A 50,086-nucleotide genomic window follows, 5' to 3' on the forward strand; every position below is an offset into this window, starting at 1 on the left:
GCTGGACCTGGAACGTGGCGACAGCCAACTGAGCGGTCAGTTGATCGACGGCCGGCTCGACGGCCCGCTGCACATCGAAGAGGCCCGACACCCGCAAGCGAAACTCAACTACAGCCAAGGTGAACTGCAAGGCACCAGCACCTTGTACCACCCCAATGGCAAGGTCTCGGCGGTGCTGCCGTTCGTGAAAGGCAAGTTGCAGGGCGTGGCGAGCTTTTACGCGGCCGAAGGTGGATTGCAGCGCCAAGCCACCTATCGCGGCGGATTGCTGCACGGCGAAGCCAACAACTATTTCCCGGACGGGCAATTGGCCGAGGCCGAGTTCTATCGCGACGGCGTGCGTGACGGTCGCTATCGCCGCCTGCACCCAAACGGTAACCCGGCTGTCGAGGCCCGCTACCTCAACGGCCAACTGCTGGAACCGGCCCACGCCTACGCCGAGGACGGACGACCGCTGGATGCCGACGGCAAGCCGATTTCCCGGGTACGCTGGTGGTTCAGGCGCTGGAATGATCCGGCGCAGGCCTGAGCGCCTTGCTTCTGCTGGACTTTGCAGCAGACACCAGACCTGAAACCACCGGCAAACCCTGTGGGAGCGAGCCTGCTCGCGATGGCGTCGGCACACTCAACATCTTCATGACAGACACTCCGCTATCGCGAGCAGGCTCGCTCCCACACTGGATTTGAGATGTAGGCAGCAATTTCATACACACCGGCCCCTGTGGGAGCCAGGCTTGCCCGCGATGGCGTCGGCACACTCAACACCTTCATGACAGACACTCCGCTATCGCGAGCAGGCTCGCTCTCACAAGGGATCGATTTATGCGGGAAGAACCAGACCGGCTGTAAGGCCGCCTTGCTTTTGCTTTGCTTTGCTTTGCTTTTGCTTTTGATCTTGGGCGCCCTGTTAAACCACGCTGGCCGAACACAGGCATTGCGTAGTGGGCACCCCGGCATGGATGCCGGGGTAGCCGCGCTGGGCCATGGATGACCCTTCGCGGCGGGCCCACGGAGCAATGCCGGAGTGAGGGAACACCTCGCCTTGGCGAGGTGCCGAGTGGTGGGGCAAGAGCGTTTTGGTTACTTTTGCGCTTTTCAAAAGTAACCCGCCGTCAGGGCGGAACCATAAGCAGCCATTACCGCAGCAATGGATATACACCCGGTCAATAAGATCCAGGCAGACCCAGTCAGGGAATCAACATCTGCACCTGCCCCGGCACAACAATCTTGATCACCCCCGCCCAGCTACACATCAAGGTACTGTTGGCATCGATCGCCGGCATGTTGCCCAACACCAACGTTGGTGCCCCGCCCGGGATCCAGGGCGCAGCAGTAGCCGGAATACAAGGCATGGGGGTCAACACCCCCAGGGCCGCCGCAGTCGCAGCGGCTACAGTAGGGTTCGCCAGGCTCATGCACATCCCAAACGTGGTGATGTTCACCAGCGGAATGTGATCCATGATATTCGCCGCCGGCATCCCACCGGTCAGCATCCGATTGACCGGCAAGACGTTGAGCACCGCCGGGGCTGCGCCGAAGCTGCATTGCAGGGTGGCGGTGCTGCAGACTTGTGGGCATCCCATCGCGGCGACTCCTTGAAACGTCCCCGAAACCATAGCTCACCTGTGCGCATCAGGCCCGCTGATTATCCGGCAACACGCTAACCTATAAGACCCGGGCGTGCTTGTTACGCCTCCCACGCACCATTAGATTAGCCAATGATCGATGGCCTCCAGAATAAGCAGAAGGGATAAGCATGGCGTTTACTGATCAGTCCACCCGCGTACGCGACGGTGAAGAACTCGATGCCAACCTGATCGACCCGTACCTCAAGGCCCACATCCCCGGCCTGACCGGCGCGCCACGGATCAGTCAGTTCCCCGGTGGCGCGTCGAACCTGACCTACCTGCTGGAGTACCCCGAACAGGAATTCGTCCTGCGCCGTCCGCCGTTCGGCCACAAGGCCAAATCCGCCCATGACATGGGCCGCGAATTCCGCATCCTCAACCAGTTGCGCGACGAGTTCCCGTATTGCCCGAAAGCCTATGTGCACTGCACCGATGAGTCCGTCATGGGCGCCGAGTTCTACGTGATGGAACGGGTCAAGGGCATCATCCTGCGCTCCGACCTGCCGCCGGAACTGGGTTTCGACGCCGCCCGCACCGAAGCGCTGTGCAAGAGCTTCATCGACCGGCTCGTCGAACTGCACCGGGTCGATTACCACGCCTGCGGCCTGGCCGACCTCGGCAAGCCCGAAGGCTACGTGGCCCGCCAGATCCGTGGCTGGAGCGAACGCTACGAAAAAGCCCTGACCCCCGACGCGCCGAAATGGGAGACGGTCAAGGCCTGGCTCAACGACAAGATGCCCGCCGACCATCCAGTCTCCAGCATCGTCCACAACGACTACCGCTTCGACAACGTGATCCTCGACCCGGATAACCCGATGCAAATCATCGGCGTTCTGGACTGGGAACTGACCACCCTCGGCGACCCGCTGATGGACCTGGGCAACAGCCTCGCCTACTGGATCGAGGCGACGGACCCGGCACCGGTCCAGTTGATGCGCCGCCAGCCCAGCCACGCCCCCGGCATGCTGACCCGTCGCGAGTTCGTGGATTATTACGCCGAGCGCGCCGGGATCCGCATCGACAATTTCGACTTCTATTACACCTACGGCCTGTTCCGCCTGGCCGGCATCGTCCAGCAGATCTACTACCGCTTCTTCCACGGCCAGACCCAGGACCAACGCTTCGCCCAGTTCGTTCAGATGAACAAACTGCTGGAGCAGATGAGCCTGCAGGTCATCGGTCAATCCACGCTCTGAGCGCCCCACGACAAGGAAACAGCATGTCCAAGACCCAGTTGTTCGACCTCGACGGTAAAATCGCCTTCGTTTCCGGCGCCAGCCGTGGCATCGGCGAGGCCATCGCCAAATTGCTGGCCCAGCAAGGCGCCCATGTGATCGTTTCCAGCCGCAAGCTCGACGGTTGCCAGCACGTGGCCGACGCCATCATCGCCGCGGGAGGCAAAGCCACCGCCATCGCCTGCCACATCGGTGAAATGGAGCAGATCAGCCAGGTTTTCGCCGGCATTCGCGAACAGTTCGGGCGCCTGGACATCCTGGTGAACAACGCGGCCACCAACCCGCAGTTCTGCAATGTGCTGGACACCGACCTGGGCGCCTTCCAGAAAACCGTCGATGTGAACATTCGCGGTTATTTCTTCATGTCGGTGGAAGCCGGCAAGCTGATGCGCGAGAACGGCGGCGGCAGCATCATCAACGTGGCATCGATCAACGGCATCTCGCCGGGGATCTTCCAGGGCATCTACTCGGTGACCAAGGCCGCAGTGATCAACATGACCAAGGTGTTCGCCAAGGAATGCGCGCAGTTCGGCATCCGCTGCAACGCCCTGCTGCCGGGCCTGACCGACACCAAGTTCGCCTCGGCGCTGGTCAAGAACGACGCGATCCTGAAAACCGCCCTGGCACAGATCCCACTCAAGCGCGTAGCCGACCCGAGCGAAATGGCCGGCACCGTGTTGTACCTGGCCAGTGACGCGTCGAGCTACACCACGGGTGTGGCGCTGAATGTGGATGGTGGGTTCCTTTCCTGACACCGCACTTCCCCCTGTGGGAGCGAGCCTGCTCGCGATGACGGTGGCTCAGTGACATTGATGTCGACTGACACACCGCCATCGCGAGCAGGCTCGCTCCCACAGGGGGCCTCACCCAGACAAGAATATTTATTCCAACGTTTGCATTTTTTGAATATTTATTCCATAAAGAGCCCTCCCGAACATCACCATTCAAAGGGCTCTTTCTCATGCGCGAACTTGGCATCGGCTTGATTGGCACCGGTTTCATGGGCCGTGCCCATGCCTTGGCATTCAACAATGCCAAAGCGGTATTCGACCTCCCCCTGAACCTGACCCTGGCGGCCCTGGCCGACGCCGATCCGCAGCGTGCCCGGCAATGCGCCAGCAGCTGGGGTTTCGAGACGGTTCATAGCGACTGGCAACAACTGATCGACGACCCGAAGGTCCATCTGGTCGCAATCACCACGCCCAACCACCTGCATTACCCGATGGCCATGGCGGCGTTGGCGGCGGGCAAGGCGGTCTATTGCGAAAAACCCCTGGCGGTGTCCCTGGAGCAGGCCGAGCAGATGCGCCAGGCCGCCAAGGCCGCCGGTGTGGTCACGCGGGTCGGCTACAACTACCAGCACAACCCGATCATTCATCTGGCACGGGAGATGATCCAGCGCGGGGAGCTGGGCCGGATCATCAGTTTCCAGGGTGAGTTCAGCGAGGACTTCATGGCCGACCCGACCTCGCCATGGTCATGGCGCTGCGAAGCCGCCCATGCCGGTGGCGCATTGGCGGACCTGGGCAGCCACCTGCTGGCCATGGCCCGTTACCTGCTGGGCGATGTCGAAGCGGTCTGCGCCGACAGCCAGACCGTGCACGACCAACGTCCAGCCAGCGCGGGAAATCCCGAGCAACGCACCATCGCGGTAGACGATCAGGTTCACGCCTTGCTGCGTTTCGCCAATGGCGCGCGAGGCACAGTAAGCAGCAGTTGGCTGAAGCACGGCCGCAAGAATCACTTGGGCTTCGAGATCAGCGGCACCCTTGGCACGCTGACATTCGATCAGGAACGACTGAATGAACTGCAGGTGAGCCGTGTCGGCCAGGCGGGTTTCCAGCGGCTGCTGGCCGGCCCGGACCTGCCGGGCTACGCCGCGTTCAGCCCGGCCGCCGGGCACCAGTTGGGCTACAACGAATTGAAGACCCTGGAGGTACAGGAACTGATCATGAGCCTCGCCGGGCAAGGTGGCAGTGGGACGGACTTCGAGGAGGCCTGGGAAGTGGAGCGGCTGGCGGCGGCGATTCGCCTGGCGGCGCGAGAACAGCGCTGGGTGCAAGTCAGCGGTTTGTGACCCCGCTTTGCACGTAGACCTGCGGCGAGGGAGCTCGCTCTCGCTGCGGGGATCAAATCACCACGTTGCGTACAAATCGCACCGCCACCGCCCCCTCATTGCGATAACCGTGGGGCTGGTTGCTGGCGAACATGAAAAACTCCCCCGCGCCGATCCGACGCTCTGCATCACCCAGCAGCAAGGTCAGGCAACCCTCGAATACATAGAGCTGCTCGCTCCAGCCATCGTTATCCGGTTCAGAAGCGTAGTGTTCGCCAGGCTCCAGGCGCCATTCCCACAGTTCGACTTCGCGGCTGGCGTTGGCCTTGGCCAGAAGCACCGCTTTGCTGCCGGAGATCGCGCCGGCCCAGGCCAGCTCGTTGATGCGGCTCGGGTCACGGGCGTCGGGGGCCTGGATCAGATCGCTGAACGCCACATCGAGGGCTTCGGCGACGCGGTCCAGGGTGGTCAGGCTGACGTTCTTTTCACCGGCCTCGATGGCGACCAGCATCCGCCGGCTGACCCCGGACCGCTCCGCCAATGCGGTCTGGCTCAGCTGCGCGGCGTGGCGCAGACGGCGGACGTTCTGGCTGACGTGTTGCAGGACGGACGCCCGCTGGCCGGATTCTTTGTGCACTATATTGCTCACATGCTAGGGTTGCGCATTATACTGCCCAACTTCGGACGCATTGTGCGTCCCTCTCCAGTGGCGCGCAAGGTCATGGCATCGGTGAACTCTCCTCAAACTTCCTCCCGTTTCCTGCGGCTCAGCAAGGCCGAGTGCGTGCTGGTGCTGATCACCATGATCTGGGGCGGTACTTTCCTGCTGGTACAGCACGCCATGACCGTCAGTGGGCCGATGTTTTTCGTCGGCTTGCGCTTTGCCGCAGCGGCGGCATTCGTGGCGCTGTTCTCCTGGCGTCATCTACGGGACCTGACTCTGTTCGAACTCAAGGCCGGCTGCTTCATCGGCGTTGCGATCATGCTCGGCTACGGTTTGCAGACGGTCGGCCTGCAAACCATCCCCAGCAGCCAGTCAGCGTTCATCACCGCGCTCTACGTACCCTTCGTGCCGTTGTTGCAGTGGCTGGTGCTGGGCCGTCGACCAGGCTTGATGCCGAGCATCGGCATCATGCTGGCGTTCACCGGGCTGATGTTGCTATCGGGCCCGGCCGGCGCGTCGCTGAACTTCAGCTCCGGCGAAATCGCCACGCTGATCAGCGCCATCGCGATTGCCGCCGAAATCATCCTGATCAGTACCTATGCCGGTCAGGTCGACGTACGCCGGGTCACCGTGGTGCAGCTGGCCAGCACCGCGGTGTTGGCGTTCCTGATGGTGGTGCCGACCCAGGAGACGATCCCTGGATTTTCCTGGCTGCTGCTGTCCAGCGCGGTGGGCCTGGGGGCCGCCAGCGCCGCGATCCAGGTGGCGATGAACTGGGCGCAGAAAAGCGTCTCGCCGACCCGCGCCACGCTGATCTACGCCGGTGAACCGGTGTGGGCCGGTATCGCCGGACGCCTGGCGGGCGAGCGGTTGCCAGGGATTGCCTTGTTCGGCGCGGCATTGATCGTGGCGGCGGTGATTGTCAGTGAACTGAAGACCCGGAATAAAACGGCTGTCGAGACGGATAAGGTACTGGAAGGTGAGGGTTGAGGCTCTCCACTGAAACAACGCAAAACAGGAAAACTCCACCTATCTTGTAGGATTCTGCGACACCCTCGCGGTTGGTGATCCGGGACACGCCACGTATGATCCCTCACTACCTCCCGCCGAATAGAAGCCTATGTCACTGATAGTTCTATTGCTTTTACCCTTCATCGGCAGCTGTGTCGCGGCGCTGCTGCCGCATAACGCCCGTAACGCCGAATCGTTGCTGGCAGGCCTCGTCGCCTTGGTCGGCACCATTCAAGTGGCCTTGCTCTACCCACAGATCGTCGACGGCGGCGTGATCCGTGAAGAGTATCTCTGGCTGCCGAGCCTGGGCCTGAACTTCGTGCTGCGGCTGGACGGGTTTGCTTGGCTGTTTTCGTTGCTGGTGCTGGGCATCGGTACGTTGGTGTCGTTGTACGCCCGCTATTACATGTCACCGGAAGATCCGGTGCCGCGCTTCTTCGCGTTCTTCCTGGCATTCATGGGCGCCATGCTCGGGCTGGTGATTTCCGGCAACCTGATCCAGATGGTGTTTTTCTGGGAACTGACCAGCCTGTTCTCGTTCCTGCTGATCGGCTACTGGCATCACCGCGCCGATGCCCGGCGCGGCGCCTACATGGCGCTGATGGTGACCGGGGCCGGCGGGCTGTGCCTGTTGGCCGGGGTGCTGCTGCTCGGCCATGTGGTGGGCAGCTATGAACTGGACAAGGTCCTGGCAGCGGGTGACCTGATCCGGGCCCATGCCCTCTACCCCATCCTGCTGCCGCTGATCCTGATCGGTGCCCTGAGCAAAAGTGCTCAGTTCCCGTTCCATTTCTGGCTGCCCCACGCCATGGCCGCGCCCACCCCGGTCTCGGCCTACCTGCACTCGGCGACCATGGTCAAGGCCGGGGTGTTCCTGCTGGCACGGTTGTGGCCGTCGCTGTCGGGCAGTGAACAGTGGTTCTACATCGTAGGCGGTGCGGGGGCCTGTACGCTGTTGCTGGGTGCCTACTGCGCGATGTTCCAGAATGACCTCAAGGGGTTGCTGGCCTATTCCACCATCAGCCACCTGGGATTGATCACCCTGCTGCTGGGCCTGAACAGCCCGCTGGCGGCCGTGGCGGCGGTGTTTCACATTCTCAACCACGCCACCTTCAAGGCCTCGCTGTTCATGGCAGCCGGGATCATCGACCACGAAAGCGGCACTCGGGACATTCGCAAGCTCAGCGGCCTGGTGCGGCTGATTCCCTTCACCGCGACGCTGGCAATGGTCGCCAGCGCGGCGATGGCCGGGGTGCCGCTGCTCAACGGTTTCCTGTCCAAGGAAATGTTCTTCGCCGAAACAGTGTTTATTTCCGCCACGGCCTGGGTCGAGCTGGCGCTGCCGATCATCGCCACCATCGCCGGGACCTTCAGCGTCGCCTACTCCCTGCGCTTCACGGTGGATGTGTTCTTCGGCCCCACGGCCACCGACCTGCCCCATACCCCCCACGAACCGCCGCGCTGGATGCGCGCGCCGGTGGAGTTGCTGGTGTTCACCTGTCTGCTGGTGGGGATCTTCCCGGCCCAGGTGGTCGGCTCCTTGCTGGCGGCGGCCGCGCTGCCGGTGGTGGGCGGCAGCCTGCCCGAATACAGCCTGGCGATCTGGCATGGCCTCAATGCACCGATGATCATGAGCCTGGTGGCGATGTCCGGTGGCGTCGTGCTGTACCTGCTGCTGCGCAAGCAATTCAAGCGCGGGCAGATCAACCATACGCCGTTCATTGGCCGGTTCAGCGGCAAGCGCCTGTTCGAGCGCAGCCTGGTGCTGATGATGCGCCTCGGCCGACGATTGGAACGACTCATCAGTACCCGACGCCTCCAGGCCCAGTTGTTCCTGCTGGTGCTGGTTGCGGTGCTGGCCGGGCTGATCCCGATGCTGCACAGTTCTCTGGCCTGGGGCGACCGGCCGAAGATCCCCGGCTCCATCGTCTTCGTCATCCTCTGGCTGCTGGCCATTGCCTGCGCCCTGGGCGCGGCGTGGCAGGCCAAGTATCACCGTCTCGCGGCCCTGACCATGGTCAGCGTCTGCGGCCTGATGACCTGCGTGACCTTCGTCTGGTTCTCCGCCCCCGACCTGGCCTTGACGCAACTCGTGGTGGAAGTGGTGACCACGGTGCTGATCCTGCTGGGCCTGCGCTGGCTGCCACGGCGGATCGAGGACGCATCGCCCCGGCCCAACAGCGAACGGCGCGCGCGTATTCGTCGTCTGCGGGACTTGCTGCTGTCCTTCGCCGTGGGTGGCGGCATGGCGCTGTTGTCCTATGCGATGCTGACGCGCCAGACGCCCAACGACATTTCTTCGTTCTACCTCAGCCGGGCCCTGCCCGAAGGCGGCGGCAGCAACGTGGTGAACGTGATGCTGGTGGATTTCCGTGGCTTCGACACCCTGGGGGAAATCACCGTGCTGGTGGCGGTGGCCCTGGCCGTGTTTGCCCTGCTCCGACGTTTCCGGCCGCCGAAGGAAAGCATGCAGTTGCCGGCGCAGCAGCGCCTGCTGGCGCCGGACGTGGTCACCGACCTGGTCAACCCGCGACATGCCAGCGATACCGCATTGGGCTTCATGATGGTGCCCTCGGTGCTGGTGCGCCTGCTGCTGCCGATTGCCCTGGTGGTGTCGTTCTATTTGTTCATGCGCGGCCACAACCAACCGGGTGGCGGTTTCGTGGCCGGGCTGGTGATGTCGGTGGCGTTCATCCTGCAGTACATGGTGGCCGGCACCCAGTGGGTCGAGGCGCAAATGAGCCTGCGCCCGCTGCGCTGGATGGGCACCGGGTTGTTGTTCGCAACGGCGACGGGCCTGGGGGCGATGGCCGTGGGCTATCCGTTCCTCACCACGCACACCTGGCATTTGAAATTGCCGCTGCTGGGTGACATGCACCTGGCCAGCGCCCTGTTCTTCGACATCGGCGTATATGCCGTAGTGGTCGGCTCGACGTTGCTGATCCTCACCGCGCTGGCGCACCAGTCGGTGCGGGCCCACAAGCCGGCCCAGCAGTCCAAAGCCGCGCCTCTCAAAGGAGCCACGATCTGATGGAAGAAGTCATCGCTATCGCAATCGGCGTCCTGGCCGCCTCCGGTGTCTGGCTGGTGCTGCGGCCGCGGACCTTCCAGGTGGTCATGGGCCTGTGCCTGCTGTCCTACGGCGTCAACCTGTTCATCTTCAGCATGGGCAGCCTGTTCATCGGCAAGGAGCCGATCATCAAGGACGGCGTGACCCAGGACCTGCTGCACTACACCGACCCGTTGCCCCAGGCCCTGGTGCTGACCGCCATCGTCATCAGCTTCGCCATGACCGCCTTGTTCCTGGTGGTATTGCTGGCCTCCCGGGGCCTGACCGGCACCGACCATGTGGACGGCCGGGAGCCCCGGGAATGATGCTGACGCCTCATCTGATCGCCGCGCCCATCCTCCTGCCGCTGCTCACCGCCGCGTTGATGCTGATGCTGGGGGAAAAGCACCGCGCGCTTAAAGCACGGATCAATCTGTTCTCCAGCCTGCTGGGCCTGGGCATCGCGGTGCTGCTGTTGTACTGGACCCAGGACCAGGCCCTGCCCGCCTCCATCGGCGTGTACCTGCCGGGCAACTGGCAGGCACCGTTCGGCATCGTCCTGGTGGTGGACCGCCTTTCGGCGCTGATGTTGGTGTTGACCGGCATCATCGGCGTCAGCGCCTTGCTGTTCGCCATGGCCCGCTGGCACGGCGCGGGGGCCAGCTTCCATGCCTTGTTCCAGATCCAACTGATGGGTCTCTATGGCGCCTTCCTCACCGGGGATCTGTTCAACCTGTTCGTGTTTTTCGAGGTATTGCTGGCCGCCTCCTACGGCTTGCTGTTGCATGGCTCGGGCCGGGCACGGGTGTCGTCGGGCTTGCACTACATCTCGATCAACCTGCTGGCCTCGTCGCTGTTCCTGATCGGCGCGGCGCTGATCTATGGCGTCACCGGCACCTTGAACATGGCCGACCTGGCGCTGAAAGTGCCTTTGGTGCCGGAAGCCGACCGCGGCCTGCTGCATGCAGGGGCGGCGATCCTCGCGGTGGCGTTCCTGGCCAAGGCCGGCATGTGGCCACTGAACTTCTGGCTGGTGCCCGCCTATAGCGCCGCCAGTGCGCCCGTGGCAGCGCTGTTCGCGATCATGACCAAGGTGGGCATCTACACGATATTGCGCTTGTGGACCTTGCTGTTCTCCGGCCAGGCCGGTGCGTCAGCGTATTTCGGCGGCGACTGGCTGATCTACGGCGGCATGGCGACCATCGTCTGCGCCGCCATCGCCATTCTGGCGGCCCAGCGTCTGGAACGCATGGCCAGCCTGAGCATCCTGGTATCGGCCGGCATCCTGTTGTCGGCCATCGGTTTCGCCCAGCCGAACCTGGTGGGCGCCGCGCTTTTCTATCTGGTGAGTTCGACCCTGGCGCTGTGCGCGCTCTTCCTGCTGGCCGAGTTGATCGAACGCTCGCGTTCGGCCAATGAGCTGTCGCTGGAGGACGACCTCGATGCTTTGCCGCGACCGCTGGAGTCCCTGCAACCGCCCAAGGGCACCAACCTCGACGATGAGCAGAAAGCCGTGGTCGGGCAAGTGATTCCCTGGACCATGGCCTTCCTCGGCCTGAGTTTCATTGCCTGTGCGCTGTTGATCGTCGGCATGCCGCCGCTGTCGGGATTCATCGGCAAACTGGGGCTGTTGAACGCCTTGCTCAACCCCCAGGGGCTCGGAGTCGACGCCGGCCAGCCGGTGTCGTCTCAGGCCTGGGGCCTGCTGGCGTTGTTGATCCTGTCCGGGCTGGCCTCGTTGATTGCGTTCTCGCGCCTGGGCATCCAGCGCTTCTGGACCCCGCAGGAGCGACCCTCGCCCCTGCTGCGGCCTTTCGAATGCCTGCCGATCATTGCGCTGCTCGGTCTGGGCATCGCCTTGACATTCAAGGCCGAACCCCTGCTGCGCTACACCCAGGACGCCGCCAACGCGCTGAACACACCGGAACACTACGTGATGTCGGTGCTCGGCACCCGTAACGTCCCCGGCCCCGATGCCCTCGGTGCCGTGCCGGAGGTGCAGCCATGAAACGCCTGTTTCCCGCGCCATGGCTGTCCCTGGCACTCTGGGCGCTGTGGCTGCTGTTGAACTTGTCCCTCAGCGCCGGGCACCTGCTGCTGGGGGCGGTGCTGGGCTTCCTGGCACCGCTGATGATGCGCCCGCTGCGGCCACGCCCCATTCGTATCCGCCGCCCCTGGGTGGTGCTGCGGCTGTTCCTGTTGGTGGGGCGCGATGTGCTGGTGTCCAACCTGGCGGTGGCCTGGGGCGTTCTGAACGCCGGGCGACGACCGCCGCGCTCGCGGTTCGTCAAGGTGCCGCTGGACCTGCACGATGCCAATGGGCTGGCGGCGTTGTCGATGATCACCACGGTTATTCCCGGAACGGTCTGGTCGGAACTGGCGTTGGATCGCCGTATCCTGCTGATGCATGTGTTCGATCTGGAAGACGAAGCGTCGTTCATCGCGCATTTCAAGGCCACCTACGAGCGGCCCCTGATGGAGATTTTCGAATGAGTCCGTTGCTGTCCAATGCGATTCTGCTGAGTCTGTTCCTGTTTTCCGTGGCGATGGTGCTGACCCTGTTGCGCCTGTTCAAGGGGCCGTCGGCGCAAGACCGGGTCCTGGCCCTGGACTACCTGTACATCGTTGCGATGCTGATGATGCTGGTGCTGGGTATCCGTTACGCCAGTGACACCTACTTCGAAGCGGCGCTGCTGATCGCCCTGTTCGGCTTTGTCGGCTCGTTTGCCCTGGCCAAGTTCTTGCTGCGTGGCGAGGTGATCGAATGACCGGGCATTTGTCGATGTGGGTGGAGATCCCGGTGGCGATCCTGCTGGTGCTCGGCAGCCTGTTCGCCCTGGCCGGGGCCATCGGCCTGGTGCGGTTGAAGGATTATTTCCAGCGCATGCACCCACCGGCCCTGGCCTCGACGCTGGGGGCCTGGTGCGTGGCGCTGGCCTCGATCATTTATTTCTCGGCGCTCAAGTCCGGGCCGGTGCTGCATGCCTGGCTGATACCGATCCTGCTGTCCATCACCGTGCCGGTGACCACCCTGCTGCTGGCCCGGGCGGCGTTATTTCGCAAGCGCATGGCTGGGGATGATGTGCCGGCGGAAGTGAGTAGCCGGCGTCAGTGAAGGAGCAGACGGTGCAAACCTGTAGGAGCAAAGCTTGCTCGCGATAGCGACAGACCCGTCAACATCGTGGCTGACTGACTTACCGCAATCGCGAGCAAGCTTTGCTCCCACAAAATCTCCTGGGCACAACAGTGATGTTGTGTTTCAGACCCAGGCCACCGCCAGCAAGCCGGCGCCCAGCAGGACGCACAACGGCGAATAGACCCAGGTGTCGAGCCGGGCGAAGGTCGATTCCTTGAACTCCTTGAAGAAGCCCACCAGGTTCGACTCGCCGATGGCCCGGGCGAACATCAGCAAGGCAATCGCACTGATGAGCCATTGCAGCGCTCGGTGGGTGACAGGCGGCGCCAACAGGCCGCCTCGCAGACATACCAGCAAAGCGATGAACAGCAGCGCCAGGGCCACCAACAGGGTCAACCAGCCAGAAGGCTCAAATGCCGGGCGCAGCACCTCCCCCCGCTCCACCGGAACCTGCGGCACTACCGCCTGGGCCGCCCAGCGTCCGCCCAGGGCCCAGTACACATGAATCAAACTGATGGCCGCCAATACCGCGACCAGCGTCCGTGCCAATAAAAGCGTCATTCGCCAGCCTCCTGGAAAAGGTTGAACACTCATCCTAGCTCGAATTTGGCATTTCGCAGGACGGGCGCAGATTGCCCGTTTCCGGCGGATGACTCATTGCCCGGGATCAAGTGTTCAAACGCCGGCACTCGACGCTACAGACCGGCAGACACCTTTTCCGCCACCTCGCTGGGCAGCCAGGCCTGCCACACCTGGGGATGGGCCTTGAGGAACGCCTCGGCAGCCTCACGGGGCGGCGTGCGCTTTTCGCTCATCTCGGCCAGGGCCTTGTTCAGCGGATCGATGGGCAGGTCGACCTTGCTGAAGAACTCGGCAATCTCCGGATACTGTTTCTGGAACGGCGCCGAGACGCCAATCGACAGCTTCGAAGCCAGGGAGCGAGTCGGCCTGGGATTGGGATTATCGGCGTCGGTCAGGGTCTTCCAGGCCTCGGCATCGAAGGGCGGCTCTTGCAACTGCACCAGCTTGAATCGCCCGAGCAGCGGCGTGGGCGACCAGTAGTAGAACAGGATCGGTTTGCCCCGGCGGATCGACGAGGTAATTTCCGCGTCCAGCGCCGCCCCGGAGCCGCTGCGGAAATTCACGTAGCTGTCGGTCAGGCCATACGCCTTGAGCTTCTGCTTGTTGACCACCTCGGATGTCCAGCCGATGGGGCTGTTGAGGAAGCGTCCCTTGTCGGGACTTTCCGGGTCCTTGAATACCTGCTTGTAGCGCGCCAGGTCGCTGACGCTGCGCAGGTCCGGCGCCAGGGGCTTGATTCCCTTGGCGGGATCGCCCTTGATCACGTATTCCGGCACCCACCAACCTTCCGTCGCACCCTTGACCGTATCGCCCAGGGCGACCACCTTGCCCTCGGCTTCGGCCTTGACCCACACCGGACTGCGACCGGCCCACTCTTCGCCGATGACCTGAATGTCGTTGTTGGCCAGCGCGGTTTCCAGGGTGATGGTGGTGCCCGGCAAGGTGTCGGTTTTCAAGCCGTAGCCTTTTTCGACGATGATCCGCAGGATATCGGTGATCAGGCTGCCGCTTTCCCAGTTCAGATCGGCGAAGTGGATCGGTGTCGAAGCAGCCGATGCCGGAAATGACGAAGCAAACACAGCACAGGTGGCCCAGGCAACCAGCCACTGTCGAACTCGTTTCATGCGATGTACCTCATACCAGACAGCAATAGCTGAACGGTCCTGCGTAACCGAACGCAAGCCCCCGAATCATTCAGTCAACTGACTGTAGCCGAGGTTCCAGCAAAACGGTCGCCGCCCCTGGGTATCACTCGCTGGCCTTGAAGGTCACCAGTTCGCCCTTGCGCCACTTCGCGGCTTTGGCGGTGACTGCCTTGAGGGTCTTGGTCAGACCTTCTTGCAACTGTTCGTTCGCCGCATACACGGTCACCACACTGTGGCCTTCCTTGAACAGGATGGCCTGGCCGCCCGGGGTCGTGACAAACGCGTACTCCCCAAGGCCATAGACCGTCAGTTTGATTTCGCGAAACCTGATCTCGAACTTGCCCCCCTCGCGACTCGGCAATACCGCTGCACGAAAATGGTCACCCACTTTGAGCTCGAGTCGGGGTTTGTCATCGACCACAAGGGCCGATTCGGTGTCGATTTCGGCGACGTAAATACCTTCGGCGGTCTGCTCGGTGATGTAGACGAAACGTGACTGGAACAGTTTGACCAGCTTTGCCCGAAGGTCACCCAGTACAAATAACGCATGCGTGTCGAGATTACTTACTGCCAAGGAAACATCCCCATCTTTGAAAACGGCCCGTTCCGCAGAAAGGACGGACCACGAGAACCCGTGCCGACTGTAATGTCGCAATGGACCTGTAACTGAAATTCGAAGTGAACGGCGCGCCCTGCCCCAGGACGAGAGAAGACTAAAGGATTGTCACTCTCGCCGTCTTTCCCGGGAGGTCGTCAGAAGCTGAAGGAAATAGCCACTCTGAGCATCGGAAAAGGTGGGACTACTAACTTTAGGGAAAATTCTCACTTAAAAAAGCATTTTTCTGACATCGAGCCTAAAAAAAATTGCTTTAGATAGGCGCAACCGTCCACTCAGCGCTGCCGATTCTAGAGCAGCCGGAGGTGCGGAGACTACTTGAAATACCCGGCAATTCGTCGGTAAACCATAGAAAAGGAATTCACATGGGCACTTTCACAACCTTGATCCACCCCGTCACACCTCGCATGGTCAATCCCCATGACGCCTTTGACGGTATCGACTACCTGCCGGTCTCGCTGATTCAACCACGTTATCGGGTCGTCCTGGCCGGTAAGTGTTTTTTCCATATTGAAGAAACATCGACTGGACGTGTAAGAGGTTTCCGCACTGATCATAACGAAGCCTGTTACCTGGCCAGGCATCTCGAGCGAAGTGCCGGAACACAGCAATAATCGAACTCCTGACGCGCGCTTGCCTCAGATAAAGGGACGCAACCAAGCGCCATGATGGCGCATGCCCAAAGGAGAACCCCATGGAACAACCTTCCCACGAACTCAAGACCCTGTTCGATCAACTGGGCCTGCCCTCGGACGAAAAAGCCATCGACAACTTCATCGTGGCACACCCCCTGGACCCGGAGACAAAACTGGTGGAAGCCGATTTCTGGTCGGATCAGCAGAAGGACCTGCTACGGGAATGGTTGCTCGCCGATGGCGAAGAAGCGGTGTTGGTGGATCAACTGAACGTGCGCCTGCACGACGGCAAATAGCGGGTCAACAGCATTTGCTTTGTGGGAGCGGGCTTGCTCACGAACGCGGTGCATCAGTCGATACTTTGCTGACTGCCCCACCGCTATCGCGAGCAGGCTCGCTCCCACAGTGGCCTTCGGTGGCCGCAAGATCCGCGAACACCACAAATCCCCTGTGGGAGCGAGCCTGCTCGCGATCAGCGGTGAGCCTGCTCTATCCAAATGGATAGCCTATCGCGGCTTCTCGGGCTTATAGCCCAACCGCAACCCACCCCAGTGGCGGCCCTTGAGCATGATGGGCACGGACAGGTCATGCATCAGCTCGCCCGTGTCGCGGGTGTAGGTCTGCAACAGCACCGGCTGCTGATGGCTGCCGCATCGAATCCCGGTACGATCGGAGAACTTGCGCTTGGTCCGGTTGTTCAGCGTGTCGACGGCAGGATCCCCGGTCAACGGCTGGCTGAAAATTTTGTTGTGGGTCGGCACATACCCCTGCTGGGTGCAGGCAATCGCAAACACCAAGCCTTCGTGCCGGGCGAGCAAAGGTTCCTGGATGGCCGGCAGGACCTGGTCGGTATAACGGTCGAAACGGGTCTGGAACTTGGCGGGATGGGTATTGGGGATGGCCTGGTAGTTACGATCGAACAGATCCTCCAGGCTGATACGCCCCTGATCGATATCCGCCTCGAATTGCGCGGCGATCTGGCTAGCGCCTTCACGCGCCAGGTCGTAGACCCGCTGGTGATAATCGTCGAGCCCCACCTCGGCCAGGCGCTCGCTGATGGTTTCAGCCTGGCCTTCCATCTGCACGGCCGCTTCGGCCAGGCGTTGGGTTTGCTGGTCGCTGATGGACAGGTCGCTGCGCATCTGCTCGATGGCGTGGAACAGGCTGTCGAGTTGTTCGCGATTGGTGTCGGTGCCCTGGGCGATGGCACTGACCTGGGTTTCGACACCGGCGGCGAGCCGGGCAATGTTCTCCAGGTGCTGGCCTGTATGCTCGACCTGCTGCACACCGCCGTCCAGATCGGCGGCCAACTGGCGGATCTGCTCGACCACCTGGGCGGTGCGCTGTTGGATGTCCGCCACCATGACCCCGACCTCGCCGGTCGCCGCAGCCGTGCGGCCCGCCAGGCCACGGACTTCATCGGCCACCACGGCGAACCCTCGCCCATGCTCGCCGGCCCGCGCCGCTTCGATGGCCGCGTTCAGCGCCAGCAGGTTGGTCTGGCTGGCAATCGACTGAATCACCAGACTGACCCGCTGGATCTCGTCGCTGCGCACGCTCAAGGCCTCGATCAACTCGCGACTGTCGTTTGCCCGCTGGCTGAGTTGGTGCATGCGGCTGATGGACTCCACCAGCTCGCTGCGTCCGGCAACGCTGCTGCGATGGGCCTCGCTGGCAGCGCCCAGGGCTTGCTGGCTGAGTTGGGAAGTGGCCTGTTCGGTGGCGATCATCGTCTCGGCATTGCTGACGATCTGCGCTGCCGCGTCGAGTTGTGACTGGACCTTGCCGGCCAGTTGCCTGACCGAATAGGCGACACCGGCGGCCGACAACGCGTTATGACTGGTGGTGTAGGACAGGTCCCGGGTCAGCTCGGCCAGTGAGCCGGTATTCGACGAAGGCTGGGACGCGGTGACCAGGCGCGAGCGCAGGCGCGGCAACCAGACGATCAGCATCGCCAGGGGCAGACCCAGGTACAGCGACCAGCCTCCCAGCACCATGCCGCATAGCAGCAAGGTCAGGGCAAGACTCTGCAAGGTCGGCGTCAGCCAGCGCGCCGTGCTTTTCGTAGCCGATACCGAGGCAGGCACCGCCGCCAGAGATCCGTCTGTCGCCATGTTCGTCACCACACTTCTCGTTGTTATGCCAGCATTAAACGCCACTACAGAGCCATTATCCATGGTCCATTAGTCGCGTTCTTGCAGCAGATCAACGGGATCGGGTAATTCTATGGGCCGCTAGGCGGCCCGGCGGGAGCAAGCTCCCTCGCCACAAGGTCTGCGCAGCCTTCGATATGGCGAAAAGTAACGGATCAGGCCTGACGCTGGTGCTTGTCGATCTGCTCGTGACGTTCCTGGGCTTCGATGCAGTACTTGGTGGTCGGGCTGATCAGCAGGCGCTTGAGGCCGATCGGCTCGCCGCTGTCGTCGCACCAGCCGAAGCTTTCGTCGTTGATGCGGTCCAGAGCCTGCTCCAGCTGGGGCAGCATGCGCTGGTCACGGTCGATGGCGTTGACTAGCCAGGTACGCTCTTCTTCTACGGAAGCAGCGTCGGCCGGGTCAGCCGGGGAATCCAGGCTTTCAATGGCGATTCGGTTCTGTTCGATGCGCTCGTGGGTTTCGACTTTCATGTTCTGCAACAGCTTGGTGAAGAAAGCCAGCTGCTCGGCGTTCATGTAGTCATCCGCCGGCATGGCCAGCAACTTTTCCTTTGTCATTGATATCTCTATAAAAAAACGTGCATTAAGGCGAATTATGGAGCGTCCCGCAGCGCAGCTGCCACGCTCGTCAGGAAGGCGCCGTCTATTCCAAGCGCCACCCGGCACTCAATTTACGAGGGGCGGCAGTCTAAGGCCGAGTCGAGGCCTCAGCAACCGAAAACATGGGAAAATGTCCGACAACCCCTTCAAATGTTCTCTGACAGGCTTCTGGCGATCATCGGAGTGCGTTTATAACAAGAAATTCGGTGTGATGGCTGTATTAAGAAGACAAATGGCAACGCCACGCGGGTCAGGCGTGGCGCTTTGTCGCAGCAGGGCGATCGTTAACGCTTGAGCTTGCGCTTGTTGCGGTATTGGTCGATGACCACCGCGACCACAATGATCAGCCCCTTGATGATGTCCTGGATGTAGGCATCGACACCGACGAACGTGAAGCCGCTGGCCATGACGCCGAGGATCAGCGCCCCGATCACCGTGCCGGTGATACGCCCTACTCCACCAGCCAGGCTGGTACCGCCGATCACCGCCGCGGCAATCGCATCCAGCTCATAGGACATGCCCATGCCGGCCTGCCCGGTCGCGGCCCGCGCCGAGGCCACCACCCCGGCGAGGCCCGCCAGCAACCCGGCGATGCTGTAGACGATGACCAGATGCCGCTTGACGTTGATCCCCGAGGTACGCGCCGCCTGCATATTGCCGCCGATGGCATAAGTGTATTTGCCGTACTTGGTGTAGCGCAGGGCAATATGGAATATCACTGCCACCACCAGGAAGATGATCACCGGCATGGCGCCATGACCGATGGCGGTGTAGGAATCCGACAACATGCTCACCGGCTGGCCTTCGGTGTAGTAACGCGCCAGGCCCCGGGCCGACACCATCATGCCGAGCGTGGCAATAAAGGGCGGAATGCCGGTGATGGCGATGATGCTGCCGTTGATCGCCCCGGCGAGCAGCCCCACGCCCAGCCCCGCCACCACGGGCACCCATACCGGTAGATCGGTAAGGGAAGGAAATACGGCACGGGCAAAGTCCGAGGTCTGGGCCAGGCTGGCAGCGATCATGGCCGACAACGCCAGCACGGAACCGGACGACAGGTCGATACCGGTGGTGATGATGACCTGGGTCACGCCGATGGCCAGCAGGCCGATGATCGACACTTGCAGGATCATCAGGACCAGGCGCTGGGAGTTCATCAGGAAACTCTGGTCGCGCATGATCCAGCCGAACAACTCGAACACCAGGCCAATGCCGATCAGCACCAGGAAGATACTCAGTTCCGTCGGCAACCGCCGGCGCGTCCTGGCCGGAGCGGCCGTGGGTTTGTTCTCCAGTATTGCGTTCATAGCCATTCACCTTTTTTTGTTCTTTGGCGAGGAGTGCTCTCTGCCGGGAGATGTAGCGGCCCGAAAACGGGGCGGTGCGACGTTTCGATAAATCCCCTCGCCACAATGTTGCTCGACTTTATTTTTTGAACGGGCGCGTCAGGCCAGGCCGGAGGCCAGTTGCATGACCCGCTCCTGGGTCGCTTCGCTCCGGTCGAGGGTCCCCATCAGGTCACCTTCGTGCATCACCAGGACCCGGTCGCTCATGCCCAGCACTTCCGGCAGTTCGGAGGAAATCATGATCACCGCCATGCCCTCGCTGGCGAGGTAGGCAATGAGCCGGTAGATCTCGGCCTTGGCGCCAACATCGATGCCACGGGTCGGCTCGTCGAGGATCAGGATGCGCGGGTTGGTCATCAGCCAGCGGGCCAGCAGCGCCTTCTGTTGATTGCCGCCGGACAAGGTGTCGATGCACTGCTCTAGGGATGGGGTCTTGACCCGCAGCTTTTTGCACATGTCTTCGCACAAGGCGCGCAAGGCTTTCTGCTGGATGAAGCCGTTGCCGACGTAATGGGGCAGCACGGCCATTTCCATGTTTTCCAGCACCGACAGGCACGGGAACAGCCCACTGAGCTTGCGATCCTCGGTCAGCAAGGCGAAACCCTTCTCGATGGCCATGTGCGGATCGCTGATGCGCACCGGTTGGCCGTCCAGCAAAATCTCGCCGCCGGTACTGGGCGTGACGCCGAAGATCGCCTCGGCCACGTTGGTCCGTCCCGAGCCCATCAACCCGGCGATACCGAGGATCTCCCCGGCGTGCAGATCGAAGGAGACGCCCTTGAAGATGCCATCCAGGCTCAGGTCGCGTACCGACAACACCCGCTCGCCAATGGGTTTGTCCCGTTCCGGAAACAGCTGGCTCAGTTCGCGTCCGACCATCATCGAGATCAGACTGTCGCCGTCCATGCTGTCGGCCCGTTGCAGGCCGATGTAGCTACCGTCGCGGAACACCGCCACTTCATCGGCGATGGCGAACACTTCGTTCATTTTATGGGTGATGTAGATGATCCCCTTACCCTGGGCCTTGAGGTCGGCAATGATCGAGAACAGGTGGGCGACTTCCGTTTCTGTGATGGCCGATGTCGGTTCGTCCATGATCAGGATGTCGGAGTCGTAGGACACCGCCTTGGCGATTTCCACCATCTGCCGCTCGGCAATGCTCAGGTTGCCCACCTGTTCCTCGGGGTCGAGGTTGATCCGCAGGCGCTCCAGCAACCTGGCGGTGCAACGGTGCATCTCCCCGTGGTCGATCATGTGCAGGCCATTGAGCTGCTCGCGACCGATCCAGATGTTTTCGGCGATGCTCATGTGGGGCATCAGGTTCAGTTCCTGATGGATCATCGCAATGCCGGCCTGCAACGCCGCCAGGGGGGTGTCGAATGTGACCGGCTTGCCCCGCAGGCGCAGCTCACCGGCGTCCGGCTGGTAGATGCCGGCAATGATCTTCATCAGAGTGGATTTGCCCGCGCCGTTTTCGCCCATCAGGGCCAGGACGGAGCCGGGACGTACCCGCAACTGCACGTCGGACAGGGCCACCACACCGGGAAATCCCTTGCTGACATTGACGACTTCCAGCAGATACGGTTCGTCAGGTAGTACGCCCGGCTGAACGGCCATTGCCGGGGCGCTCGAAGCTATCGCTGAGGCAAACATGGTCAGGTACTCCCTCGGCAAGGTCGGCGTGGCGTCCTTGCCTGCTTATTGTTGGTGGTCGGACCGGTGGTGCGTGGAGCGTTACTTGAACTGGTCGACGTTTTCCGGCGTGATCAGGCGATATGGCACCCACACGGCCTGCTCCACCGGCTGTTTCTTGATCATTTTCACGGCCGTGTCGATCGAGCCGTCGGCCTGCCCCTTGGCGTCCTGGAACACCGAGACCGCCATGTCGCCCTTCTTCACGGCGTTCAGGCCATCCGGCGTACCGTCGACCCCGGCAATCAGTACGCTGCCCTTCTCCTTGCCCGCACCCTTGAGCGCCATGGACGCGCCGATGGCCATCTCGTCGTTGTTCGCCACCACGGCGTTGAACTCACGCCCCTGGGTCAGCCAATCGTTGACCAGGGTCATGCCCTTGTCCCTGGACCAGGTGCCGGTCTGTTCCTGTTCGATCTTGATGTTCGGGTATTTGGCGAGCACTTCCTTGACGCCCTTGGTACGGTTGGTGGTGGAGTTGTTGGCCAGGTCTCCCAGCAGGATCACGATGTCGCCCTTGCCACCCATTTTGTCGGCCAGGTATTGCATCTGCATCCGACCGGCTTCCAGGTCGTCCGAGGCAACGGTCACCACGCCGGCCGGCAGTTTAAGGTCATCGGGACGACGGTTGACGTAGACCAGCGGAATGCCGGCGGCCACGGCGGACTTGGTGATGCGCTGGGTCGCGGCGGTGTCCACCGGGTTGACGATGATCGCATCGACCTTCTGACTGATGAAACTTTCAACCTGGCTCAGTTGCTTGACCACATCACTGCGTGCGTCTTCGAACTGCAGGCTGACGCCATCCGGCATGGACTTGGCTTTCTTGTCCATGGATTCACGCAGGTAAGTCAGCCAGGTGTCGTCGAACTGCGACATGCTGACCCCGATCTTCAGGTCCGCCAGGGCAGCGCCGCTGGCAAACATCAACGACAGGGCCAACGAGGCGATACGGGTCTTGGTCTTCATGAACGGTCTTTCTCCACATTCTTGTTGGTTTTATGGATAAGGCGTGTCGGAACTTCAGGAACGGGGCAAACGCACGATGGGCGCGCCGGGCATGCAACACACCACAGCGCCATTGCGCTGGATGCACAGGGATTCGAACAGGGGAAGGACTGCGGACAAGCGCAGCAGACGTGACGGATGAAACGCAGAGCGGCTGAAGGTTTTCATCGACGGTACCTGGCTGTGTTTCTTGTTTTTGTTGAGTCCGCCGCTTGTTTAAGAAGCCGTTGCACAAGCGGGAACAGGATGTCGGTAACCTGGAAAAGACTTTATTAGAAAATATTTTCCACATCAACAGATTTTAGAATTTTATTCGTTTTTTATTCCGTGACCGATGGGCGCGGCCAACACCACCACTTCATGGCGCTCCGCGCTCTGCCGGGCAGCGTCCAGAATTCGAGTGGTCGCCAGTGCATCACGGGGCTGGACTGGCAGCGGGCCATCTCCTTGAAGTGCGGTTTGCAGGCCCTGGTAGAACTCGATCCAGCACCCCCGCTCCGACGTCACCCGCTCACGCTCGGTGCCGTGCTCGAACCAGCCCCAGCGTCGATGCTCTTCGGTTCCCCAGCGCTCGCCCTCTGTCGCCGGGCTCAGGCCGGCCAGGGCCTGGGCTTCCTGCCCGTCCAGGCCCTCGACGGTATAACAACCGCCGCTGCCGCTGACCCGGAACCGGGGGCGCGGTGCGTTCTGCAGGCAGTTGCCACTCAAGTGCGACACCACACCGTCGGCATGGGTCAGGGACATGAAGAAACCATTGTCGAAAACCTGGCCTGGTTGCCGGTAGTCCAGTTCGGCGTAGATCCGCACCACCGGCCCGAACAGTTGCAACGCCTGGTCCACCAGATGACTGCCCAGGTCACGCAGGAACCCGCCACCACTGCCTTTGCCAACCGACGTCGGCGAATAACGCTCGACACTGGACTCGAACCGCAGCACTTGCCCCAGGACCCCGGACGCCAACAATTTGCGCACGGTCAGGAAGTCCGAGTCCCAGCGCCGGTTCTGGTACACGCACAGCGGCACGTTGCGTCGCTCGGCAGCCGATACCATCGCCTCGGCCTGCGCGGCGTCAAGGGCGAATGGTTTGTCGCTGACCACCGCCACACCCCGCTCGATGGCCTCCATCACCACGGCCGGACGACCGTCCAGGGGCGTGGAAACCACCACCGCGTCGACGCCGGCCGCCACCAGTTGCTCCAGCGTGTCGAAAGCCTGGACATCGGGATGCTCGGTCGCCAGCTGCTGGCGACGCTCGGCGGACCGGGTCACCACGCCCACGAACGTCGCGCCCGGCAAACTGCTGATCAGCGGCGCATGAAAGAACCGTCCGCCTTTGCCGTAGCCCACCAGTCCGATTCGCATGAAAGCTCCTTGTAGATCGTTGAGTCGAGGCGGTCCTTGTGGGAGCCGAGCTTGCTCGCGATGGCGGTAGTTCAGTCAACATTGATGTCGTCTGATCCGGCGCCATCGCGAGCAAGCTCGGCTCCCACAGGAACCACCATCAGCCGTAGAAACGCGGGCGCTCGGGCAACTCCACCTTGACGATCTGCCCACTGCCCTGCGCCTCGATGCAGGCATCCGCCGCCACCGCCGCCGCGAAACCATCCCACGCCGAAGGGCCGCCCACCTGCCCGGCGCGCACGCCGTCGATAAAGGCCTGCAACTCGACGTCATAGGCGGCGATGAAGCGATCCTTCCAGTCCATCAGGATCGCATTGGACAGCTTGGCGCCGCTGCGCAGTTGAACCTGGGACGGTTCCGGCAACTTGGCGATACCGGTCTCCCCCACCACTTCGCACTGGATGTCATAACCGTACTGGCAGTTGACGAACACTTCCACGTCGATGCGCGTGCCCTTGGCGGTTTCCAGCAGGACGATCTGGGGATCGCGCAGGTGGGCCAGGGCCTTGCTGGTCTTGCGCGGGAATACCACCTGCACCGACACGTAGTCGTCGGCCAGCAGCCAGCGCAACACATCCAACTCATGGATCAGGGTGTCGGTGATCGCCATGTCGGTCTTGTAGTTCTCGCCCACGCTGGGGTTGCGATGGGCACAGTGGAGCATCAGGGGCTCACCGATCTGGCCGCTGTCAATCACCGCCTTGAGCGCGCGATAACCCTCATCGTAGGGGCGCATGAAACCGACCTGCACCAATCGCTTGCCGTGGGTCACCTCGGCCTCGACGATCCGGCGGCAGCCCTCCGCCGTGACAGCCAGGGGCTTTTCACAGAACACCGGCTTTCCGGCGGCGATCGCCGCCAGCACGAACTCCTCATGACTCGGCCCCCAGGACGTGACGAGGATCGCCTCGACTTCCGGCGCCTTGATCAATGCGTGCCCATCGGGATAGACCTCGGCGGTCAGGTTCAGGTCGGCCACGACTTTCGCCGCCTGGGCCAGGTTGATGTCGGTCACCGCCACCACCTGGCTGTTGAGCAAGGTCTGGCTGCAACGACGGATATGGTCCTGGCCGATGGCCCCGGTGCCGATGACGCCCAGCTTCAAAGACATGTAGAACTCCTTATGTAGGGTTGGGGCAAATCAGTACTGACGAGCCTGGGCCAGTCGTTCATTAAGGGCCTTGGCGACGGCGTTGGTCCGGGCGCTGGTGGAGACTTGCGCCACACCGACCCGCCACCAGGACAGGTAGCCGTGGATCATGGTCTTGGGCAGGACCTTGATGTCGATCAGGGTCGAGACCGTTTGCAGCCGTGCATCGGCCAGGGCCGCCTGCAGCTCGTCGAGGGTTTTCACCTTGTAGGTCTTGCAACCGTAGGCTGCCGCGCTCATGGCGAAATCCACCGGCACGAAGCCGCCGTCGAGCTTGCCGGTGTCCGGGTTGCGGAAGCGGAACTCGGTGCCGAAGCTGTCCATCCCGTTCCCCATCTGCAAATTGTTGATGCAGCCGAAGGTCATGTTGTCCAGCAGCACCACGTTGATCTTGCGCCGCTCCTGGATCGAGGTCGCCAGCTCCGAATGCAGCATCATGTAAGAACCGTCACCCACCAGGGCGTACACCTCTTTGTCAGGCTCGGCGAGCTTCACGCCCAGCGCCGCATTCACCTCGTACCCCATGCAGGAATAACCGTATTCGAGGTGGTAGGTGTTCACGCCCTTGCTGCGCCAGCTGCGCTGCAAGTCTCCGGGCAGGCTGCCGGCGGCGGCGACGATGATTGCGTCATCGGCGAGGGTTTCGTTGAGTGTGCCCAGCACCCGACTCTGGGTCAGACAGGAGCCGGTGAGTTCGATGAATTCGCGGAACACCGCCGGGTCCATCCCGTCGTTGATTTCCGGGACGAAATCCTCGGCCTGATAATCGGCCTGGTAGACCCTGTCCACCTCGGCCTCCAGTTGCCCCTTGGCGTCAGCGATCCGCCCGCCCCATTCGGCACGGTAATCCCCCATGGCCGCGGACAGCGCTTCCAGCCCCGCCCGCGCATCGGCCAGCAATTGCACGCCGTCGAGTTTCAGCGCGTCGCATGGGCTGACATTGAGGTTGAGAAATTGCACCTCCGGATGCTGGAACAGCCATTTGGAGCCGGTGGTGAAATCGCTGTAGCGCGTACCGATGCCGATGATCAGATCCGCTTCCTTGGCCAGCAGGTTCGCCGCCAGGCAACCGGTTTCGCCAACACCGCCGACGTTCAGCGGATGACTGGACACCACGGCGCTCTTGCCGGCCTGGGTCTCGGCAAAGGGGATGTCGAAGCGTTCGGCAAAGGCTTGCAGTGCGGCGTTGGCGCCGGCGTACTTCACCCCGCCGCCACAGATGATCAGTGGCCGGCGCTTGCCCTTGAGCAGGGCCAGGGCATCGCCAAGCATCGCCGCGGTGGCCGGACGGCGGTCGATGCGATGCACGCGCCTGGCCAGGAAATAATCCGGGTAGTCATAGGCTTCGCCTTGCACATCTTGAGGCAGCGCCAGGGTCACCGCGCCGGTTTCGGCCGGATCGGTGAGCACGCGCATGGCCTGGATCGCGGCGCTCATCAATTGCTCGGGACGGTTGATCCGGTCCCAGTATTTGCTCACCGCCTTGAACGCATCGTTGGTGCTGATGCTCAGGTCGTGGAACTGCTCGATCTGTTGCAGCACCGGGTCCGGTTGGCGGCTGGCGTAGACATCGCCGGGCAACAGCAGCAGCGGAATGCGATTGGCCGTCGCGGTGGCCGCCGCCGTCAACATGTTCGCCGCGCCGGGGCCGACCGAAGAGGTGCAGGCGTAGATCTTGCGGCGCAGATGCTGCTTGGCGAAACCGATAGCGGCGTGGGCCATGCCCTGTTCGTTGCGGCCCTGATGAACCACCAGGTCGCCGCTGTCCTGTTCCAGCGCCTGGCCCAGGCCCAGCACATTGCCGTGACCGAAAATGGTAAAGACCCCGGCAACGAACTTGCTCTGGACGCCGTCGACCTCGACGTACTGGTTATCGAGGAATTTCACCAGGGCCTGGGCCATGGTCAGTCGTGTTGTGGACATGCTTGCACCTTGTCTGGAATGCGATCCCTGTGGGAGCGAGCCTGCTCGCGAAGCGGTGTATCAGACAACATCACTGTCGAATGTGAGATCGCTTTCGCGAGCAGGCTCGCTCCCACAAGGGGGCTCATCATTTTTGAGAGGCGTGTCAGGCCTGGGAATTCTGCAGATGGCTCATGCTCGCCCCCAATGCCTGGCGAATATCAGCCATTTCGTGGACGCTCTCGGCGAACGGCTCGAAGGAGAAGTAACCTTCATAGCCACCGGCCCGCAGCGCCTCGATCTGCGCGGCGTTGCCGAGGATATCGGCCTTGCCCACCAACACCCGGTGGCCGTCGCGGATCGTCGCCAATGGCGCCTGGGCATCTTCCACGCCGGAGATGTGCACCAGCCCGGTCAGCTCGGGGAAGAACGCTTGTTCACTCGCCAGATGGTGGTGAAAGGTATCGTGCACCAGGCGGAATACATCCAGCCCGCCGATAGCCTTGATCGCATCCACCGCCGTCCCCTTGCGGCGCAACGAGCACTCCTCGAACCCCAGGGGCTCGATGAAGCCGTAGATGCCAAAGGCCCGCAGGATCGGCGCCAGTTCGCTGAGCGCCGTACGCAACCCCGCCGCGCGCTCGGCCTCGCTGCGTGGGTCGGCACGGTCATTGAGCGGGCACATGACCAGGCCCTTGGCGCCACATTCGCGCGCATAGTCGGCCAGTCTCACGGCCTGGGCGCGACGCTCCTCGTTCCACACATCGAAGGGATAGAGGGCGTTGATCGACAGCACCTTGATGCCCCGCTCCTCGCACAACTCGCGCACACGGGCAGGCGCCATGCCGTTCTCGATCTCGACGCCTTTCAGGTCATTGCGAATCTCGATGGCGTCGGTTTTCAGGGCCAGGGCCAGATCGATGAATTCGGGCAACGACAGGCGCGGAGCGACCATTCGGTTCAAGGCAAAACGCAGGGGCTTATTCATATTGTTATCCCTCCAGTATCCATACGAAACGGCTTGGGTGAACGGGCAGCAAACGATGTTCAGAGATCCAGCAACCAACTGTGCTGCGGGTCGTTATGGAACTGCCAGACCCGCTTCGGGCCGGCCATGACGTTCAGGTAGTACGACTCGTACCCATAAGGCACGCTGACCGGATGGTAGCCCTTGGGTACCACCACCAGGTCGCCGTTCTCCACGGCCATGGCCTGGTCGATACTGCGGTCGTCGGTGTAGACCCGCTGGAACACGAAGCCTTGGGATGGGTTGACCTGGTGATAGTAGGTTTCTTCCAGGAAACTCTGGTGCGGCAGGTCGTCGGTGTCGTGCTTGTGGGGTGGATAGCTCGACGAGTGGCCCGACGGCGTGCGCACTTCCACCACCAGCAACGAGTGGGCAGGTTCGCTGTCCGGCAGGATGTCGCAGACATACCGGGTGTTCGCCCCCTTGCCGCGCACGCTGCGCTTCATGCTGTCGGGACGGATCAGCCGTGGGCCGTAATCGTTCCGGCTGGAACCCGGAGCGGCACAGACGGCGACCTGTACGTCGCTCAAGGCGATCACCTGGGCCTGGCTGCCGGGCGGCAGGTAGGCGGCATAGGGCGACTTATCCTCGAACACCGACTGGCGATCGCCGAGGTTGTCCCAGGCGAAGCTGCCCTGCCCTGGCGCTTCGCCCTTGAGGCTGATGCGACCACTGAGCAGCACCAGGCACAACTCCTTGTCACCGGCGGCCACCGGCAGGGTTTCGCCGAGGCTCAGGCGGTAGGCCGCGAACCCGACGTATTCCAGCTCGCCCTGGGGCAGTTGGACCATGGTCCGGCCACCGGGCTGGTTCTTGATCAACAGACTCATGACGAACTCCTTTCCTGCAGCAAGGCGCGCAAGGTGTCGTAACCCTTCTTGGCGTAGATATAACTCGGTGCAACCGCCGGATCCTGCTCGGCTTCCACCACCAGCCAACCCTGGTAATCGCCGGCCAGCAGGACGTCCAGCAACGCGGCGAAATCAATGTCGCCGTCCCCCGGCACGGTAAAGGTGCCGTTGACGATGCAGTCCGGGAAGCTCCACAGATGGTTGCGCGCCAGTTGCACCACCGGCTTGCGTACATCCTTGAAGTGCACATGACAGACCCGCTCGATGTGCTTGCGCAACACCTGCAGCGGCTCGCCGCCGCCCATGTAGCAGTGACCCGAGTCGAACAGCAGGCCGACCTCACTGCCGGTCAGGGCCATCAGTTTGTCGATGTCCGAGGGCGATTCGACGTAGGCCCCCATGTGATGGTGATACGCCAGGCGCACGCCCTGGGACAGGGTAAAGCGGGCCAATTCGGTCAGCTTGTCGGCATAGGTCTGCCAGGCGCCGTCGGTGTGGAAGCGCGGCCGCTCGATCAGGGGGATGCGCTGGCCTTGGATAGAGTCGGCGACTTCGCCATAGACCAGCACCGTGGCGCCGTTTTGCGCCAGCAACTGCACATGGGCGGCAATCGCGTCGATTTCCTCGGCCGCCGAGCGCCGGGCCAGGCGACTGGAGTACCAACCGGACACCAGCGCCAGGTCATAGGGACGCAGGACATCGCCGACGCCCTTGGCGTCCTTGGGAAACTTGCCATTGAGCTCGAACCCCTCGTAGCCGATGGCCTTGCCTTCGCTCAGCGCGGTGCTCAACGGCGTCTCACCGCCCAGGGACGGCAAGTCGTCGTTGCTCCAGGAAATCGGGTTGATGCCAATTCGAATAGCGGGCATGGCTGCACCTTTTATTGTTTTCATACTAAATACATTTGTGAACACAGCACTGTGGCGAGGGGATTTATCCCCGCTGGGCTGCGAAGCAGCCCTAAAACCATGCGGCTCGGTGTGTCAGGCAGATTGAGTCGGCTGCTTTGGGGCTGCTTCGCAGCCTAGCGGGGATAAATCCCCTCGCCACAAAGGCCCGCTGCATGGGTCACGCCCGGGCAGCACGCCACGCCTCGATCAACTCCACAAACCTGCCCTGCACCTGCTGGATCAGGGTTTCGTCATCGATTTCCCCCGCCAGCCAGGCCCGGCTCGGCTCCTGGAAAATCGTGCGACCCACGGCAAATCCCCGGCACGTCGTGCTCTGGCTGGCCTGGCGAAAACCCTCGGCCAAGGTGGCGGCCGGCGCGTTGAGCCCCAGGAGCACCACACCCCGACAATAGGGATCACGCTGCTGGATCAGCTCGTCGAGCTGCTTCCACTCATCGGCAGTCTGGGCTTCGATCTTCCACCATGCCGGGTAGATGCCCAGGTTGTAGAGGCGCTTGAGCGCGCGGTACAGCACATCAGGATGCTGCGAGGGATGATCCTTCGGTGGAATCACCTCCAGCAGCAGTTCATGACCGCTGACCTGGGAGGCCTTGTAGAGCCCCATCAATTGCGCCTCCTGCTCCAGGCGCAGCAGCGGTTCGTCATCGGGGTGGAACTGCACCAGGCACTTGATGATTTGCTCGCTGGGCCAGGCGATCAGATTGCTGCCGATGGAGCGCCCGTGCTCGAACGCCAGCGGCCGCGAGCCTTGTACTTCCACCGGTCGCGCGACCCACCAGCCGCGCCCGGTGGCGGCGTTCAACGAGTCCTGGCCAAAGCGTTGGTCGGCCAGCAGCCCGACATCGGCCTCGACGCCCTGGCGCTGCAGGTCGGCTTCGACCCGTTCCACCGCCTGGATGAACAGTTGCTTGAGTGCACCAATGCAACTCAGGTCTCGATCTCCCTTTTGCGCCAGTTCCACCAATTGCCAACGATGATCGAAGGCAAAGATGAACAGTTGCTTCCAGGCCTTGCGCGGTACGCTGACCTGATGCAACCGCTGCAGCACAAGGTCCTGGTCCGGCCGGGTGATCGGCACCGGGCTATCAAACAGATAGTCGAGTTCGGCCCGGGTCGGCATCGCCGGCGCGCAGCCGTGACGCGACACCACCAGGCCGCCACAGGCGTTGGCCAATTGGCAGCAGCGCTCATCGCTGGCGTCCTCCAGCCAGCCGGCGAGGAAGCCCGACATGAACGCATCGCCAGCGCCCAGTACATTCAGGACTTCGACCCGGACCCCCGGATAAATGGCGCCATCCTCGAGTCGGGCCGGGATGGCGCCGTGAATCACCGTGCAACCCTGCGGGCCGAGCTTGACCACCAGGGTGGCCGCCGTCAGCGAACGGACGGTACGCAGCGCCGTCAGCAGATCTTCGCTGCCGCCGGCAATCAGGAATTCTTCTTCGGTGCCGACGATCAGGTCGAAACGCGGCAGGATGCCTTGCACATGCTGGCTGACTTTCTGGTCGGCGACGAAACGGGTTTCCCCATCGGCCTTGCCCGTCAGGCCCCAGAGCACCGGCCGGTAGTCGATGTCCAGTATGCGTTTGACGTTGTGTCTGGCGGCATGATCCAGCGCCTGGAGGCTGGCCTTGTAGACGCCTTCGGTAGAGAAATGAGTGCCGGTGATCAGCAGGGCCTTGCTCGAGGCGATGAAGGCCTCGTCAATGTCTTCAGCGCGCAGCGCCATGTCGGCACAGTTTTCCCGGTAGAACACCAAGGGAAAGGTTTCCCGATCCTTGATACCCAGCAAGACCAGGGCGGTCAGGCGCTCAGGGTCGACCTTGATGCCGCTGACATCGCAGCCTTCGCGCGCCAGGGATTCCACCAGGAAACGACCCATGTGGTCATCCCCAACCCGGCTCAACATCGCGGACCTGAGCCCAAGTCGCGCGGTACCGAAAGCGATGTTGGCCGACGAGCCGCCCAGGTATTTGGCGAAGCTCGACACATCCTCCAGCCGCGCCCCGACTTGCTGCGCGTACAGGTCCACGCCCAGGCGTCCCAGGCAGATCACATCCAATTGACGCCCACTGGCAAAACGAGTCTGGCCCATGCTGGCTCCTGTTATTTTTATCAGCCTGCGTTCGCTGCCGGACCGGCGCCAACGCTCTTGGTGGATGCAGACTAAAACGAGCAAGGCCCAACAATCAATAATTTTTCTATAAATTTTTTATGTGGAATATTTTTTCCAATAAACTTCCAATCAGCTGTATCAGACGCAGTGCGTCGTTTCAGTCATGGATTGCGACGTTACCCGTCATGATTTTCCCTGCGCCTACGCTGTAGACTGCGAGCAGCCAACTTATTGTCGAGGACCGGTCTTTTAGCGGACGGCCCTATAAGAACAAGCCAGAAGGATTATCTATGACCCGCCCCGATCTGCCGGCGCCATCCGAGAGCGCGTCCGAGGCCGCCCTCGCCAGCCCACCGATCAATGCCGAGCGTCTGTTGCAACTGATCACCGATGAATATGAAAGCCTGCCGCGCCAGCTCAAGCGCATTGCCAGCTACATGAGCCAGCAAAGCGACCGGATCATGGTGGATCGCATCAGCGACATCGCCCGCGAGTGCGAAGTGCATCCGTCGGCCATCGTGCGCTTCTCCCAACGGTTCGGCTTCAGCGGGTTCAGCGAGATGCAGGCCTTGTTCCGCGAGGCCTACACCCATAAGACCACGCCGGTACAGAACTACCAGCAACGCATTCGCAGCATGATCGCCAACAAGTCGCAGAAAGCCAGCGGCGGCGACCTGGCACGCGAATGCATCAATGCCACGCTGTCGGGCATCGAGCGGCTGGGGCTGGAGCTGGACGACCAGGCGTTCGACAAGGCTGTCGACCTGGTGGTCAATGCCGACAACATCTATGTGGTGGGCGTGCGACGCTCCTTCGCGGTGGCCGATTACCTGGTCTATAACCTGCAGCACACCAACAAGCGTATCCATCTGGTTTCCGGCCTGGGGGGCAGTTATCGCGAGCAGATGCGCAGTGTGCGGGCCAATGACCTGGTGATCGCCATCAGCTTCACGCCCTACGGCAAGGAAACCCAGCACTGTCTGCGCATCGCCCAACATCACCAGGCCAAGACGCTGATCATCACCGACAGCAACCTGTCGCCCCTGGCGAAACGGGCCAACACCGTGCTGCTGGTGAACGAAGGCAGCTCCTTCGCCTTCCGCTCGCTGAGCGCCACCCTGTGCCTGTGCCAGGCCTTGTTCATTGCTGTGGCCTATCGGCTGGAACTCAAGGTCGATGAGATTCATGAACAGGTGGGGTTCGAGGATTGACGCTCGACCTACAACCCATCCCTGTGGGAGCAAAGCTTGCTCGCGACAGTGGCAGACCAGTCAACATTGTTGCTGACTCGCTTATCGCAATCGCGAGCAAGCTTTGCTCCCACAGAGTTCCCGGGGTGGCTGCAAGTTCTGCGTTCACAACACTGGCTCGCTGTCTCAGGCCAACTCCACCTTCTTGGCTTCAGCAACCCTTGTCGCCACCTCGAAGCGATCCGCCAGGAACGGCGTGATATCCAGCGGCAGCGGCTCGTTGTTTACCAGCCTGTCCAGCAGGACCCCGGTGATGGCCGAGGTCAGGATGCCCGTACGGAAATGCCCGCAGGCATTGAGGTAGCCTTCCACGCCTCGCATCGGCCCCAGGATCGGCAACTCATCGGGAGACCCCGGGCGCAGACCGGCCCAGGTTCGCTTGAGGTTGATGTCGGCCAGTTGCGGGATGCACCGCATCGCTCCCTGCACCAGCCCCTCGATCTCTGGATAGGTAGTGGTCACGTCGAAGCCCTTGTCCTCGGTGGTGCTGCCGATGAGGATCTCGCCGTTGTCTTTCTGCGCCACGTAGCAGTCGCTGGTGGTCAGGCAGCCGTTGAGAAGCTTCGGCATGCGCTCGGTCAGCAGGATCTGCCCCTTGACCGGCTTGACGGGAATCCGCACGCCGGTGGCCTGCTCGCTCAGGTCCGCCGCCCAGGCACCGGTGGCATTGATCAGGGTCCGGCAATTGAAGGTTCCGGCCTCGGCGGTTTTTACTCCCGTCACCCGCGCCCCGCTGCGCAACACCTCGGTAACGTGGGTATTGAAGTACAGGTCGACACCATTCTGCCGGGCACCTTCGGTGTAAGCGTCGGCCAGCCGGAACGGGCTGACCTGGTGATCGCACAGGAATTCCAGGGCTCCCCGGGCCTCATGGCTGACGCTGGGCTCGGCCTCGCGCAGGGCGGTCTGGTCAAGCCAGCGCACCTGATCGGCCAGGTGGGGGATGCAGGCGACGATGTGCTCGGCATACAAGCGATCCTCATCATCGTAGATCACGAACTTGAGCCCGGTTTCCTCGAACTTGATATCCATGCCATGGTTGTCCAGCAGTTCCCGGTGCAGTTGGGGGTACATCGCGTTGGACTGCAAGGCAAAGTCGAAGAACGACTGCGGCAGGATATGTGGCGTGCTGGCATCCACTGCCACGGCCGCTCCCTGGGTCTGGCGCTTGCGGTTGGCCGACATCATGCGAAAGAAGATCACCCCGCACCCCAACCCCACCGACTCGCCAATGGCCCACAGACCGCCGGCCGAAGCGCGGGTCGCGTTACCGGGACGCTTGGCGTCGATCAGGGCGACTTTCAGGTGCTTGCGCTTGGACAACTGGTAGGCACAGGACGCGCCGATCACGCCGCCACCGGCGATGACCACATCGTAGTCCCGGGTCTCTGGATGCTTAGTCATGCCGGGCGGCCTCCATGCCAACATTGCGGAACGCTGAAAACGGTATCGGATCGATCGGAAAGCGTGGTCGCAGCCAGCCGACATCGGCACGCCCGGTGGCTTCGCGCAGGCGGTCGCTGCAGTACCCCACGCACATCCGCCCCTGGCAATCGCCCATGCTCACGCGGGTGCGCATCTTCAGGCTGGCCATGTCCTGCACGCCCTGTTCCAGGGCCCGGTCGATGTCGGCGCGGGTGGCGTGCTCACAGCGGCAGATCACCGTGTCGGCCGTCGGCAACGCGATTTGCCCGGCACCGCGCCGGGTGTAGCGGTCCACGGCGGCACGGAAGCGGATGATCCGGTCCAACTTCGCCTGATACTGCCCGCGGCGCTCGAGCGCGGCACGGGAATCCAGCACATTGCATTGCATCAGGACCGACAGCGCGGCAATACGCCCGCTCAACATGGCCGCTTCACCGCCACGAATCCCGCCCATGTCACCGGCCAGGTGGATGTGCGCCTCGCTGCTTTGCTGCCAGGCATCGGACACCGCCCGCAGGTAGCCATCGTCGCTGAAGCCATGTTCCAGGCCCATCTGCTGGCTCAACTGGGTACGCGGAATGAAACCGTAGCCGACCGCCAGCGTCTGGGCCGGCACTTGTTCGGCACGTTCGAGGTCGGGCTCCCAGTCGCTGGAATACGGCGCGACGGTGACCATATTCAATTCGCCCTCGCCATGGGCCTGCACCAAGCCCCAGCCATAACGCAGGGGTATGCGATAACGCTTGAGGTAGGCCAGCATGCTCAGGCCATCGAGGAAAAGCTGCGGCTTGTTCAGCAACGCCAGGCTTTCCCTGGCGATCCGGCCGAATGCGCAGGCTTCATAGACACCGGCCACGGCCACCCCCGCGGCATGCAGCTGACACGCCACCAGCGGCAGCAACGGACCGGTACCGGCGATCACCACCGGGCTCGGCGGCTTGACCACCCCGCTCTTGATCTGCAGTTGCAGGCCACCGAGCAACATCACCCCCGGCAACGTCCAGCCGGGGAACGGCACACTGCGCTCATGACAACCGGCCGCCAGGACCAGATGGGAATAGGCGACCTCGCACACGCGCTCCTCGGCATCGAGCAACATCAGCGCGCGCAACCCCTCGGCCCCGACGACGCGGTGGTTGAGCCGGACGTCAATCAGCCCGGCGTGCCGGTCGAACTCGCCGTGGAGTTTTTCCAGGGCTTCGCTGTAGCGCGGTCCCAGGTAGTCGAGGCTGACGCCGTCGCGCAATGGCCCTCGATACACCACGCCACCCAAGCGCGGCGCCTCTTCAAGCAAGGTGCAGCGCAGCCCATGTGCCGCCAGCTCGATGGCGGCCGCCATACCCGCCGGCCCACCGCCGACAATCACCGGATCGAGGTTCATGGCGCCTCCGTTTCGACGATGCGGTTGGTCCGGGTTTCGATCTGCATGCCGGGGCGCACCTGGGTCTGGCAGGCGCGACGCTTGTGACGGCCGTCGATCCTGACCAGGCAGCATTGGCAGACGCCCATGCCGCAGTAGGCGCCGCTGATCTGGCCATGATCGTTGCGGGCCACCTGGCGTTGGCCCTGGGACTGGATGACGGTCAGGACGGTTTCGCCCCGGGCGGCATTGACGATGCGCCCGTCCAGGTGCACCGTCATGTCGGGCCGGGTCAACGGCTGGATATCGAATTTTTGGCGTAGAAGGTCTTGAGGCTGCATGATGCTGCTCTTCCTTGATGCTTTTATTGAATGCTTTATTGAAGACCGGTGAGGTCTCGGCTCCTTGCGGCACACCATCACCGGTTAGCGTCGGTACCCGACAGCGACAGCGCGCCAAAGCAGGGCAACGGACGCAACATATAGTGCGCACCCGATTCATGTTAGGGATTATTTGTGACCAAGTGTTGATCCAGGCCAGTGAAACCGCTTGCCCGTCCATGAACTTTTTTTCAGAAAGCCGACAGGTTTTCTTTGGCAGAATGCTGCGCAATGGCATCAATTTCTCAACTCGGTACCGCCCATGAACCGCATCCTGACCATCGAAGACGACGCCGTGACCGCCCGTGAAATCGTTGCCGAGCTGACCCGTAACGGCCTCAACGTCGACTGGGTCGATAACGGTCGCGAAGGCCTGGAACGCGCGGTGAGCGGTGACTACGACCTGATTACCCTCGACCGCATGCTGCCCGAGCTCGACGGCCTGGTGATCGTCACGACATTGCGCACCATGGGCGTGGCGACACCGATCCTGATGATCAGCGCCCTTTCCGATGTTGACGAGCGTGTCCGTGGCCTGCGGGCCGGTGGCGACGATTACCTGACCAAACCGTTCGCCACCGATGAAATGGCCGCCCGCGTCGAAGTACTGCTGCGGCGCAACAACGGCGCCCGGGAGCCGGAAACCATCCTGCGGGTGGCCGATCTGGAACTGGATCTGATCAGCCGCGAGGCCAGCCGCAACGGGCAACTGCTCAGCCTGCTGCCCACCGAATACAAACTGCTGGAGTTCCTGATGCGCAACAGCGGGCAGATTCTTTCACGCATGATGATTTTCGAGGAAGTCTGGGGCTATCACTTCGACCCCGGCACCAACCTGATCGACGTCCATATCGGTCGCCTGCGCAAGAAAATCGATCCGCCGGGCCTGGAACCGCTGATTCGCACCGTGCGGGGTTCGGGCTATGTCATTGCTGAACCCTGCTAAGGGCTGGCGCTCTTCCAGCAGCCGCCTGCTGGCACTGTACAGTGCACTGTTCGTGCTCTGGAGCGCGATCCTGATGGGGGTGATGTATTACGAGGTATTCGGCTACCTCGACAGCCTGGCCAAGCACTCCCTGATGCAGCGCCAGCACCTGTTCGCCCGCATCCACGGCGATCAGCTGGAAGACGCGCTCATGGCCAGCCTGACCCTGGACGACCGCGGTGTCGACGCCTACGGCCTGTTCGATCCCCAACTGCGGCACCTGAGCGGGCCGATCCTGCGGATTCCCACCGACCTGCCGCTGGACGGCAAAATCCACATACTCGGCGATTGTGTCGACTACGACGACCCGAGCGTACCCTCCGACAGTTGCGATGCCGTGGCGAGCCGGACCCAGGACGGGCGCTGGCTGGTACTGGCGCGGGACAACGGCTCACTCTTCGCGGTGACCCGCATCATCCTCCACGCGCTGTTGTGGGGGGTGTCGCTGACCATTCTGCCGGGGATTGCCGGTTGGCATCTCTTGCGCCGCCGACCGCTGCAGCGCATCCGTAAACTGCAGGCCAGTGCCGAGGCCATCGTCGCCGGCGACCTGACCCATCGTCTGCCGCTGTCGAGCCGGCGGGATGAGCTGGACATGCTGGCGGCAATCGTCAATGCCATGCTCGATCGCATCGAACGCCTGATGAACGAGGTCAAGGGCGTGTGCGACAACATCGCCCACGACCTGCGCACGCCGCTGACCCGCCTGCGTGCCCAGCTTTATCGTATCCAGCAGCAAGCCGCGGATGGATCCCCCGAGGCCTTGCAGATGGATCAGGTGATTGCCGAGACCGATACCCTGATGGCGCGGTTCCGAGGCTTGCTGCGGATCTCCGAATTGGAAGACCAGCAGCGTCGCTCGGGCTTCGTGCGCGTCGACCCGCTGCAGTTGCTACAGGAACTGCATGACTTCTATCTGCCCCTGGCCGAGGAAGGCGAGCTGTTCTTCAGCCTCGAAGTGCCCGAGACCCTGCCCCTGCTGAACGGCGACCGGGCCTTGTTGTTCGAGGCAGTGTCGAACCTGTTGAGCAACTCCATCAAGTTCACCCCGGCGGGAGGCAAAGTGATTCTGCGCGGTATCGACCAGGGCGATAGCACCCGCATCGAAGTACTCGACTCCGGCCCCGGCATTCCGGAGCCAGAGCGCAAGGCCGTGTTCCGCCGCTTCTATCGCGCCGAGGGCAGCAGTCACCATGGCGGGTTTGGCCTGGGCCTGTCGATCGTCGCGGCGATTGTCAATTTGCACGGCTTCACATTGGAGGTGGGCAGCAGCGAATACGGCGGCGCGCGGCTGGCGCTCGATTGCCGGGCGACGCTGTTGTAAAGATCGAACCCAGTCCACCTGTGGCGAGGGGATTTAGCGAAACGTCGCACCGCCCCGCTGGGGTGCGAAGCAGCCCAAAAATAGTCACGTGATCGACGAACTTAGGAGGGGCCGCTCCGCGACCCAGCGGGGATAAATCCCCTCGCCACAGAAGACTGCATTCAGTTGATTATCTACACGGGATCGTTGCGATGCCCCGGGGTGCTCTGCAGCTCATACCGCAATTCGTCGATCAGCTTCGCCAGGCTTTCTTCCGAGCGAACACTGTCGAGATTCAAGCCGCTCACCACCAGGTCCACCTCCCCGCTTTCACGGCGATAAAGACGGACGGTCAGGGTACCGTCGCCGTTGAGGCTGCATTCGCAGGACAGCGGCGAGAAACTTTCTTCGAGTCGGGCACGCAGGGGAGCCAATTGGGTCATGGTCTGCCCCCTCAAAACCAGGCACACAAAGGACCGGCAAACAACGCCGGGCCCCGGGTTTCAGCAGACATCCTGTCGATGGCACGTTGGCTTCGATCATTACACATTACGGCGTATTCCTTGACTGTTTCGTGGGGACGCGGCACCACTTGAAAGTGCCGCACCCTCACATCCTAAGCAGCCGCCTGCCCGCCAGATACCCGAATTTGCACTAACCATTCCGGTGCATTTGCACTGGCTATCATGGTGCCTTCATGTTCCAGTCATTTCCGAAAAGACCTCGCTCCCGGGCCCAGACAATGGCCTCGCTGCGGCTGTGAACATCCAGTTTCGAGTACAGCGTGGCAACGTGGTTTCGCACGGTATTAGGCGCCAGCTTCAAGCGTGCGGCGATCTCCTTGTCCGCCAGGCCCTGGCAAATGAGCCCGAGCACATCACGCTCGCGAGCAGTCAGTTCGGTGTAGGAGGTGCTGGGCAATTGCGTGTTGATGCTCTTCACGTTGGCCAGCTTTTCAATCAGCGTACGGCTGAACCAGGACGCATCCTTCATCACTTCCTCGATCGCTGCCACCAGCTCCAGTTGCGAGCGTTTGCGTTCGGTGATGTTCACCAGGACCAGCAGGTAACACGGTTGGTCCTGGATGATCACAGTGTCGGCCGCCACCTCACAGTCGATCATTTCGCCACCCTTCTTGCGGACCTTGACATCGACATTGGACACCGTCGCGGTTTTCTCCAGGCGGGCAAACAGCGTGGCACTGGCGTCCTTGTCGAGAAAGCCGATTTCCGCCACGGTCTTGCCAAAGAGTTCTTCGCTGGCGTACCCGGTGGTGTCGAGGAAGGCCTCGTTGATTTCCAGCAACAGTTGCTCGGCGCTGCACACCAGGGTGGGCACGGGGGACAGGCGAAACGACTTGGCAAAGCGCTCCTCGCTCTGGCGCAGGGCCGTTTCGGCCTTGCGTCGCGGCTCCATGTCCATGAAGGAAAACAGCATGCAATCTTCGTCGTGCAGGTCCAGTGGCTGGCCGGCGACGATCACTTGCTTGCTCGTGCCTTCCGGCAATCTCAGTTCGGCCTGCATCTGCGGAATGGTTGCGCCCTGCCCCAGGCGCTCGATGGCCAGCTCACGGCGCTCGGCGGCCTCCAGCACATCCAACTCGTAGACCGAACGGCCGATCACCTGTTCGCGGCTGTAGCCGGTCATCTCCAGGAAGCCCTGGTTGACCTTGATGTAGCGCAGGTCGCTGAGGCGGCAGATCACCGCCGGCGCCGGGTTGGCGCCGAAGGTCTTCTCGAAGCGCTGTTCGGCGCTGGCCCACTCCGTGGCGTCGCTGAGGATCAGCACCAGCAACGTCGGTGCGTCGTTACGATCGGTCAACACCATGCTGCGGATGCGGTGGACCCAGGTGCGGTCCGGATCGGCCACCGGCGTGACCTCCACCAGCACATCGCTGAACTCATCGCCACGGGCGACCCGGGCGATGGGGTAGTTGTCCTCCGTCAAGGGGTGGTTGTTGCGATAACGCAAATTGAAGCGCCGGGCATACTCCCGGGCATTTGCACCCAGGTCCGCGAGGCTCTTGACCCCGTGCATGTTCAGCACGGCCTCGTTGGCCCAGGCGATGGTCTGGTCGACTTCGATCAACATCACCCCGTCCGACAGTCCGGCGATGATTTGCAGCAATTGACGACGATTGGTCTCCGTGGTCGGGACGTCCTGGCTCATTGGGTCTCCATAGGTCAGAAGCGCATGGAGGTTACGACCGTCCGTGGTCGCCGTGCGTTCCCTTGTGGGCGGTGGCGAAGTCGCCGATTCGCTCGTTCAAGCCGCCATGCGTCCCTCGGCAATGGCCTGGGAAGCGGCCAGCATTGCCCGCAGCAGTACCGCGCAGCCGGCGGCAAGGTCGTCGGGGGCGGCGTTTTCAATCTCGTTGTGGCTGATCCCGCCTTCACAAGGCACGAAAATCATCCCCGCCGGGCCCAGCTCGGCCAGGAAAATCGCGTCATGGCCGGCGCCGCTGACGATTTCCATATGGGACAGGCCCAGCCCCTGGGCTGCCCCGCGTACGGCGTCGACACAACCCGGGTCGAAATACAACGGTGGGAAGTCGGCGGTGGGGGTCAACTCATACGTCAGGCCGTGTTGCCGGCAGGTGTCGTCGATGACCTGCTTGACCTCGGCGATCATCGAGTCCAGCCGTGCCGGTTCCAGATGACGGAAATCCAGGGTCATGCGCACTTCGCCCGGAATGACGTTGCGCGAGCCCGGATAGGCCTGCAGGCAACCGACGGTGCCGCAGGCATGGGGTTGATGGCCGAGGGCGGCGCGGTTGACGGCACCGACAATGATCGAGGCGCCAACCAGGGCGTCCTTGCGCAGGTGCATCGGGGTCGGACCGGCATGGGCCTCGACACCTCGCAGCGAGAGGTCGAACCACTTCTGCCCCAGTGCGCCCATGACGATGCCGATGGTCTTGTGTTCGTCTTCCAGGATCGGGCCCTGTTCGATGTGCGCCTCGAAATAGGCGCCCACCGGATGACCGGTGACCTGGCGAGGACCGGCATAGCCGATGGCATTCAGCGCTTGCCCCACGGTGATGCCTTCGGCGTCGACCTTGGCGAGGGTCTCTTCGAGGGTGAATTTCTCCGCGAACACCCCGGACCCCATCATGCACGGCGCGAAGCGCGAGCCTTCTTCGTTGGTCCACACCACCACTTCCAGCGGTGCTTCGGTTTCGATGTTCAGGTCATTGAGGGTGCGCAGCACTTCCAACCCGGACAGCACGCCGAAGCAACCATCGAACTTGCCACCAGTGGGCTGGGTATCGATGTGACTGCCGGTCATCACCGGTGGCAGGATCGGATTGCGCCCCGGACGACGGGCGAAAATATTGCCCACCGCATCGATGCTGACGGTGCAGCCGGCCGCCTCGGCCCACTGCACGAACAGGTCCCGGGCCTGGCGGTCCAGGTCGGTCAAGGCCAACCGGCATACACCGCCCTTGACCGTGGCGCCCAATTGGGCCAGATCCATGAGCGACTGCCAGAGGCGATCGCGGTTGATGTGTTGATGGGTGGATTGCAGGACGTCGAGGGCGGCGTTCATAAGATCTCCTTTCTTCCAGTGTTTCGCTGTATTCGAAGCCGCCATCGCGATCAGGCTCGCTCCCACAGGGGAATTCATTGCACATGTGGGAGCGAGCCTGCTCGCGAAGGGGCCCTCCTCTACACGGCGGATTTGGCGACGGATGGGCTCGCACGCAAACTGCACAACCCGTAATAGATCACCCCGCCCAGTGCCGAGCCGGTGAACCAGCCGTAGCTGTAGAACCAGTTGAACGCATCACTTCCCAGGGACAGCAGCGTCAATGCCACCGGCACGCCGAAAGCGATGAAACCGTTCCAGTTCCACGCGGGATAAACGTCGTCGCGGTACAACCCGGCCAGGTCCAGCTGTTGCTTCTTGATCAGGAAGTAATCCACCACCATGATCCCGGCAATCGGCCCCAGCAGGCTCGAATACCCCAGCAGCCAGTTGGAATACACCGATTCAAGGCTGACGTCGGAGACAATCCAGCCGAGTTTTTTCAGCAGTTCGTGGGCCATCAGCGCCAGCCCCACCAGCCCGGTCAGCATCACCGCCTTGGAACGGCCGATCAGCTTGGGCGCCAGGTTCTGGAAGTCATTGGTGGGCGAGACGATGTTGGCGGCGGTGTTGGTCGAGAGCGTGGCGACGATGATCAGCACCATGGCCAGCGCGACCCACAACGGGCTCTGGATATGCCCGATCAAGGTCACCGGATCGGAGACGGTCACGCCCACCAGTTTTTCCGAGGCGGCGGTCATGACCACGCCGAGGGAGGCGAACAGGAACATGGTCAGGGGCAAGCCGATGATCTGCCCCACGATCTGGTCCTTCTGGCTCTTGGCGTACCGGCTGAAGTCCGGAATGTTCAACGACAGGGTCGCCCAGAAACCGACCATGGCCGTCAGCCCCGCCAGGAAGTAGCTGGTCACGCCGGCACCCTCGGGCCGTTTGGCCGGCACCGCCATCAGTTCGGTCAGGGAGACGTTGGGCAAGGCCCACACCAGCAGGCCGGCCCCCACCAGCACCAGCAGCGGCGCAGACAGGGTTTCCAGCCACTTGATCGATTCGGCCCCGCGCAACACCACCCACAGGTTCATGACCCAGAACATCATGAAACCGAGTACCTCACCCGTGCCCCCCAGGCTCTTCCAGCCGTCGAACACCGAACCGAGAAACAGGTGGATCGCCAGCCCGCCGAACATGGTCTGGATCCCGAACCAGCCGCACGCCACCAGGGCGCGGATCAGGCAAGGGACGTTGGAACCGATGACCCCGAAGGACGAGCGCAACAGCACCGGAAACGGAATGCCGTATTGGGTCCCGGCAAAGGCGTTCAGGGTCAGGGGAATCAGTACGATGATGTTGGCGAACAGAATCGCCAGCAGCGCCTCGCCCACCGTCAGGCCGAAATAGGCGGTGAGTACACCGCCGAGGGTGTAGGTCGGCACGCAGATCGCCATGCCGACCCACAGTGCGGTGATGTGCCATTTGTTCCAGGTTCGCTCATGCACCTTCGTCGGCGCGATGTCGTGGTTGTAACGGGGGCTCTCGAGTACGTCGCTGCCGGCGTCAAGCTCGAACAACCCGTCGCGCTCGGTCACAGTTGATCTGGTCATGTCCGCTCCACTGTTTTCATTATTTTTGCTCATCGACGGGGCGATGGCCGGAGTACTTGCATGTAAAGCACGCTGGTGACCGACGACCCCGCTTGGCAACGCGGACACTCAATTACCGTGCCGAATAGCGCGCCGAGTTGACCGGTCGATCGATATAAGCGTTACAACTCTCTGAATCCCTGAGATAAAACAGCCATTCAAGGGCCCTGCTGCATTGTGCTGGTGCCGTCTTCAGGCTAGATGACGTGCGCATTCTGTCGAGCCCGGGATTCAAAGTGGTGCGCCTCGAATGAATGCAATGTGTCTAGAGCGCACGTCCACAGCTTTCAAGCCGCTGATTTACCATGACAAATCTCGCTCAAATAACGATCCTGTCAAGTGCGTCAAAATGGTGAGCGCCCTCATCATTTTGGTGATTTAAATAATTAGTCTTTAATTTTCAACAAGTTATACACACAAACAACTTATTTAAAATAATCTTGATCATTTCAATAACTCCAGCTAGCGTCTAATCCTGACAGTCATGACAGGATCAAGAACCTGCTCAACTGCTCATCCGCCAAATCGTGATCTATAAAACATAAAGAACCGACATTCAGTCGGTCATGCCTGCGAGGAACTCGGAATGTCTCTGTTGATCCGTGGCGCCACCGTCATTACCCATGATGAAAGTTACCGCGCCGATGTGTTCTGTGCCGACGGCATGATCAAGGCCATCGGCGAAAACCTGGATGTTCCGGCAGCGGTCGAAGTGCTCGATGGCAGCGGTCAATACCTGATGCCTGGCGGCATCGATCCCCATACCCATATGCAGTTACCGTTCATGGGCACGGTCGCCAGCGAGGACTTCTTCAGTGGTACCGCCGCAGGCCTGGCCGGAGGGACCACATCGATCATCGACTTCGTGATTCCCAATCCCCAGCAATCGCTGATGGAAGCCTTTCACCAATGGCGCGGCTGGGCCGAGAAAAGTGCCAGCGACTACGGTTTTCACGTCGCGATCACCTGGTGGAGCGAGCAGGTCCGTGAAGAAATGGCCGAGCTGGTCAACCATCACGGTGTGAACAGCTTCAAGCATTTCATGGCTTACAAGAACGCGATCATGGCCGCCGATGACACCCTGGTGGCGAGCTTCGAGCGCTGCCTGGAACTGGGCGCGGTGCCCACGGTGCATGCCGAGAACGGCGAGCTGGTCTACCACCTGCAACGCAAGCTGTTGGCCCAGGGCATCACCGGGCCCGAAGCCCACCCGCTGTCACGGCCATCGCAAGTGGAAGGCGAAGCCGCGAGCCGGGCCATCCGCATTGCCGAGACGCTGGGCACGCCGCTGTACCTGGTACACGTTTCCACCAAGGAGGCGCTGGACGAAATCACCTATGCCCGCAGCAAAGGCCAACCGGTCTACGGTGAAGTGCTCGCCGGACACCTGCTGCTGGACGACAGCGTTTATCGCCACCCCGACTGGCAGACCGCCGCCGGTTACGTGATGAGCCCACCCTTCCGCCCCCGCGGGCATCAAGAGGCGCTGTGGCACGGCTTGCAATCGGGCAACCTGCACACCACCGCCACCGACCATTGCTGTTTCTGCGCCGAACAGAAAGCCGCCGGCCGCGACGATTTCAGCAAGATCCCCAACGGCACCGCCGGCATCGAAGACCGCATGGCCGTGCTCTGGGACGAAGGAGTCAACAGCGGCAAGTTGTCGATGCAGGATTTCGTCGCACTGACCTCCACCAACACCGCGAAGATCTTCAATCTCTATCCCCGCAAAGGGGCGATCCGCGTCGGTGCCGACGCCGACCTGGTGCTCTGGGATCCCCAAGGCAGCCGCACGATTTCGGCCAAGACCCACCATCAGCAGGTGGACTTCAACATCTTCGAAGGCAAGACCGTGCGCGGCGTGCCCAGCCATACCATCAGCCAGGGTCGGCTGGTGTGGGCCGACGGAGACCTGCGGGCCGAGCGCGGGGTCGGGCGCTACATCGAACGACCGGCGTATCCGGCGGTGTTCGACTTACTGAGCAAGCGGGCTGAGTTGCAAAGGCCCACTGCCGTTAAACGCTGACAGCGGCCTTCGGCCGATCGCGAGCAGGCTCGCTTCCACAGGGGAGCGCATTTCCAATGTGGGAGCGAGCCTGCTCGCGATGGGGCCAGCGCAGCTCCCAGAAAAACACTGCCCATCAGAGGCAGCACCTCCAACACCGTGAGGCCCATTCCATGATCCAGCCCTTGAGCCACCTTCCCCATTCCCAGGAAGACCCGACTACCCTCGCCGCCCGCTTCAGCGACCTGGCGCCACCGCTCAACGCCAGGCAAGCCCATCTGGAAGCGTCCCGATGCCTGTACTGCTACGACGCCCCGTGCGTGAACGCGTGTCCAAGCGACATCGATATTCCTTCGTTCATCCGCAACATCCATCAAGACAACGTCCAGGGCGCGGCCCAGAAAATACTCTCGGCCAACATTCTCGGCGGCAGTTGCGCCCGGGTTTGCCCTACGGAAATCCTGTGCCAGCAAGCCTGCGTGCGCAACAATAGCCAAGAATGCGCCCCGGTGTTGATCGGCCTGTTGCAACGCTACGCCGTGGACAATGCCCACTTCAGCGAACACCCGTTCAGACGGGCCGCCACTACCGGCAAGCGCATCGCCGTGGTCGGTGCCGGCCCGGCGGGCTTGTCCTGCGCTCATCGCAGTGCGATGCATGGCCATGACGTGGTGATGTTCGAAGCCCAAGACAAGGCCGGCGGTCTCAACGAGTATGGGATCGCCAAGTACAAACTGGTGGACGATTACGCCCAACACGAACTGGACTTCCTGCTGGAGATCGGCGGCATCGAAATCCGTCACGGTCAGAAGCTGGGCGAGAACCTCAGCCTGAGCGAACTGCACCAACAGTTCGACGCGGTGTTCCTCGGCCTCGGCCTGGCCGCCAGCAAACAACTGGGCCTGAGCGATGAACAAGCGCCGGGGTTGCTGGCCGCCACTGACTACATTCGCGAGCTGCGCCAGGCCGACGATCTCAGCCAGTTGCCGTTGGCCGACCGTTGCATCGTGCTCGGTGCCGGCAACACCGCCATCGACATGGCCGTGCAGATGGCGCGCCTCGGCGCCCGTGACGTCAGCCTGGTTTACCGTCGCGGGCTTGAGGACATGGGCGCGACCGGCCACGAACAGGACATTGCCAAGGCCAATCAGGTCCGCCTGCTGACCTGGGCGCAACCGCAACAGGTGCTGCTCGACGATGCCGGACACGTGCGGGGCATGCGCTTCTCCCGCACCCACCTGGAAAATGGCCGGCTGGTCATCGATGCCGACACGTTCGACCTCCCCGCCGACGGCATTTTCAAGGCGATCGGCCAGGCTTTCGACGAGGACGCACTGGCGGACCCGCTGGCCCGAGAACTCCAGCGCCAGAACGGACGGATCCTGGTGGACGAACAACTGCGCACCAGTATCCCCGGCGTGTATGCCGGCGGCGATTGCACCAGCCTGGACCAGGACCTCACCGTGCAGGCGGTGCAGCACGGCAAACTGGCCGCCGAGGCAATCAATGCCCAACTCATGCTCAACGTGGAGGCTGCGTAAATGGCCGATCTGTCGATTGTCTTCGCCGGCATCAAAGCCCCCAACCCGTTCTGGCTGGCCTCCGCGCCGCCCACCGACAAGGCCTACAACGTGGTGCGTGCCTTCGAGGCCGGCTGGGGTGGCGTGGTCTGGAAAACCCTGGGGGAAGACCCGGCGGCGGTGAACGTGTCGTCGCGCTACTCGGCGCACTTCGGCGCGAATCGCGAGGTGTTGGGCATCAATAACATCGAGCTGATCACTGATCGCTCCCTGGAGATCAACCTGCGGGAAATCACCCAGGTGAAGAAGGACTGGCCGGATCGGGCATTGATCGTGTCGCTGATGGTGCCCTGTGTCGAGGAGTCCTGGAAACACATCCTGCCCCTGGTGGAAGCCACCGGCGCCGACGGTATCGAGCTGAACTTCGGTTGCCCCCACGGCATGCCGGAACGGGGCATGGGGGCGGCGGTCGGCCAGGTGCCGGAGTACGTCGAGCAGGTGACCCGCTGGTGCAAGACCTATTGTTCGCTGCCGGTGATCGTCAAGCTCACACCGAACATCACCGACATCCGCGTCGCCGCCCGGGCGGCCCACCGCGGTGGCGCGGATGCGGTGTCGCTGATCAACACCATCAACTCCATCACCAGCGTCGATCTGGAGCGGATGGTCGCGCTGCCCACCGTCGGCAGCCAGAGCACCCATGGCGGTTACTGCGGCTCGGCGGTCAAGCCGATCGCACTGAACATGGTGGCGGAAATCGCCCGTGACCCTCAAACCCGCGGCTTGCCCATCTGCGGCATCGGCGGCATCGGCAGTTGGCGCGACGCCGCGGAATTCATCGCCCTGGGCAGCGGCGCGGTGCAGGTGTGCACGGCGGCGATGCTGCACGGTTTTCGCATCGTCGAAGAGATGAAAGACGGCCTGTCACGTTGGATGGACAGCCAGGGGCACGCCAATCTCCAGGCATTCTCCGGTCGCGCGGTGGGCAACACCACCGACTGGAAATACCTGGACATCAACTACCAGGTCATCGCCAAAATCGACCAGGAGGCCTGCATCGGTTGCGGCCGCTGCCACATCGCCTGCGAAGACACTTCTCACCAGGCCATTGCCAGCCACAAGCAGACAGACGGAACGCACAAATATGAAGTGATCGATGAAGAATGCGTAGGCTGCAACCTGTGCCAGATTACCTGCCCGGTGCAGGATTGCATCGAGATGATCCCGGTGGAAACGGGCAAGCCGTTTCTGGATTGGGACCATGATCCGCGTAATCCCTATCACGTAGCCGTTTGAGAGCTGCGCTGTCTGGACTGGCGCCATCGCGAGCAGGCTCGCTCCCACAAGGGATCGCATTTCCAATGTGGGAGCGAGCCTGCTCGCGATGACGCCCTCAGCCACACCACAGTTTCAGGGCTCCAACCCGATCCCCCGCAAGATCACCCCGGTCACCGTCTGCACCGCCCGCTCGAACTGCATGTCCGACAATGGCTGATGATCGTTGAGGATGTTGATCTGGTGGTCGAAGTCGGCGTAATGCTGGGTCGACGCCCAGATCATGTAAAGCAGGCTCGACGGCTCCACCGGCAGGATGCGTTTGTCCTCCACCCACTGGCGAATCTTCGCTTCCTTCATCTTGGCCCATTCATAGAGGCTGGCGTCCAGCGCCTGCCCCAGCGTGGGCGCACCATGAATCACTTCGTTGGCCCAGACCTTCGAACCATAGGGCCGACTGCGGGAGTGGTTCATCTTGGCGCGGATGTAGCTGCTGAGCACCACCCGCGGATCGTCGAACATTTCGAAGCACAAGGCGTCCTGCTTCCAGACTTCCAGCAGATCGAACAGCACGGCGCTGTACAGCTCGCTCTTGGTGCTGAAGTAGTAATGCAGGTTGGAACGGGGCAACTGCACTTCAGCCGCGATGTCGGCCATGGCGGTGCCGCCGAAGCCTTTCTCGGCAAAGACCTTCTCGGCGGCCAGCAGGATTTTCTCGACGTTACTGCGACGAATCTCGATCTTGTGATTGCCCATGAGGGCTCCCTGGCAACAGCGATGCCCAAGACTAGCATTCACCCACTGTCGAAAACACCGGGATTGCTTGTGGGAGTCGCTCCTTGTGGCGAGGGGGCCATTCGACCAATGTCTTAGACCAGTCATCGCATAACCTTCAGGCCAAGCCGCTACCTGCATCGAGCCGCCATCAAGGCCTCGTTCTGCACTCCCCTCTGTTGCAACCATCGGTGCAGGCGACTTTCAAGCATCGCCCAGTTGGATAATTCCGATCATGGCCAGTTGACAACGCGCAGCGAGCCACAAATAATCCACGCCATGTTGTACGACGACGTATGACAAAAATAAAAACAACAAAAAAGTAGGAGCCGTCATAGTGAGCACACGTGTCCGTTTTTCGCCAGACCACCGTCCAACCCGCCGTACCCTTCTCCATTCCAGTCCCGCAATGCTCTTGCTCGGCTGCAGCGGCCTGGCCGCGTTCCTGCCAACCGCCGTCCACGCCGAAGGTTTCGTCGACGACGCCAAGGCTACGCTGACCCTGCGCAACGCCTACTTCAACCGCAACTTCATCAACCCGAACAATGCCCAAGGCAAGGCCGAGGAATGGACCCAGAGCTTCATCCTCGACGCCAAGTCCGGTTTCACCCAGGGCCCGGTGGGGTTCGGCATGGACGTGCTGGGCCTGTACTCGATCAAGCTCGACGGCGGCAAAGGCACCGCCGGCACCCAGTTGCTGCCGGTCC

46 protein-coding genes (1 of these 46 only partly in view) are annotated in these 50,086 nt (G+C 62.2%); 20 read left to right on the top strand and 26 right to left on the bottom strand.

Features of this window, described 5'->3' with window-relative positions; all coding sequences use genetic code 11:
• Positions 1-529, top strand: the 3' portion of a protein-coding gene (locus CGA22_RS21985; RefSeq protein ID WP_041024209.1) for a toxin-antitoxin system YwqK family antitoxin. The gene continues 14 nt to the left of window position 1, outside the view; 529 of the gene's 543 nt are visible here — the last part of the coding sequence; the start codon falls outside the window, past its left edge; the stop codon is at positions 527-529.
• A gap of 658 nt (positions 530-1,187) precedes the next feature.
• Here the strand turns inward: CGA22_RS21985 and CGA22_RS21990 are convergent.
• Positions 1,188-1,583, bottom strand: coding sequence for a DUF4280 domain-containing protein (locus CGA22_RS21990; protein ID WP_041022121.1), 396 nt, complete (start codon positions 1,581-1,583; stop codon positions 1,188-1,190).
• 173 nt (positions 1,584-1,756) lie between these two features.
• On the opposite strand from CGA22_RS21990, the gene CGA22_RS21995 reads away from it, so the two are divergent.
• The 3 genes from CGA22_RS21995 to CGA22_RS22005 all read left to right on the top strand — a co-directional run bounded on the left by CGA22_RS21995 (position 1,757) and on the right by CGA22_RS22005 (position 4,940).
• Positions 1,757-2,824: a phosphotransferase family protein gene (locus CGA22_RS21995; protein ID WP_041022122.1), complete on the top strand. Its 1,068-nt coding sequence runs from the start codon at positions 1,757-1,759 to the stop codon at positions 2,822-2,824.
• Positions 2,825-2,847: 23 nt separating this feature from the next.
• Positions 2,848-3,615 (top strand): SDR family oxidoreductase, encoded by a 768-nt coding sequence (locus CGA22_RS22000; protein ID WP_041022123.1) that lies wholly within the window; start codon positions 2,848-2,850, stop codon positions 3,613-3,615.
• A 209-nt stretch (positions 3,616-3,824) separates the two neighbouring features.
• Positions 3,825-4,940 carry a Gfo/Idh/MocA family protein gene (locus CGA22_RS22005; protein ID WP_041022124.1) on the top strand — a complete coding sequence of 372 codons (1,116 nt, stop codon included), beginning with the start codon at positions 3,825-3,827 and terminating at the stop codon, positions 4,938-4,940.
• 52 nt (positions 4,941-4,992) lie between these two features.
• On the opposite strand, the gene CGA22_RS22010 is transcribed toward CGA22_RS22005, so the two are convergent.
• Complete coding sequence (locus CGA22_RS22010; protein WP_041022125.1) at positions 4,993-5,556, bottom strand: helix-turn-helix domain-containing protein; 564 nt, start codon at positions 5,554-5,556, stop codon at positions 4,993-4,995.
• 12 nt (positions 5,557-5,568) lie between these two features.
• On the opposite strand from CGA22_RS22010, the gene CGA22_RS22015 reads away from it, so the two are divergent.
• The 7 genes from CGA22_RS22015 to CGA22_RS22045 all read left to right on the top strand — a co-directional run bounded on the left by CGA22_RS22015 (position 5,569) and on the right by CGA22_RS22045 (position 12,758).
• Complete coding sequence (locus tag CGA22_RS22015) at positions 5,569-6,573, top strand: DMT family transporter (RefSeq protein WP_177329248.1); 1,005 nt, start codon at positions 5,569-5,571, stop codon at positions 6,571-6,573.
• Positions 6,574-6,703: 130 nt separating this feature from the next.
• A complete protein-coding gene (locus CGA22_RS22020; protein WP_041022127.1) occupies positions 6,704-9,625 on the top strand; it encodes a monovalent cation/H+ antiporter subunit A in 2,922 nt (973 codons plus the stop codon).
• Positions 9,625-9,969, top strand: coding sequence for a Na+/H+ antiporter subunit C (locus CGA22_RS22025; RefSeq protein ID WP_041022128.1), 345 nt, complete (start codon positions 9,625-9,627; stop codon positions 9,967-9,969). Before CGA22_RS22020 ends, CGA22_RS22025 begins: the two co-directional genes overlap by 1 nt.
• Positions 9,966-11,651, top strand: coding sequence for a monovalent cation/H+ antiporter subunit D (locus tag CGA22_RS22030; RefSeq protein ID WP_041022129.1), 1,686 nt, complete (start codon positions 9,966-9,968; stop codon positions 11,649-11,651). The genes CGA22_RS22025 and CGA22_RS22030 overlap by 4 nt, the downstream gene beginning before the upstream one ends.
• Positions 11,648-12,136: a Na+/H+ antiporter subunit E gene (locus tag CGA22_RS22035; RefSeq protein ID WP_041022130.1), complete on the top strand. Its 489-nt coding sequence runs from the start codon at positions 11,648-11,650 to the stop codon at positions 12,134-12,136. The genes CGA22_RS22030 and CGA22_RS22035 overlap by 4 nt, the downstream gene beginning before the upstream one ends.
• Positions 12,133-12,411, top strand: a complete 279-nt coding sequence (locus tag CGA22_RS22040; protein ID WP_041022131.1) for a K+/H+ antiporter subunit F — start codon at positions 12,133-12,135, stop codon at positions 12,409-12,411. Before CGA22_RS22035 ends, CGA22_RS22040 begins: the two co-directional genes overlap by 4 nt.
• The gene (locus CGA22_RS22045) at positions 12,408-12,758 is read left to right on the top strand and encodes a Na+/H+ antiporter subunit G (protein WP_041022132.1); all 351 of its coding nucleotides are present in this window, start codon (positions 12,408-12,410) and stop codon (positions 12,756-12,758) included. The genes CGA22_RS22040 and CGA22_RS22045 overlap by 4 nt, the downstream gene beginning before the upstream one ends.
• Positions 12,759-12,902: 144 nt before the next feature.
• Here CGA22_RS22045 and CGA22_RS22050 read toward each other — a convergent pair whose 3' ends face one another.
• From CGA22_RS22050 to CGA22_RS22060, 3 genes are all read right to left on the bottom strand, one after another.
• Entirely contained in the window at positions 12,903-13,340 is a 438-nt protein-coding gene (locus tag CGA22_RS22050) for a DUF3995 domain-containing protein (RefSeq protein ID WP_041022133.1), read from the bottom strand.
• Between the two features lie 134 nt (positions 13,341-13,474).
• Positions 13,475-14,485, bottom strand: a complete 1,011-nt coding sequence (locus CGA22_RS22055; protein ID WP_041022134.1) for an ABC transporter substrate-binding protein — start codon at positions 14,483-14,485, stop codon at positions 13,475-13,477.
• 124 nt (positions 14,486-14,609) lie between these two features.
• Positions 14,610-15,080 carry a hypothetical protein gene (locus CGA22_RS22060; protein WP_041022135.1) on the bottom strand — a complete coding sequence of 157 codons (471 nt, stop codon included), beginning with the start codon at positions 15,078-15,080 and terminating at the stop codon, positions 14,610-14,612.
• A 449-nt stretch (positions 15,081-15,529) separates the two neighbouring features.
• Between CGA22_RS22060 and CGA22_RS22065 the strand changes: the two genes are divergently transcribed.
• Both CGA22_RS22065 and CGA22_RS22070 read left to right on the top strand, forming a co-directional pair.
• Positions 15,530-15,736 carry a hypothetical protein gene (locus tag CGA22_RS22065; protein WP_084213746.1) on the top strand — a complete coding sequence of 69 codons (207 nt, stop codon included), beginning with the start codon at positions 15,530-15,532 and terminating at the stop codon, positions 15,734-15,736.
• A gap of 80 nt (positions 15,737-15,816) precedes the next feature.
• Positions 15,817-16,053 carry a DUF2789 family protein gene (locus tag CGA22_RS22070; RefSeq protein ID WP_041022137.1) on the top strand — a complete coding sequence of 79 codons (237 nt, stop codon included), beginning with the start codon at positions 15,817-15,819 and terminating at the stop codon, positions 16,051-16,053.
• Between the two features lie 210 nt (positions 16,054-16,263).
• Here the strand turns inward: CGA22_RS22070 and CGA22_RS22075 are convergent, their stop codons facing one another.
• From CGA22_RS22075 to CGA22_RS22135, 13 genes are all read right to left on the bottom strand, one after another.
• Positions 16,264-17,934 (bottom strand): methyl-accepting chemotaxis protein, encoded by a 1,671-nt coding sequence (locus CGA22_RS22075; RefSeq protein ID WP_370444492.1) that lies wholly within the window; start codon positions 17,932-17,934, stop codon positions 16,264-16,266.
• A 131-nt stretch (positions 17,935-18,065) separates the two neighbouring features.
• Positions 18,066-18,470: a TraR/DksA family transcriptional regulator gene (locus CGA22_RS22080; RefSeq protein ID WP_024780047.1), complete on the bottom strand. Its 405-nt coding sequence runs from the start codon at positions 18,468-18,470 to the stop codon at positions 18,066-18,068.
• A gap of 326 nt (positions 18,471-18,796) precedes the next feature.
• Positions 18,797-19,819, bottom strand: coding sequence for an ABC transporter permease (locus CGA22_RS22085; protein ID WP_041022139.1), 1,023 nt, complete (start codon positions 19,817-19,819; stop codon positions 18,797-18,799).
• 138 nt (positions 19,820-19,957) lie between these two features.
• Positions 19,958-21,511, bottom strand: coding sequence for a sugar ABC transporter ATP-binding protein (locus CGA22_RS22090; RefSeq protein WP_188258703.1), 1,554 nt, complete (start codon positions 21,509-21,511; stop codon positions 19,958-19,960).
• Between the two features lie 81 nt (positions 21,512-21,592).
• Complete coding sequence (locus CGA22_RS22095; protein WP_041022140.1) at positions 21,593-22,519, bottom strand: sugar ABC transporter substrate-binding protein; 927 nt, start codon at positions 22,517-22,519, stop codon at positions 21,593-21,595.
• 54 nt (positions 22,520-22,573) lie between these two features.
• Positions 22,574-22,726, bottom strand: a complete 153-nt coding sequence (locus CGA22_RS22100; RefSeq protein ID WP_177329245.1) for a hypothetical protein — start codon at positions 22,724-22,726, stop codon at positions 22,574-22,576.
• A 141-nt stretch (positions 22,727-22,867) separates the two neighbouring features.
• The gene (locus CGA22_RS22105) at positions 22,868-23,920 is read right to left on the bottom strand and encodes a Gfo/Idh/MocA family oxidoreductase (protein ID WP_041022141.1); all 1,053 of its coding nucleotides are present in this window, start codon (positions 23,918-23,920) and stop codon (positions 22,868-22,870) included.
• A gap of 139 nt (positions 23,921-24,059) precedes the next feature.
• On the bottom strand, positions 24,060-25,070 hold the full coding sequence (locus CGA22_RS22110; RefSeq protein WP_041022142.1) for a Gfo/Idh/MocA family protein: 1,011 nt from the start codon (positions 25,068-25,070) through the stop codon (positions 24,060-24,062).
• Positions 25,071-25,100: 30 nt separating this feature from the next.
• A complete protein-coding gene (gene iolD, locus CGA22_RS22115; protein WP_041022143.1) occupies positions 25,101-27,032 on the bottom strand; it encodes a 3D-(3,5/4)-trihydroxycyclohexane-1,2-dione acylhydrolase (decyclizing) in 1,932 nt (643 codons plus the stop codon).
• Between the two features lie 145 nt (positions 27,033-27,177).
• Positions 27,178-27,999, bottom strand: coding sequence for a TIM barrel protein (locus CGA22_RS22120; RefSeq protein WP_041022144.1), 822 nt, complete (start codon positions 27,997-27,999; stop codon positions 27,178-27,180).
• A gap of 59 nt (positions 28,000-28,058) precedes the next feature.
• Positions 28,059-28,868: a 5-deoxy-glucuronate isomerase gene (iolB, locus tag CGA22_RS22125; RefSeq protein ID WP_041022145.1), complete on the bottom strand. Its 810-nt coding sequence runs from the start codon at positions 28,866-28,868 to the stop codon at positions 28,059-28,061.
• Positions 28,865-29,758, bottom strand: a complete 894-nt coding sequence (iolE, locus tag CGA22_RS22130; protein WP_041022146.1) for a myo-inosose-2 dehydratase — start codon at positions 29,756-29,758, stop codon at positions 28,865-28,867. The genes iolB and iolE overlap by 4 nt, the downstream gene beginning before the upstream one ends.
• A gap of 199 nt (positions 29,759-29,957) precedes the next feature.
• Entirely contained in the window at positions 29,958-31,895 is a 1,938-nt protein-coding gene (locus CGA22_RS22135) for a bifunctional 5-dehydro-2-deoxygluconokinase/5-dehydro-2-deoxyphosphogluconate aldolase (protein WP_041022147.1), read from the bottom strand.
• A 311-nt stretch (positions 31,896-32,206) separates the two neighbouring features.
• Here CGA22_RS22135 and CGA22_RS22140 point away from each other — a divergent pair, with 311 nt between their 5' ends.
• The gene (locus CGA22_RS22140; protein WP_041022148.1) at positions 32,207-33,127 is read left to right on the top strand and encodes a MurR/RpiR family transcriptional regulator; all 921 of its coding nucleotides are present in this window, start codon (positions 32,207-32,209) and stop codon (positions 33,125-33,127) included.
• A gap of 165 nt (positions 33,128-33,292) precedes the next feature.
• Here CGA22_RS22140 and hcnC read toward each other — a convergent pair whose 3' ends face one another.
• From hcnC to hcnA, 3 genes are read right to left on the bottom strand one after another with little or no spacing between them, the layout of a single operon-like run.
• Positions 33,293-34,570, bottom strand: coding sequence for a cyanide-forming glycine dehydrogenase subunit HcnC (gene hcnC, locus CGA22_RS22145; protein WP_041022149.1), 1,278 nt, complete (start codon positions 34,568-34,570; stop codon positions 33,293-33,295).
• Complete coding sequence (gene hcnB / locus CGA22_RS22150; protein ID WP_041022150.1) at positions 34,563-35,972, bottom strand: cyanide-forming glycine dehydrogenase subunit HcnB; 1,410 nt, start codon at positions 35,970-35,972, stop codon at positions 34,563-34,565. The genes hcnC and hcnB overlap by 8 nt, the downstream gene beginning before the upstream one ends.
• The gene (gene hcnA, locus CGA22_RS22155; RefSeq protein WP_041022151.1) at positions 35,969-36,292 is read right to left on the bottom strand and encodes a cyanide-forming glycine dehydrogenase subunit HcnA; all 324 of its coding nucleotides are present in this window, start codon (positions 36,290-36,292) and stop codon (positions 35,969-35,971) included. Before hcnA ends, hcnB begins: the two co-directional genes overlap by 4 nt.
• A 301-nt stretch (positions 36,293-36,593) precedes the next feature.
• Between hcnA and CGA22_RS22160 the strand changes: the two genes are divergently transcribed.
• Positions 36,594-37,277 carry a response regulator transcription factor gene (locus tag CGA22_RS22160; protein WP_041022152.1) on the top strand — a complete coding sequence of 228 codons (684 nt, stop codon included), beginning with the start codon at positions 36,594-36,596 and terminating at the stop codon, positions 37,275-37,277.
• Positions 37,255-38,640: a sensor histidine kinase gene (locus CGA22_RS22165; RefSeq protein WP_041022153.1), complete on the top strand. Its 1,386-nt coding sequence runs from the start codon at positions 37,255-37,257 to the stop codon at positions 38,638-38,640. The genes CGA22_RS22160 and CGA22_RS22165 overlap by 23 nt, the downstream gene beginning before the upstream one ends.
• A gap of 173 nt (positions 38,641-38,813) precedes the next feature.
• Here the strand turns inward: CGA22_RS22165 and CGA22_RS22170 are convergent, their stop codons facing one another.
• The 4 genes from CGA22_RS22170 to CGA22_RS22185 form a co-directional block, all read right to left on the bottom strand.
• A complete protein-coding gene (locus CGA22_RS22170; protein ID WP_041022154.1) occupies positions 38,814-39,062 on the bottom strand; it encodes a DUF1652 domain-containing protein in 249 nt (82 codons plus the stop codon).
• A gap of 241 nt (positions 39,063-39,303) precedes the next feature.
• Entirely contained in the window at positions 39,304-40,788 is a 1,485-nt protein-coding gene (locus CGA22_RS22175) for a helix-turn-helix transcriptional regulator (protein WP_041022155.1), read from the bottom strand.
• A gap of 96 nt (positions 40,789-40,884) precedes the next feature.
• The gene (locus CGA22_RS22180; protein ID WP_041022156.1) at positions 40,885-42,168 is read right to left on the bottom strand and encodes a Zn-dependent hydrolase; all 1,284 of its coding nucleotides are present in this window, start codon (positions 42,166-42,168) and stop codon (positions 40,885-40,887) included.
• Between the two features lie 119 nt (positions 42,169-42,287).
• A complete protein-coding gene (locus tag CGA22_RS22185; protein ID WP_041022157.1) occupies positions 42,288-43,766 on the bottom strand; it encodes an NCS1 family nucleobase:cation symporter-1 in 1,479 nt (492 codons plus the stop codon).
• 625 nt (positions 43,767-44,391) lie between these two features.
• On the opposite strand from CGA22_RS22185, the gene hydA reads away from it, so the two are divergent.
• From hydA to preA, 3 genes are all read left to right on the top strand, one after another.
• Positions 44,392-45,831 carry a dihydropyrimidinase gene (gene hydA, locus CGA22_RS22190; RefSeq protein ID WP_188258704.1) on the top strand — a complete coding sequence of 480 codons (1,440 nt, stop codon included), beginning with the start codon at positions 44,392-44,394 and terminating at the stop codon, positions 45,829-45,831.
• A 152-nt stretch (positions 45,832-45,983) separates the two neighbouring features.
• Positions 45,984-47,351, top strand: coding sequence for an NAD(P)-dependent oxidoreductase (locus tag CGA22_RS22195; protein WP_041022158.1), 1,368 nt, complete (start codon positions 45,984-45,986; stop codon positions 47,349-47,351).
• On the top strand, positions 47,352-48,626 hold the full coding sequence (gene preA / locus CGA22_RS22200; RefSeq protein WP_041022159.1) for an NAD-dependent dihydropyrimidine dehydrogenase subunit PreA: 1,275 nt from the start codon (positions 47,352-47,354) through the stop codon (positions 48,624-48,626).
• Between the two features lie 114 nt (positions 48,627-48,740).
• Here the strand turns inward: preA and CGA22_RS22205 are convergent, their stop codons facing one another.
• The gene (locus CGA22_RS22205) at positions 48,741-49,361 is read right to left on the bottom strand and encodes a TetR/AcrR family transcriptional regulator (RefSeq protein WP_041022160.1); all 621 of its coding nucleotides are present in this window, start codon (positions 49,359-49,361) and stop codon (positions 48,741-48,743) included.
• A gap of 427 nt (positions 49,362-49,788) precedes the next feature.
• Between CGA22_RS22205 and CGA22_RS22210 the strand changes: the two genes are divergently transcribed.
• Positions 49,789-50,086 (top strand): OprD family outer membrane porin (locus CGA22_RS22210; protein ID WP_188258705.1); only part of this gene is annotated, 298 nt, incomplete at its 3' end.

It is taken from the genome of Pseudomonas sp. PSB18 (assembly GCF_014596565.1).
Classification (GTDB): Bacteria; Pseudomonadota; Gammaproteobacteria; order Pseudomonadales; family Pseudomonadaceae; genus Aquipseudomonas.

What these genes read in the sequence shown, in the direction of transcription:
- CGA22_RS21990 (WP_041022121.1), bottom strand. Translation starts at nt 1,583, where the DNA reads ATGGGATGCCCACAAGTCTGCAGCACCGCCACCCTGCAATGCAGCTTC.
- CGA22_RS21995 (WP_041022122.1), top strand. Translation starts at nt 1,757, where the DNA reads ATGGCGTTTACTGATCAGTCCACCCGCGTACGCGACGGTGAAGAACTC.
- CGA22_RS22000 (WP_041022123.1), top strand. Translation starts at nt 2,848, where the DNA reads ATGTCCAAGACCCAGTTGTTCGACCTCGACGGTAAAATCGCCTTCGTT.
- CGA22_RS22005 (WP_041022124.1), top strand. Translation starts at nt 3,825, where the DNA reads ATGCGCGAACTTGGCATCGGCTTGATTGGCACCGGTTTCATGGGCCGT.
- CGA22_RS22015 (WP_177329248.1), top strand. Translation starts at nt 5,569, where the DNA reads ATGCTAGGGTTGCGCATTATACTGCCCAACTTCGGACGCATTGTGCGT.
- CGA22_RS22020 (WP_041022127.1), top strand. Translation starts at nt 6,704, where the DNA reads ATGTCACTGATAGTTCTATTGCTTTTACCCTTCATCGGCAGCTGTGTC.
- CGA22_RS22025 (WP_041022128.1), top strand. Translation starts at nt 9,625, where the DNA reads ATGGAAGAAGTCATCGCTATCGCAATCGGCGTCCTGGCCGCCTCCGGT.
- CGA22_RS22030 (WP_041022129.1), top strand. Translation starts at nt 9,966, where the DNA reads ATGATGCTGACGCCTCATCTGATCGCCGCGCCCATCCTCCTGCCGCTG.
- CGA22_RS22035 (WP_041022130.1), top strand. Translation starts at nt 11,648, where the DNA reads ATGAAACGCCTGTTTCCCGCGCCATGGCTGTCCCTGGCACTCTGGGCG.
- CGA22_RS22040 (WP_041022131.1), top strand. Translation starts at nt 12,133, where the DNA reads ATGAGTCCGTTGCTGTCCAATGCGATTCTGCTGAGTCTGTTCCTGTTT.
- CGA22_RS22045 (WP_041022132.1), top strand. Translation starts at nt 12,408, where the DNA reads ATGACCGGGCATTTGTCGATGTGGGTGGAGATCCCGGTGGCGATCCTG.
- CGA22_RS22050 (WP_041022133.1), bottom strand. Translation starts at nt 13,340, where the DNA reads ATGACGCTTTTATTGGCACGGACGCTGGTCGCGGTATTGGCGGCCATC.
- CGA22_RS22055 (WP_041022134.1), bottom strand. Translation starts at nt 14,485, where the DNA reads ATGAAACGAGTTCGACAGTGGCTGGTTGCCTGGGCCACCTGTGCTGTG.
- CGA22_RS22065 (WP_084213746.1), top strand. Translation starts at nt 15,530, where the DNA reads ATGGTCAATCCCCATGACGCCTTTGACGGTATCGACTACCTGCCGGTC.
- CGA22_RS22070 (WP_041022137.1), top strand. Translation starts at nt 15,817, where the DNA reads ATGGAACAACCTTCCCACGAACTCAAGACCCTGTTCGATCAACTGGGC.
- CGA22_RS22075 (WP_370444492.1), bottom strand. Translation starts at nt 17,934, where the DNA reads ATGGATAATGGCTCTGTAGTGGCGTTTAATGCTGGCATAACAACGAGA.
- CGA22_RS22080 (WP_024780047.1), bottom strand. Translation starts at nt 18,470, where the DNA reads ATGACAAAGGAAAAGTTGCTGGCCATGCCGGCGGATGACTACATGAAC.
- CGA22_RS22085 (WP_041022139.1), bottom strand. Translation starts at nt 19,819, where the DNA reads ATGAACGCAATACTGGAGAACAAACCCACGGCCGCTCCGGCCAGGACG.
- CGA22_RS22090 (WP_188258703.1), bottom strand. Translation starts at nt 21,511, where the DNA reads ATGTTTGCCTCAGCGATAGCTTCGAGCGCCCCGGCAATGGCCGTTCAG.
- CGA22_RS22095 (WP_041022140.1), bottom strand. Translation starts at nt 22,519, where the DNA reads ATGAAGACCAAGACCCGTATCGCCTCGTTGGCCCTGTCGTTGATGTTT.
- CGA22_RS22100 (WP_177329245.1), bottom strand. Translation starts at nt 22,726, where the DNA reads ATGAAAACCTTCAGCCGCTCTGCGTTTCATCCGTCACGTCTGCTGCGC.
- CGA22_RS22105 (WP_041022141.1), bottom strand. Translation starts at nt 23,920, where the DNA reads ATGCGAATCGGACTGGTGGGCTACGGCAAAGGCGGACGGTTCTTTCAT.
- CGA22_RS22110 (WP_041022142.1), bottom strand. Translation starts at nt 25,070, where the DNA reads ATGTCTTTGAAGCTGGGCGTCATCGGCACCGGGGCCATCGGCCAGGAC.
- iolD (WP_041022143.1), bottom strand. Translation starts at nt 27,032, where the DNA reads ATGTCCACAACACGACTGACCATGGCCCAGGCCCTGGTGAAATTCCTC.
- CGA22_RS22120 (WP_041022144.1), bottom strand. Translation starts at nt 27,999, where the DNA reads ATGAATAAGCCCCTGCGTTTTGCCTTGAACCGAATGGTCGCTCCGCGC.
- iolB (WP_041022145.1), bottom strand. Translation starts at nt 28,868, where the DNA reads ATGAGTCTGTTGATCAAGAACCAGCCCGGTGGCCGGACCATGGTCCAA.
- iolE (WP_041022146.1), bottom strand. Translation starts at nt 29,758, where the DNA reads ATGCCCGCTATTCGAATTGGCATCAACCCGATTTCCTGGAGCAACGAC.
- CGA22_RS22135 (WP_041022147.1), bottom strand. Translation starts at nt 31,895, where the DNA reads ATGGGCCAGACTCGTTTTGCCAGTGGGCGTCAATTGGATGTGATCTGC.
- CGA22_RS22140 (WP_041022148.1), top strand. Translation starts at nt 32,207, where the DNA reads ATGACCCGCCCCGATCTGCCGGCGCCATCCGAGAGCGCGTCCGAGGCC.
- hcnC (WP_041022149.1), bottom strand. Translation starts at nt 34,570, where the DNA reads ATGACTAAGCATCCAGAGACCCGGGACTACGATGTGGTCATCGCCGGT.
- hcnB (WP_041022150.1), bottom strand. Translation starts at nt 35,972, where the DNA reads ATGAACCTCGATCCGGTGATTGTCGGCGGTGGGCCGGCGGGTATGGCG.
- hcnA (WP_041022151.1), bottom strand. Translation starts at nt 36,292, where the DNA reads ATGCAGCCTCAAGACCTTCTACGCCAAAAATTCGATATCCAGCCGTTG.
- CGA22_RS22160 (WP_041022152.1), top strand. Translation starts at nt 36,594, where the DNA reads ATGAACCGCATCCTGACCATCGAAGACGACGCCGTGACCGCCCGTGAA.
- CGA22_RS22165 (WP_041022153.1), top strand. Translation starts at nt 37,255, where the DNA reads ATGTCATTGCTGAACCCTGCTAAGGGCTGGCGCTCTTCCAGCAGCCGC.
- CGA22_RS22170 (WP_041022154.1), bottom strand. Translation starts at nt 39,062, where the DNA reads ATGACCCAATTGGCTCCCCTGCGTGCCCGACTCGAAGAAAGTTTCTCG.
- CGA22_RS22175 (WP_041022155.1), bottom strand. Translation starts at nt 40,788, where the DNA reads ATGAGCCAGGACGTCCCGACCACGGAGACCAATCGTCGTCAATTGCTG.
- CGA22_RS22180 (WP_041022156.1), bottom strand. Translation starts at nt 42,168, where the DNA reads ATGAACGCCGCCCTCGACGTCCTGCAATCCACCCATCAACACATCAAC.
- CGA22_RS22185 (WP_041022157.1), bottom strand. Translation starts at nt 43,766, where the DNA reads ATGACCAGATCAACTGTGACCGAGCGCGACGGGTTGTTCGAGCTTGAC.
- hydA (WP_188258704.1), top strand. Translation starts at nt 44,392, where the DNA reads ATGTCTCTGTTGATCCGTGGCGCCACCGTCATTACCCATGATGAAAGT.
- CGA22_RS22195 (WP_041022158.1), top strand. Translation starts at nt 45,984, where the DNA reads ATGATCCAGCCCTTGAGCCACCTTCCCCATTCCCAGGAAGACCCGACT.
- preA (WP_041022159.1), top strand. Translation starts at nt 47,352, where the DNA reads ATGGCCGATCTGTCGATTGTCTTCGCCGGCATCAAAGCCCCCAACCCG.
- CGA22_RS22205 (WP_041022160.1), bottom strand. Translation starts at nt 49,361, where the DNA reads ATGGGCAATCACAAGATCGAGATTCGTCGCAGTAACGTCGAGAAAATC.